This window comes from uncultured Rothia sp. (genome assembly GCF_963555405.1).
Taxonomy (GTDB): domain Bacteria; phylum Actinomycetota; class Actinomycetes; order Actinomycetales; family Micrococcaceae; genus Rothia.
Map to the genome: position 1 here is coordinate 1 of NZ_CAUVVO010000005.1, position 57,671 is coordinate 57,671.

Annotated in this window: 44 protein-coding genes and 1 tRNA gene (1 of these 45 running past the window's edge); 18 read left to right on the forward strand and 27 right to left on the reverse strand. The window is 60.3% G+C overall.

The annotated features are described in order from the left end of the window. A partial coding sequence (locus RWL87_RS04700; protein WP_313969077.1) for a bifunctional 3'-5' exonuclease/DNA polymerase occupies positions 1-1,437 on the forward strand: 1,437 nt, incomplete at its 5' end. A 112-nt stretch (positions 1,438-1,549) separates the two neighbouring features. Here RWL87_RS04700 and RWL87_RS04705 read toward each other — a convergent pair. Together RWL87_RS04705 and nth are read right to left on the reverse strand one after the other, a co-directional pair. Further along, on the reverse strand, positions 1,550-2,314 hold the full coding sequence (locus RWL87_RS04705) for a CoA pyrophosphatase (protein ID WP_313969078.1): 765 nt from the start codon (positions 2,312-2,314) through the stop codon (positions 1,550-1,552). Between the two features lie 45 nt (positions 2,315-2,359). Continuing rightward, a complete protein-coding gene (gene nth / locus RWL87_RS04710) occupies positions 2,360-3,271 on the reverse strand; it encodes an endonuclease III (RefSeq protein WP_313969079.1) in 912 nt (303 codons plus the stop codon). A gap of 145 nt (positions 3,272-3,416) precedes the next feature. On the opposite strand from nth, the gene aroQ reads away from it, so the two are divergent. Then, complete coding sequence (gene aroQ / locus RWL87_RS04715) at positions 3,417-3,857, forward strand: type II 3-dehydroquinate dehydratase (protein ID WP_294643266.1); 441 nt, start codon at positions 3,417-3,419, stop codon at positions 3,855-3,857. Positions 3,858-3,949: 92 nt separating this feature from the next. Here the strand turns inward: aroQ and RWL87_RS04720 are convergent, their stop codons facing one another. After that, positions 3,950-5,128: a MarP family serine protease gene (locus RWL87_RS04720; RefSeq protein WP_313969080.1), complete on the reverse strand. Its 1,179-nt coding sequence runs from the start codon at positions 5,126-5,128 to the stop codon at positions 3,950-3,952. A gap of 363 nt (positions 5,129-5,491) precedes the next feature. On the opposite strand from RWL87_RS04720, the gene RWL87_RS04725 reads away from it, so the two are divergent. Next, positions 5,492-6,169, forward strand: a complete 678-nt coding sequence (locus RWL87_RS04725) for a Crp/Fnr family transcriptional regulator (protein WP_005504653.1) — start codon at positions 5,492-5,494, stop codon at positions 6,167-6,169. Positions 6,170-6,275: 106 nt separating this feature from the next. Here RWL87_RS04725 and RWL87_RS04730 read toward each other — a convergent pair whose 3' ends face one another. The 3 genes from RWL87_RS04730 to RWL87_RS04740 form a co-directional block, all read right to left on the reverse strand. Next, complete coding sequence (locus RWL87_RS04730; RefSeq protein WP_313969081.1) at positions 6,276-7,451, reverse strand: NUDIX hydrolase; 1,176 nt, start codon at positions 7,449-7,451, stop codon at positions 6,276-6,278. Further along, positions 7,444-7,926: a RidA family protein gene (locus tag RWL87_RS04735; RefSeq protein ID WP_070831969.1), complete on the reverse strand. Its 483-nt coding sequence runs from the start codon at positions 7,924-7,926 to the stop codon at positions 7,444-7,446. The genes RWL87_RS04730 and RWL87_RS04735 overlap by 8 nt, the downstream gene beginning before the upstream one ends. A 181-nt stretch (positions 7,927-8,107) precedes the next feature. Next, positions 8,108-8,311: a hypothetical protein gene (locus RWL87_RS04740; RefSeq protein ID WP_005504647.1), complete on the reverse strand. Its 204-nt coding sequence runs from the start codon at positions 8,309-8,311 to the stop codon at positions 8,108-8,110. 166 nt (positions 8,312-8,477) lie between these two features. Between RWL87_RS04740 and RWL87_RS04745 the strand changes: the two genes are divergently transcribed. The 5 genes from RWL87_RS04745 (at position 8,478) to RWL87_RS04765 (ending at position 15,752) form a co-directional block, all read left to right on the forward strand. Beyond that, positions 8,478-10,634 carry a transglycosylase domain-containing protein gene (locus RWL87_RS04745; RefSeq protein ID WP_311474269.1) on the forward strand — a complete coding sequence of 719 codons (2,157 nt, stop codon included), beginning with the start codon at positions 8,478-8,480 and terminating at the stop codon, positions 10,632-10,634. Between the two features lie 26 nt (positions 10,635-10,660). After that, the gene (locus RWL87_RS04750) at positions 10,661-11,680 is read left to right on the forward strand and encodes a metallophosphoesterase (protein WP_313969152.1); all 1,020 of its coding nucleotides are present in this window, start codon (positions 10,661-10,663) and stop codon (positions 11,678-11,680) included. Beyond that, the gene (locus RWL87_RS04755; protein WP_313969082.1) at positions 11,680-13,707 is read left to right on the forward strand and encodes an ABC transporter ATP-binding protein; all 2,028 of its coding nucleotides are present in this window, start codon (positions 11,680-11,682) and stop codon (positions 13,705-13,707) included. Before RWL87_RS04750 ends, RWL87_RS04755 begins: the two co-directional genes overlap by 1 nt. Then, entirely contained in the window at positions 13,707-15,569 is a 1,863-nt protein-coding gene (locus RWL87_RS04760) for an ABC transporter ATP-binding protein (protein WP_313969083.1), read from the forward strand. Before RWL87_RS04755 ends, RWL87_RS04760 begins: the two co-directional genes overlap by 1 nt. A 109-nt stretch (positions 15,570-15,678) precedes the next feature. Beyond that, positions 15,679-15,752 (forward strand) — tRNA-Pro (locus RWL87_RS04765). A 164-nt stretch (positions 15,753-15,916) separates the two neighbouring features. Here RWL87_RS04765 and RWL87_RS04770 read toward each other — a convergent pair. Next, positions 15,917-17,050, reverse strand: coding sequence for a hypothetical protein (locus RWL87_RS04770; protein WP_313969084.1), 1,134 nt, complete (start codon positions 17,048-17,050; stop codon positions 15,917-15,919). A gap of 345 nt (positions 17,051-17,395) precedes the next feature. On the opposite strand from RWL87_RS04770, the gene RWL87_RS04775 reads away from it, so the two are divergent. Together RWL87_RS04775 and RWL87_RS04780 are read left to right on the forward strand one after the other, a co-directional pair. Next, complete coding sequence (locus RWL87_RS04775) at positions 17,396-18,877, forward strand: cation:proton antiporter (protein ID WP_313969085.1); 1,482 nt, start codon at positions 17,396-17,398, stop codon at positions 18,875-18,877. Between the two features lie 610 nt (positions 18,878-19,487). Continuing rightward, complete coding sequence (locus RWL87_RS04780) at positions 19,488-21,047, forward strand: molybdopterin-dependent oxidoreductase (RefSeq protein ID WP_294643249.1); 1,560 nt, start codon at positions 19,488-19,490, stop codon at positions 21,045-21,047. Positions 21,048-21,275: 228 nt separating this feature from the next. Here the strand turns inward: RWL87_RS04780 and RWL87_RS04785 are convergent, their stop codons facing one another. From RWL87_RS04785 to RWL87_RS04795, 3 genes are read right to left on the reverse strand one after another with little or no spacing between them, the layout of a single operon-like run. Beyond that, the gene (locus RWL87_RS04785; protein WP_070691147.1) at positions 21,276-21,920 is read right to left on the reverse strand and encodes an LUD domain-containing protein; all 645 of its coding nucleotides are present in this window, start codon (positions 21,918-21,920) and stop codon (positions 21,276-21,278) included. Then, the gene (locus RWL87_RS04790; protein WP_049327464.1) at positions 21,920-23,548 is read right to left on the reverse strand and encodes a LutB/LldF family L-lactate oxidation iron-sulfur protein; all 1,629 of its coding nucleotides are present in this window, start codon (positions 23,546-23,548) and stop codon (positions 21,920-21,922) included. The genes RWL87_RS04785 and RWL87_RS04790 overlap by 1 nt, the downstream gene beginning before the upstream one ends. Before the next feature lie 16 nt (positions 23,549-23,564). After that, on the reverse strand, positions 23,565-24,359 hold the full coding sequence (locus RWL87_RS04795) for a (Fe-S)-binding protein (RefSeq protein WP_049327463.1): 795 nt from the start codon (positions 24,357-24,359) through the stop codon (positions 23,565-23,567). 842 nt (positions 24,360-25,201) lie between these two features. On the opposite strand from RWL87_RS04795, the gene RWL87_RS04800 reads away from it, so the two are divergent. Together RWL87_RS04800 and RWL87_RS04805 are read left to right on the forward strand one after the other, a co-directional pair. Next, complete coding sequence (locus RWL87_RS04800; protein ID WP_313969086.1) at positions 25,202-26,875, forward strand: L-lactate permease; 1,674 nt, start codon at positions 25,202-25,204, stop codon at positions 26,873-26,875. Between the two features lie 221 nt (positions 26,876-27,096). Then, a complete protein-coding gene (locus tag RWL87_RS04805; RefSeq protein WP_313969087.1) occupies positions 27,097-27,960 on the forward strand; it encodes an FCD domain-containing protein in 864 nt (287 codons plus the stop codon). Between the two features lie 109 nt (positions 27,961-28,069). Here RWL87_RS04805 and RWL87_RS04810 read toward each other — a convergent pair whose 3' ends face one another. The 8 genes from RWL87_RS04810 to RWL87_RS04845 form a co-directional block, all read right to left on the reverse strand. Further along, on the reverse strand, positions 28,070-29,227 hold the full coding sequence (locus tag RWL87_RS04810; protein ID WP_313969088.1) for an ABC transporter permease: 1,158 nt from the start codon (positions 29,225-29,227) through the stop codon (positions 28,070-28,072). Next, positions 29,228-30,004 carry an ABC transporter ATP-binding protein gene (locus tag RWL87_RS04815; protein ID WP_313969089.1) on the reverse strand — a complete coding sequence of 259 codons (777 nt, stop codon included), beginning with the start codon at positions 30,002-30,004 and terminating at the stop codon, positions 29,228-29,230. Position 30,005: 1 nt separating this feature from the next. Continuing rightward, entirely contained in the window at positions 30,006-31,220 is a 1,215-nt protein-coding gene (locus tag RWL87_RS04820; protein WP_313969090.1) for a peptidoglycan-binding domain-containing protein, read from the reverse strand. 158 nt (positions 31,221-31,378) lie between these two features. Further along, a complete protein-coding gene (locus RWL87_RS04825) occupies positions 31,379-32,281 on the reverse strand; it encodes a hypothetical protein (RefSeq protein ID WP_049338342.1) in 903 nt (300 codons plus the stop codon). 92 nt (positions 32,282-32,373) lie between these two features. Next, positions 32,374-32,706 (reverse strand): hypothetical protein, encoded by a 333-nt coding sequence (locus RWL87_RS04830; protein ID WP_306524505.1) that lies wholly within the window; start codon positions 32,704-32,706, stop codon positions 32,374-32,376. A 453-nt stretch (positions 32,707-33,159) separates the two neighbouring features. Continuing rightward, positions 33,160-34,086: a phosphoribosylaminoimidazolesuccinocarboxamide synthase gene (locus tag RWL87_RS04835; protein WP_049331615.1), complete on the reverse strand. Its 927-nt coding sequence runs from the start codon at positions 34,084-34,086 to the stop codon at positions 33,160-33,162. Positions 34,087-34,355: 269 nt separating this feature from the next. After that, a complete protein-coding gene (gene purD / locus RWL87_RS04840) occupies positions 34,356-35,639 on the reverse strand; it encodes a phosphoribosylamine--glycine ligase (RefSeq protein ID WP_313969091.1) in 1,284 nt (427 codons plus the stop codon). Between the two features lie 151 nt (positions 35,640-35,790). Further along, the gene (locus tag RWL87_RS04845) at positions 35,791-36,126 is read right to left on the reverse strand and encodes a hypothetical protein (protein WP_313969092.1); all 336 of its coding nucleotides are present in this window, start codon (positions 36,124-36,126) and stop codon (positions 35,791-35,793) included. A 589-nt stretch (positions 36,127-36,715) separates the two neighbouring features. On the opposite strand from RWL87_RS04845, the gene RWL87_RS04850 reads away from it, so the two are divergent. The 5 genes from RWL87_RS04850 (at position 36,716) to RWL87_RS04870 (ending at position 44,003) form a co-directional block, all read left to right on the forward strand. Further along, positions 36,716-37,843, forward strand: coding sequence for an asparaginase (locus tag RWL87_RS04850; protein ID WP_313969093.1), 1,128 nt, complete (start codon positions 36,716-36,718; stop codon positions 37,841-37,843). 2 nt (positions 37,844-37,845) lie between these two features. Next, positions 37,846-38,274, forward strand: coding sequence for a sterol carrier family protein (locus RWL87_RS04855; RefSeq protein ID WP_313969094.1), 429 nt, complete (start codon positions 37,846-37,848; stop codon positions 38,272-38,274). 241 nt (positions 38,275-38,515) lie between these two features. Next, a complete protein-coding gene (gene purF / locus RWL87_RS04860; RefSeq protein WP_313969095.1) occupies positions 38,516-40,267 on the forward strand; it encodes an amidophosphoribosyltransferase in 1,752 nt (583 codons plus the stop codon). Beyond that, positions 40,268-41,413: a phosphoribosylformylglycinamidine cyclo-ligase gene (purM, locus tag RWL87_RS04865; RefSeq protein WP_044150117.1), complete on the forward strand. Its 1,146-nt coding sequence runs from the start codon at positions 40,268-40,270 to the stop codon at positions 41,411-41,413. A gap of 658 nt (positions 41,414-42,071) precedes the next feature. Beyond that, positions 42,072-44,003 carry a S8 family peptidase gene (locus RWL87_RS04870; protein WP_313969096.1) on the forward strand — a complete coding sequence of 644 codons (1,932 nt, stop codon included), beginning with the start codon at positions 42,072-42,074 and terminating at the stop codon, positions 44,001-44,003. A gap of 109 nt (positions 44,004-44,112) precedes the next feature. Here RWL87_RS04870 and RWL87_RS04875 read toward each other — a convergent pair whose 3' ends face one another. Continuing rightward, positions 44,113-46,035 (reverse strand): S8 family peptidase, encoded by a 1,923-nt coding sequence (locus RWL87_RS04875; protein ID WP_313969097.1) that lies wholly within the window; start codon positions 46,033-46,035, stop codon positions 44,113-44,115. Positions 46,036-46,655: 620 nt separating this feature from the next. Between RWL87_RS04875 and RWL87_RS04880 the strand changes: the two genes are divergently transcribed. After that, positions 46,656-48,374, forward strand: a complete 1,719-nt coding sequence (locus RWL87_RS04880; RefSeq protein WP_313969098.1) for a S8 family peptidase — start codon at positions 46,656-46,658, stop codon at positions 48,372-48,374. Between the two features lie 264 nt (positions 48,375-48,638). Here the strand turns inward: RWL87_RS04880 and RWL87_RS04885 are convergent, their stop codons facing one another. The 8 genes from RWL87_RS04885 to RWL87_RS04920 form a co-directional block, all read right to left on the reverse strand. Continuing rightward, positions 48,639-49,835, reverse strand: a complete 1,197-nt coding sequence (locus RWL87_RS04885) for a bifunctional glycosyltransferase family 2/GtrA family protein (RefSeq protein ID WP_070832013.1) — start codon at positions 49,833-49,835, stop codon at positions 48,639-48,641. Further along, the gene (locus RWL87_RS04890; RefSeq protein WP_298699267.1) at positions 49,832-50,902 is read right to left on the reverse strand and encodes a phosphodiester glycosidase family protein; all 1,071 of its coding nucleotides are present in this window, start codon (positions 50,900-50,902) and stop codon (positions 49,832-49,834) included. Before RWL87_RS04890 ends, RWL87_RS04885 begins: the two co-directional genes overlap by 4 nt. Before the next feature lie 334 nt (positions 50,903-51,236). Next, entirely contained in the window at positions 51,237-51,446 is a 210-nt protein-coding gene (locus RWL87_RS04895; RefSeq protein ID WP_005504588.1) for a DUF3073 domain-containing protein, read from the reverse strand. Positions 51,447-51,876: 430 nt separating this feature from the next. Next, positions 51,877-53,583, reverse strand: coding sequence for a carbohydrate-binding domain-containing protein (locus RWL87_RS04900; protein WP_313969099.1), 1,707 nt, complete (start codon positions 53,581-53,583; stop codon positions 51,877-51,879). A 244-nt stretch (positions 53,584-53,827) separates the two neighbouring features. After that, a complete protein-coding gene (locus tag RWL87_RS04905) occupies positions 53,828-54,748 on the reverse strand; it encodes a polyphosphate polymerase domain-containing protein (RefSeq protein ID WP_070832022.1) in 921 nt (306 codons plus the stop codon). Positions 54,749-54,870: 122 nt separating this feature from the next. Next, positions 54,871-55,593: a DUF4956 domain-containing protein gene (locus RWL87_RS04910; protein WP_313969100.1), complete on the reverse strand. Its 723-nt coding sequence runs from the start codon at positions 55,591-55,593 to the stop codon at positions 54,871-54,873. A 314-nt stretch (positions 55,594-55,907) separates the two neighbouring features. After that, complete coding sequence (locus RWL87_RS04915; RefSeq protein ID WP_313969101.1) at positions 55,908-57,086, reverse strand: excalibur calcium-binding domain-containing protein; 1,179 nt, start codon at positions 57,084-57,086, stop codon at positions 55,908-55,910. Positions 57,087-57,401: 315 nt separating this feature from the next. Next, positions 57,402-57,671: the 3' portion of an excalibur calcium-binding domain-containing protein gene (locus RWL87_RS04920; protein WP_313969102.1), read on the reverse strand. 924 nt of this gene lie beyond the right edge of the window; only the last 270 of its 1,194 coding nucleotides appear in the window; the start codon falls outside the window, past its right edge; the stop codon is at positions 57,402-57,404.

Consider the following 57,671-nt stretch of genomic DNA (forward strand, 5'->3'; position numbering starts at 1 on the left):
GACCCCTCCCCCACCGAGCCTTCCCCCGAGTTCCTTGAGGCGGCGCCTCATGAGCCTTTCACTCCGCAGTTGGCGGCGGGCCCGGTGACTCTGCTGCCGGAGCATCCGGTGGTGCGTGTGCTGATGCGTGAGTGGTTGGCGCAGGCGCGCGCCATTAGTGCGTCGAGGCACCCGGAGCGGTTGCGTCTTTTGGCGGCGGCGGAGTCTGCCGGTGCGTTGGTGGCGGCTGAGATTGGCTATTACGGCATCCCGTTTAATGTGCAGGCGCATCATGAGCATCTGTGTGAGTTGTTGGGTCCGCGCCCGGTGCCGGGTGAGCGTCCGCAGAAGATGCAGGAGTTGGCGGAGCAGATTCAGCGCATGCTGTTTATGCCGTCGTTGAATCCGGATTCGCCGCAGGATCTTTTGCGTGCTTTGCAGTCTGCGGGGGTTTCGGTGAAGTCTACTCGTTCGTGGGAGTTGAAGAGTTGGGCGGATGCGATTCCGGCTCAGCGGGATAAGCGCTGGGCGCTGATTGACCCGATTTTGCGGTATAAGAAGCTGTACCGTATTTGGACTGCTAACGGCTGGACCTGGGCTGATACCTGGGTTTCTGAGGGTGCGTTCCGCCCGCATCTTGAGGTGGGAGGCGCCGCGACCGGTCGCTGGGGCGCTTCCGGCGGTGGTGCGCTGCAGCTTCCTGCGGAGATCCGTCAGGCGGTTCAGGCGCCGGAGGGTCAGGTACTGACGGTGACGGACGGTTCGCAGATTGAGCCGCGCATCCTGGCGGCGTTGAGCCGTGATGAGGCGCTCGCTTCGGCGGGTCGTGGCGCTGACCTGTATGCGGGTATTGCCGAGCTGGCGCGCCTGAAGGGTGTGGGTTTGACGGAGCGTTCCCATGCGAAGGTGGGCATGCTGGCGATTATGTACGGCGGCCGCAGCGGTGAGATTGGTGCGCTGTTGCCGCATGTCGCGGCGCTTTTTCCGCAGGCGATGGAGTTTACGGAGCGTGCGGCTCGTATTGGTGAGGCGGGCGGTCAGGTGACGACTTTTTTGGGTCGCACGTCCCCGCCGGTGGATGAGCGTTTCCGTGAGATTGTGGCTGATCGGTCGTCGCCGGCGGCTGAGTCGCGTGCGGTATCGACGGCGCGTGCGCACGGCCGTATGACCCGCAATTTTATTGTTCAGGGTACGGCGGCGGAGTGGGCTCTGTGCTGGATGGGGGCGGTGCGTTCTCGTCTGCTGTCTGAGCGGATTTTTGGCATGCCGATGCGCACCCGCATTGTGTATTTTTTGCACGATGAGCTTCTGCTGTGCGGTCCTGAGCTGGAGGCGGATCGCGTGGAGCGTATTGTGCGTGAGGGCGCTGCGGAGGCGGCGCGTCTGCTATTCGGTCGGGTGCCGGTTGATTTTCCGGTGTCGGTGGCGCGGGTGCACAACTACGCTGACGGTAAATAATTTGCGGGCGGATTAAGACAAAAATAGGGGCGGCGGGTAGCTTCGTTCAAGCTACCTGCCACCCCTACCTATACCCCGTATCTGCTAGTCAGACGCTTATTCCGCGAGAGCCTTATTCCTCGTAGCCGGGTGCCGGGCGCATCTTTTTCTGATCCCAGGGCACGGTCCAGCCGAGCGAGTCGAAAATCCTGTCGAGCAGAATCGCGGTGAACCCCCAGACGGTGAATTCTTCGCCGCCGGGCATGCGCACCTCGAAGGCGGGGGTGCGGTGTGAGGTGCGGCCACGCTTGACGTAGGCGGTGTGCCGGTTGGCGGGGTTGAGCAGGTCGCGCACGGGCACGCGGGCGATGAGCGCGGATTCGTTGTGGTCGACGACCTCGACGGGCACGGGGCTGTTCCACCAACCAATGACGGGGGTGACCATGAAGTTGCTGATGGGTAGCGGCAGGGTGCGCAGCTGGCCGAGGACCTGCACGCCGGCGGGGTCGAGCCCGGTTTCTTCGACTGCCTCGCGCAGGGCGGCGATGTGGGCGACGGGTTCGCCGGTGGTTTCGGCGAGCGCGTAGTCTTCGGGGTCGATTTTGCCGCCGGGGAAGGCGGGCTGACCGGCGTGTGAGCGCAGGGTTGCGGCACGCACGAGGAGCAGTACGTCCAGGTCGGCGCTGACGTTTTCGGGGCAGCCTTCAAAGTCGCCGGTGGAGGGCGAGTCATCGAGCACGCCAAAGAGAATCAGCACGGCGGCTTCTTTGCTGAGGGGGCTGGCGGGTGCGCTACGCAGCAGGGCTTGGACGTCGAATTCCACGCCGCCTTCTGCGAGAGCCGTCAACGCCTGCTGGGCGGGGTGCTGCGCCTCTTGCTGGGGCGTGTTTTCGCTCATCTGTGTACCTCTTTTCTGCGCGGGCTTATTCCGGTTCGGGCACCGTTAGGCGCTGAGCGGGTAGCCATCAGCCATGAGTTCGCGGCGGGTTGCGCCCTGCAGGAATCGCAGGTGCAGGTCTTCTCGACCGGGCGCCATTTCGTATTTCATGAGTTTACGTGCTGCCTGTTCGTTCGTCTCCCCGGCGCCGTAGGACGGGCAGAAATCGGCGACAGGGCATACACCGCAGGCGGGCTTTTTGGCGTGGCAGATGCGGCGGCCGTGGTAGACCATGCGGTGCGAGAAGAGCGTCCAGTCTTTGCGTTCGATGAGCTCGGCGACGTCTTTTTCGACTGCTTCGGGAGCGTCGGCGGTGGTGAATCCCATGCGGCGGGCGAGGCGTCCGAAGTGGGTGTCGACGGTCAGTCCGGGCACGTCGAAGGCGTTTCCGAGGACCACGTTTGCGGTTTTGCGGCCGACCCCGGCGAGTTCTACGAGCTCTTCGAGGGTTGAGGGTACCTGCCCGTTGTGGCGTTCGACGAGCTGCTGGGAGAGGGTGACGATGGAGCGTGCCTTGGCGCGGTAGAAGCCGAGGGACTGAATGTAGGGTTCGACTTCTTCGGGGCGTGCGGAGGCGAGCGCGGCGGCGTCGGGGTAGCGTGCGAAGAGCGCACCGGTGACAGAGTTGACGCGCACGTCGGTGGTTTGCGCCGAGAGCACGGTGGCGATGAGCAGCTCGAAGGGGTTGTCGAAGTCGAGCTCTGCGACGGCGTAGGGGTAGGTTTCACCGAGGATGCGGTTAATCTTGCGGGCGCGGCGCACGGTGGCGAGGTGGCTTTCGGGTGCGCGTGCCTTGAGGCGGCGGGCTGCTGCGGCTGCCTTGAATTCGGGGACGAAGCGAATCTGCAGGAGCGATTCGGCATTCTCTGCCGCGGTGTTCTGTGCGTCTACTTCGGTGCGGATGGCGTTCTCGGTCATAGCGCGAGGTTACCGGGCTTTGGGTGTGTGCGGTAGCGAGGTTCACCGTACTTAGCTCGTGGCGTTTCTCGCCCCTCCCCGTCATTTTCTGGGCAGTTCGCGCCGACTACCACTGAGCGGGCACCGGCTGTGCCACACTGGTTTTATGTCAGATACGATTTTTGTGCTTAATGGACCGAATTTGAACCTGCTTGGGCAGCGCCGCCCCGAGGTGTACGGCTACACCACTCTGCACGATATTGAGCGTATGGTGCGTGAGCGCGCGGCGGATCATGGTTTTGATGTTGAGTTTATGCAGTCGAATCATGAGGGTGCGCTGGTGGATGAGATTCAGCGTGCTCGTACTCGTGGCGCGGCGATTATTATCAACCCGGCGGCGTACACGCACACTTCGGTGGCGCTGCACGATGCGCTGGAGGCGGCTGAGCTTCCGGTGGTTGAGGTGCATCTGTCGAATGTGCATCGTCGTGAGCAGTTCCGTCATCATTCGTTTGTGTCGCCGCAGGCTACCGCGGTGATTGCCGGTGCGGGTGCGTACGGCTATGTCATGGCGGTTGATTTCCTCGCCCAGCATTTCGCGGAATAGCCCCGCCTACCCCCCTCCTTGTTAAACAGTTCAGGCTCCCGTTCCTCGTGTGAGGGCGGGAGCCTAAACTTTTATCGCTGTCTAGCGGCTAGTTATTTGCGGCAGGTGCCGGTGGAGACTGCGGCGGTGTTGTCGCCGCCTTCAGCCAGTGCCTGCTTGAGGGTGCTTGCGGTGATGGCGTAGCCGGTCTGGCCGCTGGTTGCCTTACCGAAGATCACGCCGACCACGTTACCGTTCTCGTCGAGGACGGGGCCGCCGGAGTTGCCGTGCTGCACGTCGGCTGCCAGCTGGTAGACCTGACGCATAGCGTTGGCGCGGCCGGTGTCAGCGTCGATGGTCTGGGTGTTGCCGATGCCCTGCACGGTGGCGGGCAGCGCCTTGAACGGGCCGCCCTTGGGGTAGCCCATGAAGGTCACGAGGCTACCTGCGGTGGCGTTGGTGCCGATGTTCAGCGGTGCGAGCGGCAGCTTGGGCACGCTGATGAAGGCGAGGTCCTGTTCGGTGTCCATGTAGACGACGGTGCCGGGCCAGGTGCGGCCGCGGGAGTCCTGCACGACCGGGGAGGTCACGCCGGCGACCACGTGGGCGTTGGTAACGACCAGGCCGTTATCCGCTACGAATCCGGAGCCGGTGGAGGTGTAGCCGCACTGCTCTGCGGCACCCAGAATCTCAACGACCGAGGCTGCCGCCTGGTCCAGTGCCGCGGATTCTACGGTCTGGGTGGGGGCGCTGGTTTCGGGGGCGATGAGCTGGCTGACTTCGGGAATGGTTCCGAAGGCGAGCACGTCGTTGCGTACCGTGTTGATGCGGTCCTTGACGACCTCGGGGGTGGAGGCGACCATCCAGGAGAGGGTCTTGGATTCGCTGAGCACGGTGTTGAGCTGCGGGATGGGCACGGTGCGCATGGAGATGGTCAGCACGACCATGACCAGGGCGCAGGCGGCGAGGTTCAGCACTCCGCCGAAGAAGCGTTCAATGCCCTTGAGCGGGGTAATGTCGGTGACGCGGCGGATGGTGCGTCCGGCGACGAGGCCGAGCCACTGTCCGATGGTCAGGCAGATGATGAGCACACCGACGGCGGTAATGAGGCTCCACTGGGATCCCACGGAGGCGACGGCGAGGGGCACGAGCCAGGCTGCAGCGCAGACGCCCAGGCCCAGGCCGAGGAAGGTTCCGAGGGTGGTGAAGAATCCGCTGCGGACTCCGGCGAGGAAGTAGAGCAGCAGAATGATGGGGATAGCAATATCAAGCAGGTTGATGCCGGTCGTCACGACTAATTGCCTCCTTGGTGGGTAGAAGTGGTCACGGTGTGCCCATTGTGGTTGGTGCGGGCTGTGCCCGGTGAGTGTGGTGGCGTATGTTGGGCCGATAAAGGACACACCTGGATGCTTGATATTAGGGGCTGAACCTGTGGGTAAGCTTTGAATTTTCTCGAAAGAAATAACTTTTGCTGTAAAGCGCCCTATATCGGAATGCATAAAGCGCTTTTTTAGGGTACGCTCATATCAGTTGAATATGTCACACTAGCTTGAGCCTTCTCACATTTCAGATGTTGAGACGCATGACACCGGTTCGGGCTCACTCACTGAACATTTACGAGCTTCGGCTCATCACCTCATATCTAGGAGAACTTTATGGATCTCGAGATCCTCCGTCGCACCCCTCTCTTTGCTAACCTCGACGACGCAGCTTTCGCTCTGCTGACCGATGACATTCAGGAGATTGACCTCTCCCGCAACGCTGTCCTCTTCTACGAGGGTGACCAGGATGACCAGCTCTTCGCTGTGCTCTCCGGTAAGGTCAAGCTGGGCCGCACCGCCGCTGACGGCCGCGAGAACATGGTCGCGATTATGGGTCCCGGTGACGTTTTCGGCGAAATGGCTCTCTTCGATCCTTCGCCCCGTTCGACCAACGCTGTGGCTGTTTCTGAGACCCGCTTGGCTGCCATCAAGCACGAGTCCTTCAAGCGCGCACAGCAGCTGGACCCCTCGATTTCCGATCAGGTTATTAAGACTCTGGCTCGCCGCCTGCGCCACGCTAACGAGGCACTGGCTGACCTGGTCTTCTCCGACGTTCCCGGCCGCCTCGCTAAGGCTCTGCTGGACCTGGCTGACCGCTTCGGCCGCCCCGCAACCGACGGCGTGCTCGTTGCTCACGAGCTGACCCAGGAAGAGCTGGCACAGCTGGTTGGCGCATCCCGCGAGACCGTGAACAAGGCTCTTGCCGAGTTCGTTTCCCGCGGTTGGATTCGCCTGGAGGCACGCGCGGTGGTCATTCTGGACCTGCCCCGCCTGCGCCAGCGTTCCCGCTAAAGACGCACGACTTAAAAAGATCAGGAGCCGTTTCCCTCTGCATGGGGAAACGGCTCCTGATTTCTTTAACGCTTCATCCCAAGAGCGAGCGGATGCGGCAAACCCGCTAGAGCACGCCCATCGCGCCGGTGTACATGGAACCGGTGGTCGCCGGAACTACCTCGGTAAAGGAAAGCATGCACGCGCCGTTGTGGGTCACGAGCACGGGCTTCTTCACCTCAATATTGCGGCGCTTGGACAGCCACGCCACGGAGGTCTGTGCCTTCGCCAGCGATTCGAGCAGGCACATCACGCCGGGGGTGATGAGCTGGTCGAGGGTGCGGCCCACGGTGTTGGGCTGGCCGATGCGGTCGCCCAGTTCGCTGGTGTCCTTGGCTTCGAGCAGTTCGCGCACGTTCAGCCAGTCGCCCCACACGCCCTTACCGAGCAGCAACTTCGGGTCCTGGCCCACGGGCAGAGCCGTGCTGAAGTAGGCGATGTCGTAGCGCTTGAGGAAGAAGTCCGGGGACTGCCAGCGCGCCACGGGGCGCAGCAGGTCGGCGCGCACGCTCAAACCGCTGGAGGTCAGGAAGTCCGAGAAGCTCTTATCCTGAGCAGCGACCGCCTCGCGCCACGCCATGAGCTCGGGGGTGCTGGAGCGCTCCACCACATCCTGGTCGTCCTCACCGGCAAGTAGGATGCCGGTCTCTTCAAAGGATTCACGCACGGCAGCCATGACGCTGCGGCGTGCCTGAGTTACGTCAGAGAAGTGGAACTGTTCTTCCCAGTATTCGGCGCCGGGGCCAACCCAGGAGGCAGACTCATCATCACCGGGAAGAGCCGTACCGCCGGGGAAAGCCACCACGCCCAGCGGAGAGGTGCCGGGGCGGTAGGTCAGAATCGTTTCGAGACCGTTGTCGCCGTCGCGCACAAAAATGACGGATGCCGCCTGGCGCATCGTGCAGCCGGTTGCACCTTCGTTGCCGCCTTCGCGCCAGCTTTCGGCGGCGGTGCGCATGAACTCGGGAATCGTGTAGAGACGCTGAATGCAGGAGGTTCGCGGGTTAGCCGCGGACTGTCGACCGGTGAACATGCGCGGACGTTCCACGCCCTCAGCCGGGGTGGGGGTGCCGAAGCGGCGTTCCTGCACCGGCAGGGGCAGAGTCTTGATGTCCTGCGCTCCGCCTAATCCGTGACCGTCGATACCGTTCACCGTCTTTTGGGCGCCACTTTGTGCCGCCCGCTGAGCCTGGGCGGCACGAATAGCAGACAGCGGCAGCGCGCCGGTGTACAGATTAGACATACTCAACGATAATCTCGACCTCTACGGGCGAGTCCAGGGGAAGAACGGGAACACCCACAGCGGAGCGGGCGTGCTGGCCTGCCTCGCCGAAGATTTCGCCGAGCAGCTCGGAGGCGCCGTTAATGACAGCGGGCTGAGCGGTGAAGTTCACCTCGGATGCAACGAAGCCAACGACCTTCACGACGCGCTGCACACGGTCCAGGTCGCCAATGACGGACTTGACCGCCGCCAGGGCGTTGAGCAGGCTGATACCCGCGTACTTCTTCGCATCCTCGGGGGTCACGAAGCCTTCAGCGCCGGAGTCGGAAACCTTACCGGTTTCGGGCAGGGCGCCGTCAACGAAGGGCAGCTGGCCGGAGGTGTACACGTAGGAGCCGGAGGTCACCGCGGGAACGTAAGCGGCAACGGGGGCGGGTGCTACGGGCAGTTCGTAACCGAGTTCGCGGATACGTGCTTCAATACGGGATTCAGTCATGATTACTCCAGAAGGATGGCGGGTGCTGGCACCCAAACGGTGATAGGGGGAACGCCGCAAATCTAAACGCTACTGATATTCAAGCAGCGGTTAAACGGCTAACCGGCGGCCTTCCTCATCTATTCCCACTTCCCCGTTAAGAGGAGAGGAATATGTGAGGTGACCGCCGGGTACGCTGCTCTTAGTCAGCCTTCTCGCGCTTAAAGTAGGCGATGGGGTTGCCCTGAGTCGGAGCGACCATGTTCGACGCAGGGGTTGCGCCAGCAGGTGCGGATGCGCCGGGGAGAACGGTTACGAGCTCCCAGCCGTCTTCACCCCAGTTGTCGAGGATTGCTTTGGTCGTGTGGATCATCAGCGGTACAGTTGCGTATTCCCATTTCTTCATACCCTCTAGCCTAGCTTTCAGGGCCGAATAAGTAAAAGGGATTCACTATGGTTTTGGTCAATGTCCGGCGCTTTTTGAGGCTTTATTCTCAGGGCTGAAGCGCCCACCTCCCTGCGGGGTGCCGAGACGGGCTTCTTCTCACAGTTTCATGGGATAAACTGAATGAATGGCTTCATCTAAGAAAACCCGTGCGCGTCGCCGCCCGGGAGATTTTTTGCAGTTCCTCGCGTTCAGCGTGATTGCCGGTTTCCTCGCGGCAATTATTGTCGTACCCCCGGCTGTGAGTGCCGGTATGGTCGCGAACGCGTCGATGTCATGGTTCCAGGACCTTCCTGACGACATTGCCGATGGCATCTCTTCCCGTCCTTCTACTATTTACGCTGCTGACGGCAAAACCGAAATCGCGACCTTCTTTGAAGAGAACCGCGAACCGGTCAAGCTGGATCAGATTTCTCAGCACATGAAGGACGCTATCGTCTCGGTGGAGGACCGTGACTTCTACAACCACGGTGCTGTCTCCGCTATCGGTATTGGTCGTGCGTTCCTGAACAACATCATTAACTCCAACAGCGGCCGCCGCCAGGGTGCATCCACCCTGACCCAGCAGTACGTTAACAACCTCATTGTTGACTCCGCTGTGGCTCGTGGTGAGGACGCTACCGCAACCCTAAACGGTAACAAGACCTACGCCGCAAAGATTCGCGAGATGAAGCTTGCGATTTCTATGGAGCAGAACAAGTCCAAGGACGAAATCCTTGAAGGCTACCTGAACATCGTGAACCTTGGTGGTTCGAACTACGGTGTTGAGGCTGCCGCACAGTACTACTGGGGTATTTCCGCTAAGGACCTGAACGTGGCACAGTCCGCGCTTTTGGCTGGTCTGGTGCAGGCACCGAACGTGTACGATCCGACCGTGAACCCCGAGCTCGCCCGTGAACGCCGCGACATCGTTCTGGGCACCATGCTCCGCGACGGCAAGATTACCGACAAGGAATACAGCGACGCCATCGCCAGCGACATTAAGCTCAACGTCCACACCAAGTCCCAGGGTTGCTCCCTGGCAGGCGACAAGGCGTTCTTCTGCCGCTACGTGGTCAACTACCTGCTGCAGGATGAGTCCCTCGGCGCAACCGCTGAGCTGCGTAACACCGCTATTAAGCGTGGCGGCCTGAAGGTGATCACCACCCTGAACCCCGAGGCTCAGACCGCGGCAAAGCAGGCAGTTGACTCCACCCAGCCGGCAGCAACCAACTGGAACGACGTGAACTCCGCACTGACCAGTGTTGAGCCCGGCACCGGCCGCGTCATCGCGATGGCACAGAACACCGAGCTCGGTAGCCCCGCAGACGCGAACGACCACTCCAAGACCGAGTACAACTACAACGTTGATAGCGCCTACGGTGGTACCCGCGGCTTCCAGCCCGGTTCGACGTTCAAACCGATTATTCTGGCACAGTGGCTCATCAGCGGCCGCGGCGCTAACGCTACCGTGAACGGTACCCAGCTGTTCTGGCCCACCAGCTTCGGTTGGAACGCCAAGTGCTACGAGGGCGGTAAGTACTACTACACCGGTCAGCCGAACGGCTGGTCCTACAAGAACGCAGTCAACGGCGGCCTAGGCTACAACACCGCGGCGTACGGTATTCGCCAGTCGTTTAACTCGTACCTGTTCGGCATGCTCTCCCAGATTGACCTGTGCGATGTGCACGACCTGTCCATCAAGATGCACGCCCTGGACGGTACCGGCGAACCGCTACACAGCATCCCCAACCTGGGTACCAACATTGGTGGTACCAAGTACGGTATCTCCCCGCTGACCAACGCATCCATGTACGCTATCTTCGCTTCCGAGGGTAAGTACTGCACCCCGCGCCCCATCGAGAAGATCACCAAGACTGACGGCGAGACTCTCAAGGAATACCAGAACCAGTGTGAGCAGGTTCTGGATCCGGACATCGCGAACGGTGTCAGCTGGGTTCTGAAGGGTGTTATCCAGCCCGGCGGTTCCGCTTCTCAGCGCGGTATTGGTCTGCCGAACGGTTCGGCTGCGAAGACCGGTACAAACGATAACTCCTCCCAGACCTGGCAGGTTGGCTACACTCGTGGCCTGTCCACCGCGTCTTGGGTTGGTTCTAACAACCTCGGCTTCCGTTCCCTGAACGGTTTGGGCGTTAACGGTCGCGTGCTGGACTACGTGGATGGTGCAAACTACGCTGGTGCCCAGTGGCAGACCTTTATGAAGGCCATCGCCCCGAAGTACGACACGAAGGACTTCACGACCCCTAGCGATAAGGTTCTGTCTTATAACTCCAACCCCAGCTAAGGCTGAGGTTTGAAAGGCGATTGATGATGTGTGAAAACGCAGTCAACGCCCGCGTCCCCGTGGCGGTCCCCGGCGCACGCGGCTCCTCCCCGCTCCTGAAGAAGGTTGCGGGGGCGGTAGCCGCCACTGCAGCCTTGGGGGCCGCCACGGCGGCATACGGGCACTTTATTGAGCTGAACAATTTTCAGCTCCGCACCGAGTCCCTGCCGGTGCTGCCCGCCGGTAGCCCCGACTTTAGGATTCTGCATATTTCGGATATGCACATGATTCCGGGCCAGCAGAAGAAGATTGACTTCATGCACTCGCTGGCTGCCCTGGAGCCGGATTTGGTGATGAACACGGGTGATAACCTCTCCCACGTGGACGGTATGGGCCCACTGCTGGAGGCGCTCGACCCGCTCATGGACTTCCCCGGCGTGTTTGTGCCCGGCTCGAATTGCTATTTCGCGCCGGTTTTCAAGAACCCGGCGCGTTACCTGTGGCAGCCGCGCACCCCGCAGATGATTGAGGAAGGCTCGCGTGTAGCCCTGCCCATTGAGCGGATGCACGACGCCTTTGAGTCGCGCGGCTGGAGGGGCCTGATCAACCGCTACGATACGCTGAATCTCAAGGGTCTGCGCCTGGAGTTCTCCGGTGTGGATGACCCGCACCTGCGTTACGATGAGCACCCCGGATTCGCTCCCAGCGCCTTCGATGAGGGGAACGAGCCGAGCATCCGTATCGGCGTGGCACACGCCCCCTATATGCGTACCCTGCACCGCTTCGTGCAGGACGGTGCGCAGGCCATTTTTGCCGGTCATACGCACGGCGGTCAGGTCTGTCTGCCCGGCGGTCATGCCCTGGTCAGCAACTGCGATTTGCCGCCTTCGCGTGCGAAGGGTGTCAGTGAGCAGTCCGGTATTCCGGTTCAGGTTTCTGCCGGTTTGGGCACCTCTCGTTTTGCGCCGGTGCGTCTGTTCTGCCCGCCGGAGGCAATCCTGGTGACCCTCACGGCTCGCGATAAGGAGCAGCCTACCGCCGCCGATTCGGCAGGTGGTCGCCGCTAATGTCTGAGGCCTCTACAGCACACGAGACTAAGCGCCGCCGCAATCCCTTCCTGGAGACCGCGAGCGAGCCGACCCCCGACCCGATCGACTACGCGCACGGTCAGCGTGCCCCGCGCACCCTCGCCGCCTATGCGCGTCCGATTCGTGTGCGCTGGGGTGTGGGTCTGCTCGTGGCGTTCGGCGCCGGTGCCCTCGAGATTGCTATTCCGCAGATGTTGCAGATTATTGTGGATCATCTCTCGCAGAGCACCACTGAGAGCGCCATCTGGATTGCCGGCGGTCTGGTGCTTCTGCTGGGTATTGCGCACGCCTCCTTCATGTATTGGAGGCGCTGGCTGATTGTGGACCCGACCTCCACGATTGAGCTGTCCATGCGCATGAACTTCTTTGACCGGCTACTCAGCGCCCCGCTTTCTCTGCTGGACCGTTGGCCCTCCGGTCAGCTGCTGACCCGTTCCATGAGCGATTTGGGTACGATTCGCCGCTGGTTGTCCTTCGGTATTGTGCAGCTGCTGACTGTTGCGGTGATGTTCCTGGTCGGCGGCTTCTTCATGCTGCGTTCTTCGCCGACCCTGGCGCTGGTATTCGTGGTGACGGTGCCTATTCTGGTGCTGTCGCTGGTGAACTTTACCCGCAAGTACTACCGTGCCTCGCATGAGGTTCAGCAGATGACCGGTGACCTCTCCACCCGTATTGAGGAGTCGGTGCGCGGCATCCGCGTCATTAAGGCGCTGGGCCGCTCCCCCGAGCAGATTCAGGAATATTCCGAGTCGGTGGATGCCCTTCAGGTACGCGAGTATGGCAGGTCGATGCTGGTGGCTCGCGTTGCCCTGTACCAGGGTCTGATTGTGGGTGTCTCCACGGCGGTGGCTCTGGCTGTGGGCGCTTCGCAGGTTGCCGCGGGCACCCTGAGCCTGGGCGCGATGACCGCCTACTTTGCGGTGCAGACGACCGTGCTCAGCCACGTGACGCGCTCGACCGCGCTGATGTCTGCCTATTTGAGCTATAAGGTGGCGCTCGAACGCCACAACGAGGTCATGGACGAGCCCGGTTTTGAGGCCGTGCCGCTGGTTCGTGGATCCGGGGCTGTGTCTGGGCCCGAGCATCCGCAGGGTGCTTCTGATTTGTCAACAGTAGCTGGAGTGTCTGCCGAGGGCGGCTCCGGGAAGGAAACTATGCAGTACCCCAGCGGTGGCGCAGTATCTGTCGCTTTCGATCACGTTCAGTTCAGCTACGACGCAGCCGAGGCCCCTGCCGAGCCTGCTGTTGAGGCAAACTCTACGGTTAAGGCACCCGAGGTGTCCGTGCTGAAGGACGTGAACTTCAAGGTCTTCCCGGGCGAGATTCTGGCGCTGGTCGGTGCGACCGGCAGCGGCAAGTCTACCGTGCTCTCACTGATTCCGCGTTTCTACGAGCCGACCTCCGGTTCCCTGCGTTTTGGCACCCGAGATACCGCCGACATGTCTATTGAGGAGGTGCGCGCCCAGACCGCGTTCGTCTTTGAGGAGGCGGTGCTCTTCTCCGGTACCGTTCGTGAGAACGTGCTGATGGGCGTTGCAGAGCAGTACGAGCGCGGCACCGAGGATGAGGACTACCCGAGCCAGGAAGAGCTGGAGGCGACCCTGAACACCGCGCTGCAGCTGGCTGCCTGCGATTTCGTGGCGGAGCTTCCGCAGGGTCTGGATACCGTCATTGGTGAGGAAGGCATGAGCCTGTCCGGTGGTCAGCGTCAGCGCCTGTCGTTGGCGCGTGCCCTAGCGAAGCGCCCCTCCGTTCTGCTGCTGGATGACCCGTTCTCGGCGCTGGATGTGAATACCGAGGAGCGTATTATTACCGGCCTGCGTGAGGGTCTGGAGGGCCTGGGCGGCGCCACGACCCTGCTGACGGCGCATCGCCCCTCCACGGTGGCTCTGGCGGACCGCGTGCTGCTGATGGTTGATGGTGCCGTGGTGGCTGAGGGTACTCACGCTGAGCTGATGGATTCTTCGGAGCAGTACCGCCAGCTGATGACGATGGAGGAGGGCTAATGGCCCATCATCGTCCGGCGGAGCCGCGGGAGCAGATGAGCCCGCAGGAGCGCGCGGAAACCCGCGAACGCTCGATGGCTCTGCTGCGTCAGATGCTGCGCCCGCATCGTGGGGCGTTGGCTCTGTCGATTGTTTCGGTGCTTTTGGTGTCGGGTTCCTCGGCGATTGCGCCGATTCTGATTGCCCGCGTCCTGGATAGTTCGATTGAGCCGCTCAAACAGGGTGACGCATCTGTTCTGCTGACCCTGTTGGCGTTTTTTGTGGCGGCTACTGCGGTGACCGCGATTTTCTCGTGGGTCAACGTGGCGTACACGGTGCGTGTGTCACTGGGCGTGGTGGTGTACTTGCGTAAGCGGGTCTTCCGTCACGCGCAGTCGCTGAGCGTGTCGTTCCATGAGCGGTACACCTCGGGCAAGGTCATTTCGCGTCTGACCAGCGACATTGATACGGTCCGCAGCTTCTTGGACAGTGGCATTAGCCAGCTGGCGATTACTCTACTGTCCATGGTGATTTCTGCGGTCGCTATTTTCCTGCTGGATTGGCGTATTGGCTTGTTCATGCTGGTCATGGGCGTGCCGATTTACTTCTTGACGCGTTGGTTCCAGAAGACGGCTGTGCCGGTTTTCCGCACGATGCGTACCGAGTCTGCGCATCTGACGAGCCGTTTTGTGGAGACTTTTACGGGTATCCGCGCGGTGAAGGCGTTTGGTGCGGAGGTGCAGATGCGCGTCGAGTACGCGCAGGCGTCGGAGCGTTACCGCCTTGCGGTGATGGATTCGATTAAGATTTTCGGCATCTACTCGCCTGTGCTGATGCTTTTGGGCAATGTGTTTATTGCCGGTGCACTGGTGCTGGGTGGTTATGCGGTGCTGGGCGGCACCATGCAGATCGGTACCCTGCTGGCTCTGGTGATTTATGCGAACCGTGTGTTTGAGCCGGTCATGCAGCTCTCTGAGTTCTACAACATGTTCCAGTCGGCGATGTCCGCGTTGGAGAAGCTCTCGTCGTTCTTGGCTGAGGAGCCGGAGGTTGCTGAGCCGGAGCATCCGCATGAGCGCGCCGTGGAGTCTGCTGACGGTACCGCTGAGGGCGTATCCGGCAAGGTTCAGGGCGCTCTGGTGGAGCTGGATTCGGCGGTCTTCGGTTACACCTCGGATCGTCACGCGCTGAAGGAAACGACCCTGCGCATTGAGCCGGGTACGACCGTGGCGCTGGTGGGTGCTACGGGTGCCGGTAAGTCGACTATCGCTAAGCTGGTGGCTCGTTTTTACGATGTTTCGTCCGGTCAGGTGCGTATTGACGGCGTGGATGTTCGCCAGCTGGCGGACGTGCAGCTGCGCCGTGAGGTGCTCATGCTGACCCAGGAGGTGTTCCTGTTCTCCGCGTCGATTCTGGAGAATATTCGCATGGGTAACCCGCAAGCGACCGATGAGCAGGTCAAGGCTGCCGCAAAGGCGGTGGGCGCTGACGCGTTCATTGAGCGTCTGCGCGACGGCTACGAGTCGCAGCTAGGTCGTGGCGGTATTACCCTGTCGGCGGGTCAGCGTCAGCTGGTGTCCTTCGCTCGCGTGTTCTTGGCTAACCCGCGGGTGCTGATTCTGGATGAGGCGACGGCTTCGCTGGATATTCCGAGTGAGCGTGCGGTGCAGGCGGCGCTGCGAACCGTCTTGGCGGGGCGTACGGCGCTGGTGATTGCGCATCGTCTCTCGACGGTTCTGGGTGCTGATCGTGTGCTGGTGATTCATGAGGGTTCTGTAGTGGAGGACGGTTCCCCGCAGCAGCTGATTGCTTCTGGCGGTCGTTTTGCGGCGATGTACGCCTCGTGGGATGAGCTGAATCAGGTGCAGGAGGCTGAAGCCTAGAAGCTTTATCTGCTCCTCCCCGACCGGCGGTGTGCCGCTGTGTTGCGTTCTGAATTTTTTTGGGTTATCCTAGGTGAGTTGCCTACGGTATTCGCTGATAGGTCAACATCGGGATGTGGCGCAGCTTGGTAGCGCGCGTCGTTCGGGACGACGAGGTCGCAGGTTCAAATCCTGTCATCCCGACAACTAGCCCCGGTCCACTGGACCGGGGCTTTGTCGTACCCGCAGTATTTTTGTTGTAGTATTTCTGCCGCAGATTCCTCAGCAGTTTCCGGCGTATATAAAAGCGACCCCCTCCCCGCGCAGAAACGCAGGTAGGGGGTCGCTTGCACGTTATACGGCCGTGCTTAGCCGCGCCCGGAGATGAGCGCGAGAATCGCCTCCAGGGGGCCGCGTCCGGCAATAGAGCGTGCCATGCGCGACCAGAGGGTGCAGAAGCCCAGGGCGATGACGGCGCCGAGCAGCAGGAAGGCGCTCCAGTACACGGCGGTGCCCCAGCCTCCGGTTGCCACGTAGTGCTCGCCGACGGTGAATGCTTTGATGGTGGGGCCGGCGTAGATGATGATTCCGCTCAGAACAATGGAGGCGCTCAGCGACATCTGGCCCAGGCGAGCAACGGGGGTGAGCATTCCCGCCTGCGCGGAGAGCAGGCGCGCGCATTCAGCCCAGAAGTAGATGGTTGCAGCCAGGTTCAGGGTCAGTAGTACCTGCGGGCTGTTGAGGAAGCCCAGCTCGGTGTAGGGGTTGAAGGTACGGTACACGGCGAGCGCCAGTACGGCGAGTACGACGGGGATTGCGAGCTTTGCCTGCAGGTTGTCGTAGAGACGAACGAGCACGATGCCCAGGCACATGACCCAGATGAGCTGGGCGCTTTGGGCGTGGTTGACTCCGTGGCTTGCCAGGAAGGGCAACTGAACGGCGGTCCACGCATCAGCCTGGGCGGCTACGTCCATGAGGAGGGTGTAGGTCCAGGTGATGAAGGGGCTGGTCAACACCGCAAGCGCTGCGACTGCCCACAGCGGCAGGTGCACGACGAATAGGGTCAGCAGGGTGAGTAGTGCCAGGTGCACGAGCATGTCGAAGGGCAGGGAATAGGAGAAGCCCTGCGCGGGTACGGTCACGCCAGCTTGCGGCAGGTAGGTGATGCCCTGCATGAGTGCCACGCCCAGCAGTAGTAGCGCGAGGAATCGCACGATGGTTCCGGCGAAGAGCTGCGGAAAGTTTGCGGTGCGGGCGTACCGCCAGGCGGCTGCACCGAGGATGGCGGCGAAGAGCGGTTCAGCCGGTACGAGGGTCTGCGGGATCCAGAATTTCCAGGAGACCGGGATCAGCTGTAGCCAGTATCCGAAGGGGATGAGCAGGCTGAGCACGGCGAAGGCGCGGGCGAGGTCGAGCCCGAGGTCGCGTCGGGTGCCTCCAAGGGAGGCGGCACGTGCCCCGCTGCTGACGGTGGGGATGGGTTGAGTGCGCCCTGCTGCCATGTCCTCGCTCCTTGTAGTGCCGTGTTTGAGAGTCTGCGTGCCCTGCCGGGGTATCTGCCGCTTCCGGTGGTGTGTGCCGGATGCGCTGGCATAGGTGTTAAGTGTAACGGTGGAAGCTGTGTCCAGCGGGGCGGTGGCGCGGAGGTTTTGCTCTCATGCCGCTCCTCTGTCGGCTGCCGGCCGGAGCCTCTCACCCCCGGTGAGTGCTGTTCAAGTGTTGTTGTGTGGGGGTAGGTGTGTACCATTGGTACGTTCTTAAAGGTGGGCAATCCAACGGGCGCATATTTTTGCCCCGTTCACGGTCTCAAACGCGCCCCACCTGCACATACACCACGTTGAGGTTTTATGTTTTCGACTTTCTCCCCTCTTTTCCTGGCGGATTTGGGAACTTCTGGTGCTCTTCTTGCTTCGGGTACGACTCTTTCGGAAGGGTCGAGCCACGATAGCGGCCAGTTTGTGTCCATTTTCTGGATTACGTTGGTTGCGTTGCTGTCGCCGATTCTTTCGCGTCTGACGGGTAAGAAGATTCCGGATGTGGTTTTCCTGCTTATTTTTGGTCTGCTGATTGGCCCGAATATGCTCAACCTTGCCAGTAGCGAGGGCGGTATTCCGCTGCTGAAGGAGCTTGGTCTGGGCATGCTCTTTTTGATTGCGGGCTTTGAGATTAATGTGTCGTCGCTGCGTAGCCGTCAAGGTTATAGCGCTATTGCCACGTGGTTTGTGTGTTTTGCCTTGGGCATGGCGGGTGCGGCGGTTATTACGTCGTTCTCGCGTGAGCTGAATACGTATGTTGCGGTGGGTGTGGCGCTGAGTTCTACGGCGCTGGGTACCCTACTACCGATGTTGAAGTCTCACGGTGCTGCCGGTACGCCGGTGGGTAATGCGGTGCTGGTGCACGGCGCTGTGGGTGAGCTTCTTCCGATTTTCGCTATTTCGCTGCTGCTGTCTTCGCGTTCGCCGGGCATGGCGTTTGTGGTGCTGCTGGCGTTTATGGTGGTTGCGGTGGTTACGGCGTTGATTCCTCACCGCTTGTTTGCGCATGTTCCGGGTCTGCGTCAGATTATGGCTGCGGAGGCGAATACGACCGGTCAGACGGTTCTGCGTCTTGCGATGTTCCTGCTGGCGACCTTGATCATGTGCACTGCTCTCTTCGATTTGGATGCGGTGCTGGGCGCGTTCGCGGCGGGCCTGATTCTGCGTACCCTGACCCCTCCTGCGGCGCTGCATATGATGACTCGCCGCCTTGAGGTGGTTGGTTTTACGTTCATGATTCCGCTGTTCTTTGTGGTCAGCGGCATGGGCATTAATGTGTCTGCGGTGTTTGCGAATCCTCTGGGTCTGCTTGCCGTGGTGGTGGGTATTTTGCTGTGCCGTGGTGTTCCGGTTCTTTTGGCGGAGCATTTCTTCGATACCCGTTCGGGCCTGACCACGCGTGCGCAGAAGGCGCAGTTAGCGCTGTATTCGGCTGCGGGTCTGCCGATTATTGTGGCGGTGACGGAGGTTGCGACCAGTTCGGATCTTCTGGAGGAGTCAACGGCTTCTCTGCTGGTGGCTGGTGGCGCGCTGACGGTTCTGCTGTTCCCGCTGTGGGCGTTGGGTATTCGTCAGGCGTTTGGTTCTGCGGAACCGGCTCAGCAGGAGCCGAGCCGTAAGGAGCAGATGAATGCGTTGAAGGCTCAGCGTAATGCTCAGACGAAGCTGACCACGGGCATGATTCCGGTGGTTCGTTTGAAGTCCCAGTCTGACGCTGAGGCCCCGGCTGATGCTCAGCCCGGTTCTGCGAAGACTACGAGCTCTGCTAAGACTGCGGGTTCTGCAGAGAAGTAGCCTCGGCTACGCTGTGGTTGCGCTTCGGTCTTTCAAGATTGGGTTGATGAACCGGTTTGAGCGGGGGACCCGCTTACAGTCACCCCAACCTTATGTGGGTTTAGCTTTATAAAACCACACAATACCAGGCAGTTAAGACCCTGCAAACCAACATGCATCCCACATATATGATCAAAACCCACCGCATTCTCTCTTGAGGCTGCGGTGGGTTTTTTACACCCGAGTGACCTTATAAACCGCGGAAAAATGAGAATCTTCCTTAAATTCGGATTTTTTATGCAAATATTACAGAACATGACGTGTCTTAGCTTTCTCGACTGACACTTTGTCCTATAAAATTGAAAGCGGACAGGGAATTTCCCTAAAACACACATAAACCAACATACATACACAGAGCCGCTTCCGCCCCAGCGGGAGCTGGCGCACCTCCCATCTCACACACGGGAGGTGCCCCTTTCGGGAGTATCCGCGACGATACCCCCGGCGGCTCCCAACCACGGAGGAGGATCATATGGTTCAGAAAGGTAATTATTTCTAACCTCTTATCTCAAGGCCTCGCACTGAATCCTAACGATTGTCTGCACACACAGTCATTTCCGAAGGAAATATCATGCACCAACTACTCCTCACCGCGAGCACTGGTGGCGTAGAGCTGGACTTCCCGGCCTGGCTCCGAATTACGCACTTCATCAACTTCATTATGATGGGCTTCCTGATTCGTTCAGGTTGGGAAGTTCTCGCCTCTCACCCCCGCCTGTACTGGAACAACCACTGCACCCCGGGTTCTGAGTGGATCAAGTTCACCAAGGACAAGGTCCCTACCACCCCCGGCGCATTTACGGCGCGCGATGACCAGCGCACCCTGTCTCCCCTGATTTCTCTGCCCGGTAAGGCTCAGATTGGTCTGGGCCGCGCATGGCACGCGCTGGTCACCGTTATCTGGATCGTTAACGGTCTGGTATATGTCTCCCTGCTGTTCCTGACCGGTCAGTGGCGCCGCATCGTCCCGACCAGCTGGGACATCATCCCGCAGGCGTGGGAATCCATCCAGATTTACGCTGGCTTCCAGATTCCCTCGATTGAGCATTTCCAGCCGTACGACGCTCTGCAGCAGATCATGTACTTCACCGTGGTGTTCATCGTGGCACCGCTGATGATTGCAACCGGCCCGATTATGAGCCCGGCATTCTGCGGCCGTTTCCCCGGCTACGTGCGCCTCTTCCGTAACCGCCAGACCGCGCGTTCCATCCACTTCCTGGGCATGGCGTTCTACTGCGTCTTCACCGTCATTCACGTGGCGCTGGTGTTCGTGGTTCACCCCCAGTACAACATCGCCCACATGATGCTGAACAAGCCCTACAACGAGGTGGACGCAGCACAGTTCGCTCAGGCAGTCACCATGCTCATTGGCGGCATTGTCTTCGCCGTGGCTCTGTGGATTTTCGCATCCTACTGGTCCCTGCGCGACCTGCGATTCACTCAGACCTTCATTTGGGGTCTGACCCAGCCGATTCGTAACGTCCTGCTGGACCGCATCACCTCCCGTCAGGTGCAGAAGAAGACCTTCACCGATGCCGACATTTCGCCCTTCCACTGGGTTAACACTCGCCCGCCGACAGAGCGTGAGAGCACCGAGTGGAACCGCCTGAAGGAGCACGATTTCGTTGACTACCGCCTCGAACTGGGCGGCCTGGTGAAGGAATCCAAGTCCCTGAGCATTGACGAGCTCAAGCAGCTGGGCAAGGAAGTCAACATCACCATGCACACCTGCATGCAGGGTTGGACCGGCATCGCCAAGTGGGAGGGCGTGCGCCTGCGCGACGTTCTCGCACTGGTCGAGAAGACCGACGAGGCACGCTACGTCATGGTGACCTCCTTCGGCCACGTGGGCCACACCTACGACGGCCGACCGACCGAACCCTACTACGAGTGCCTGGACATCTCCATGGCAATGGAAGATGAGACCATCCTGGCGTGGGGCATGAACGACAAGCCCCTGCCGGATGTGTACGGTGGCCCGCTGCGTCTGCGTGCGGACTCCATGCACGGCTACAAGATGGTCAAGTGGGTTCAGAAGATCGAGTGGATCAAGGACTACCACGATGTTGGCGATGGCCAGGGCGGTAGCCGCGAGGACTCCGGTCTGCAGCACTTCGACGCACGCGCCTAAGCACCCCCGCGGGGCGCTACGACGCTAACCGTCGATACACCACCCTATAAAGCGCTGAACATATAAAGCACAGAACGGTGGCGGGAAACATGGGCCCGCCACCGTTTTTGTGCGCTCACAACTGGCGCCTCGCTTCTGCGGCTAGACGTCGCGAGGGCATAAAGAAACCGCCCGGGAGCCTTAGCTCTCGGGCGGTTTCTTTAGAGGTTTGCCTTCTGGCGCTGTACCTTAGGCGTCGTAGATGATGACGTCCAGGGTACGGGGGCCGTGCACGCCCTCCACGCGGATCAGCTCGATATCACTGGTTGCCGACGGACCGGAAATCATGGTCACGGGGCGGGTGTAGGTGATACGCTCGATCGACTCGGGGACCAGCTCCACGACGGTGGAACGGGGCACCACGCAGATGTGGTGGTCGGGCACCAGGCTGATGGCGCGGCGACCCTCATCGGGGTTGGTGTTCAAGAAGATCGTGCCGGTCTCTGCGCAGGAGACGGTCGAACCGGTCACCACAGCGTCAACTGCGTCCAGTTCCTTCAGGGTCAGGCAGCCGGGCTTGAGGGTGCTACCGGAGTCGGTGACGCGCTTGCGGTCAGCGGTGTCAGCCGGCAGCCACTCCATGTTCAGGCCCTCGGGAACCACGTAGGTGGACTTTTCACCCAGGCGTTCTGCGATGACCTCGGAGATGTTCTCCTTGTTCGCGTGGAACACATTTGCCTTGTAGTCAATGAGGCGGTCGACGAGCATCTCAATGGTCTGCTCTTCGTTCAGCTCGCTGACGCGGCGGTAGTTACGTACGGGCTCGGGGGCGACGGGTGCGTCAGCCAGGGACGAGCGGATACGTGCGAGGATATCTTCCTTAGCAGAGGACATTAGTTGTTCTCCTTAGCTTCGCGGGCTTCCTGAGCAGCCTTAGCGTTTGCAGCCGCTTCAGCTGCCTTACCCTTGTTGGCCTCGATGAGGGCCTGAATGTCAACGCGCTGTGCGTTATCGCGTGCCGGAGCCTGGCCCTTCTCCTTCTTCCACCAGTTGCGGAAGGATTCCTTGGGGGGCTCGGGGATGTCGCGGTAAGCGGTCCAGCCGCCGACGATACCGGGAACAGCGGTGATCTTGTGCTTGCGGCCGGTAATGAGGCGGGACATGGGCAGACCACGCTCTGCAATGGACATCATCTTGCCGGAGGTGAAGAGCTTCTTCGCACCGAGCATCATGCCGTCCATCTGCGAGAAGGGAGCCTTCTTGTTGCCCTCGAACTCGCGGACAGCGTGCTTGGACTCGACGTCCTTAGCGCGCAGGTGCACGAGCACCTCGGGGAAGTTAATCTTCACGGGGCAGACCTCGTAGCATGCGCCACAGAGGGAGGATGCGTACGGCAGCGAGTTGTTGTGCGCTGCCTCGATACCGGAGAGCTGCGGGGACAGGATCGCACCGATGGGGCCCGGGTAGGTGGAGCCGTAGGCGTGACCGCCTGCGCGCTCGTACACGGGGCACACGTTCATGCAAGCGGAGCAACGGATGCAACGCAGTGCCTGGCGGCCGAGCTCGTCAGCCAGAACGGCGGTACGGCCGTTGTCGATGAGGATGACGTGCATGTTCTGCGGGCCGTCACCGGGGGTCACACCGGTCCACATGGAGGTGTAGGGGTTCATGCGCTCACCGGTGGAGGAACGGGGCAGCAGCTGCAGGAACGCCTCGTAGTCCTGGAAGGTGGGCAGAATCTTCTCAATACCCATGAAGGTAATGAGGGTGTCGGGCAGGGTCAGGCACATACGGCCGTTACCCTCGGACTCCACGATGGTCAGGGTACCGGTCTCAGCAATACCGAAGTTGGTACCGGAAACTGCCACGGTGGTGTTCAGGAACTTGTTGCGCAGGCGGTTACGCGATGCCTCTGCCAGTTCTGCCGGCTCATCGGTGATGTCCGGGTTGATACCCTCGATTTCGCGCAGGAAGATGTCGCGGATTTCGCGGCGGTTGCGGTGAATTGCGGGCACCAGAATGTGGGAGGGGCGGTCGTGGCCGAGCTGGACGATTTCTTCCGCGAGGTCGGTCTCAATAGCGTTGATGCCGTTTTCCTCGAGGAATTCGTTCAGGCCGGTCTCTGCGGTTGCCATGGACTTAATCTTGATGATTTCGTCCACGCCCTGCTCGCGGATCAGTTCCAGGGCGATCTGGTTTGCCTCGGTGGCGTTACGTGCCCAGTGCACGTGGCCGCCTGCGGCGGTGAAGTTACGCTCGAACTGCTCGAGCAGCTCGGGCAGGTTCGCCAGAACGTAGTTCTTGACGGACTCACCGGTGTCACGCAGGTCCTGCCAGTCGGGCACCTCAGCGGTGACCTTGGCGCGCTTGTTACGAATCGCGTGGGTCACGAAGCGCAGGTTGGAGCGCAGCTGCTCGTTCTTGAGCTCTTCCTTCGCGTACTTGGGGAAGGGGGTTTCTTCGAAAATGTTGCCCTCGCCGTAGTGAACGACCTTGGGCATACCAAGCTGAATAGCGGTCATGAGGTCTTATCTTTCCTTAGGCGATTGAGAGCTCGAGGTGCTCGGCATCAATCTTGAGCGGGTTTTCCTTGGTGGATGCGAGGATCTCAGCGAAGTGGATGGTCTTCACGTCGGAGCCGCGGCGGGAGAGTGCGCCACCGATGTTCATCAGGCAGGAGCAGTCGCCACCGGTGCAGACGGATGCACCGGTTGCTTCAACGTTGTCTGCCTTGTCGTTGACCATTGCGCCGGAGACGTCAGCGTTCTTGAAGGAGAAGGTACCGCCGAAGCCGCAGCACTGGTCCATGCCCTCGATCTGGGTGTACTTGATGCCCTCAACGGTGCGGACCAGGTCCTGCTGGCGGGTGCCCAGGCCGAGCATGCGCATACCGTGGCAGGAGCTGTGGTAGGTGACGTGCTCGGGGAAGTAGGAGCCGAGCTGCTCAGCGGCGTTGGTGATACCGAGGATGTCGATCAGCAGCTGGGAGAGCTCGAAGGTGCGGGAAGCAATCTGCTCTGCCTTCAGAGCCAGTGCCTCGTCGCCACGGCTACGTGCGACCATTGCCTGCTGGTGACGCAGGGAGCCGACGCAGGAGCCGGAGGGTGCAACAGCAACGTCCCAGTCCCAGGAGTCGAATGCCTCGACGTGGTTCTTGATGACTTCGTAGCCGTCATCGAAGTAACCGGAGTTGACGTGCATCTGGGAGCAGCAGGTCTGGTTCGGGGGGAAGACAACCTCGTGGCCCAGGCGCTCAAGAATTTCGACGGTGGCGCGTGCTACGCGGGGGTACATGCCGTCAACGATGCACGTGGAGAAGAGTGCAATGCGCATGACTTGTCCGTCCTTTCCTCTGTGTTCAGAGTTTCTCGGTCTCACCGCCTGCGTCTGGGGCAGGCGGGGCACAGTCCGAATAAGTTCGGTCTTCCGTGTACTGCGGTTCAAAGAGATGAACCGGGGAAGCTGAGCCGGTGGGTTCCGGCTGGTGTGCGCGCCCCAAGTGGAGGTGGGATGCGGTGGGATCAGAAACCGTGGTGATGTCTTTTATCTTCCTTGCCATTTAACACCGTTGTGCGGCTTTTCTCTAGTCGAAATAGCGCATACTTTCCTTGTTAAATAACGGGTTAGGTCACCCTGACCTTAAGGTATATTTTCCTACCTTCCGGTACATATGACCTCATCTAGTTTTTACCCTCACCCCATCCCCTACACCTCTTTATCTATTGAACATTTATCAAACACACATCTTCAGTCGATAAATCCCCTGGGAATAAGCCTTTCTGAAGCATTAATGATTGTTTTGTGGGGTTACTCTTCTTTAACGCAACATTTTTTCAAGAATGTGCCCGCAGTTGAAGACTCCTTAGTGAATAAACCAGCCACTCATACACCCGGTTCTTTACGCTTTCAGAAATATTCGAGTTTCAGAAGCTGGCATTAACTATCAGAGTCGCAATATTTCGGTAAATTCACGGGGCACAAACCTCCCAAACACCCCTTAGATGCGAGAATGAGTCAGGTCACTTTTGGCGAAACACCGCACTATCCGGTACTCTTCTAAACATGCGATCAATGGTCTGACCACATCCCCGCATGGGAAACAATGACCCGTTCCCCGGCGGGATTATCTATGGTCTGACCACACACAAGACACACCCTGAACCAAAGGAGTTCCAGTGGAAACTTATACCGCTGTAACCAATGCAGTGGGAGGTAGCCTCGGCCTCAGCGCACTCGTGGCAACCATTCCCCTCCTCACCTTCTTCGTGATGCTACTGGGCGTCAAGGCACGCGCTCACTGGTCCGCACTCGTGGCACTGGCAGCATCTATCCTCGTAGCAGTCCTGGGCTTCCACATGCCCGCTGACCTCGCCGGTCTGAGCGCCATCCGCGGTGGCATCTACGGCCTGGTCATCTGCTGGGTGATTCTGGGAGCCATCTGGTTCTACCAGATCACCGTCCTTTCCGGCCGCTTTGAAGATCTGCGCCGCGTCTTCGACCGCCTCGGCGGCGGCGACCTGCGCATCCAGGCTATCCTCATCGCATTCTGCTTCGGCGGTCTGCTCGAGGCACTGGCTGGCTTCGGCGCTCCCGTTGCAATTACCGCAACCATGATTCTCGCCCTGGGCGTCAAGCCCCTCAAGGCTGCTATTACCGTTCTGCTCGCTAACACCGCCCCCGTGGCATTCGGCGCGGTTGCTGTCCCGATTACCACCGCAGCTGACGTTGGCGGCAAGGACGCACACGTTATCGCAACCATCGTTGGTCACCAGGCTCCGTTCCTGGCAATGCTCGTTCCGCTCATCCTGCTCGTCATCCTTGACGGTATGAAGGGTCTGAAGGATGCATGGCTGCCCGCACTGATCATCGGTGTCTCCTTCGCAATTGCACAGTGGGTCACCGCTGCTACCCCCGCATTCAACCTGACCGACGTTGTTGCTTGCATCGTCTCCATGGGTGTTGCTGTTGTCTTCCTGCAGTTCTGGAAGCCGCGCGGCGTCGCAGGCGTTCGTGAACGCTACGGTCTGCCCGCACAGGCTGAAGAGAAGGAAGCTCTGCCCGCCGTTCGCGTCTGGATGGCACTGCTGCCCTACGTCATCGTCGTTGCAATCTTCGGTGTTGCTAACCTGCACGCTGGCCTGAAGGCATGGCTGAAGAGCTTCGTCATCAAGATTGATATCCAGGCTCTGAGCTCCCGCCTCGTCACCGCTGACGGCAAGCCCGTCAAGGATGCAGTCTACAACTTCGCGTGGATGTCCAACCCCGGCACCCTGCTGATCATCTCCGGTCTGGTTGTTGCTGTCGTCTACTTCTTCTTCAACGAGAAGGGCCGCTACGCCTTCAAGTTCCCGGCAATCTTCACCGAGTTCGGTTCCGTTGTCTACCGCATGCGTTGGTCCATCCTGACCATTGCTTCGGTTCTGGCACTGGCATACGTCATGAACTTCTCCGGTCAGACCATTGCTATGGGTACCTTCCTGGCAGGCCTGGGCACCGTCTACGCGTTCCTCGCACCGGCTCTGGGCTGGATCGGTACCGCTGTGACCGGTTCGGACACCAGTGCGAACGCACTGTTCGCCAAGCTGCAGGTGTCTGCTGCTGAGAACCTGCAGCACGCAGGTATCCACGGAGCAACCCCCGAGCTCATGCTGGCTGCTAACACCACCGGTGGTGTGGTCGGTAAGATGATCTCCCCGCAGTCGCTGGCTATTGCTGCTACCTCCGTGGACATGGAAGGCAAGGAATCCGACATCCTCAAGGCTGTCCTCCCCTGGTCCTTCGCTATGCTCCTGTTCGTCTGCGTCCTGGTCTTCCTGCAGACCAACGTGCTGTCCTTCATGATTCCCTAATCTGAAGCTCAGGTTTTAGAGAGTTCCTGAAGCATCCGCTTCACGAACAGTAGGACATTCGCCCCGGTTTGACCGGAGGCCACAGCGGGGCGGCGTACCTTTCCGGTATCGCCGCCCCGCTTTTTATGCCCCTTATGACTCGATAGGTTGCCCCAATAGTTTGGGAGAACATGCTGAGTCGAGACTTCTTTTCGTTATCCGCCTCGTTATCAGGAGAGAGTATGCCTCGTTCTTTTGACGACACCCAGCCTGCAGAGGCGCCCCCTGTGGTTGAGCGCCAGCCGATTCTGGCGGACCGCAGCTACAGCATCATTCTGGAGACCTTTGAGCGGCGCCTGCGCCTGGGTGAGTTGCGTGTGGGCGATAAGCTCCCCTCCGAGCGTGAGCTGGCGGCACGGCACGGTATCTCCCGCCCCTCGGTCCGTGAGGGTTTGAGGGTTCTGAACGCGCTGGGTCTGATTCGTTCCAGCACGGGTTCGGGACCGAAGTCGGGCGCGATTATCATTTCTGAGCCGTCGGATGCGCTCAGCTGGGCGCTGCGCATGCACATTGCGACCCGTAGCCTGCCGGTGAAGGACGTTGTCTCAACCCGCTTGCTGCTGGAGGGCCCTGCGGCGCGTGCGGCAGCTGCCGCGCCGGACACTCCGGAGCGTGCGGCGGCGCTGGAGCGGGCGCGCGTGCATCTGGCAGAGATGGATGAGCAGATCAGCGATGAGCGCTTCCACTTCTGCGATACGCGTTTTCACTATGAGCTGTCGAAGCTCGGCGGCAATATTGTGCTTGATACGGTGATTGATTCTCTGCACATGGCGACGATGAGTTATGTGCAGGAGGCGGTTCCTTTCCTAAAGGATTGGGAGGCGGTCAAGCGCACGTTGCAGCAGCAGCATTACGGCATTATTGAGGCGATTGCCTCTCACGATGAGCAGGCAGCCTATGAGCGGGTGTGTGAGCACATTACGTGGTTTTATTCGCTGTCTGATCGGGCTGCGGAGGAGCGGGCGCGGCAGCATCCGGCGCGGGATATTCTGCACGAGGATTTGTGCCACGAAGGCGTGCACGATGAAGAGGCTCACGACGGCTAGGCTTCGCCCCTCAACCTTATAAACCCACATAGCTAAAGGGCGGTGCCCCGGAAGAATGACCTTCCGGGGCACCGCCCTTATGCGCCGAGCAATTATTTCAGCGGGGCACTTATTGCAGGAGCTCAAGCGGCTGAACCTTCGTTGCCGCGTAGGCAGGCAATGCACCCGCCACGATACCCACGGCCAAGCCGAGGAAAGGAATCCCCAGGATAAGGGGAGGCAGAGATAGCGCCCACCCGTTGAGAAGGCACACAACCCAGGAACCGAGAACACCGAGGATGAAGCCTCCAAGAGCGCCCAGTGCCCCGAGGAGAGCTGCCTCCGCCAGGAAGCTCACCGCCACATCTCGCCGCCCCAATCCCAGGGCACGGTTAATACCGATTTCCCGGCGGCGTTCCCAGACCGAAATCTGCATGGTCATCACAATGCCGAAGCTTGTCGAGACGATAAGAACCGCCAGGATGATGGTCGTAAGAGCTCGACTGTCCTTCGTCAGAGAAGCACGAAGAGTCACCGGTGAGGGTGGAATCTCAATGTTCGTATCAACGGGGGCGCGTTGCGGATCGAGCACCTGCTTGAGCTGTTCCGCGACAGTATCTGCACTTCCTGGGTTCACGATGACGTCCATACCGCGTTGCAGGGTGTGGGCTTGCGGCAAGAAAGTGGAGGTGGTCGGCAGGATAAGAGCGCTACTGAGAGCCGCGTTCTTACCGCCGTCCCGGATAATGCCGAGCACGTAGGCTCGCATTCCGTTGACCTCAATTATGTTCCGCCCGGGCTCAGTGCTAACCCCCAGCTCTTTAGCGAGGGCAACACCCAGATAGACGGTAGGCTCACCGAGGCGTTCGCGGGCAGGCTCCGAAAATTGCCCTTCGACAATGTGCGCACCTCGTGCTTTCAAACCTGCTTCCGAGACAACTGCGAGGGGCGTTTGTTGGCCCTCATGCCCCGGCCTGTTGACCTGCGGACGCGTTGTCTGCGTATCAATGGTGACCGTACCGGCAGCTTTGACCTCTGGAACTTGGTTAACGCGCCATAGCAGTTCTTCCTCCGGTATATCCCAGGTCTGCGGTTGGAGGCGCACACCGAGCCGGGTGGAATCGTAGCTGGCCAGCTGCGAGCTCGTATTGAGTGCTGACGACTCGCTGACACCCACCAGCATGATGATGGTGGTTGTTCCCGCGAGCATTGCCAGTACCGTGAGCAGGTTGCGACGCCAACGGCGGACAACGGCGAGGAGAGCGTAGTGAAGGTTATTCCTTAGCATCTATCCTCCCCTGACGATTGGTTCTTTGAGTGTTTGGTGGGCCGAGTCTTCGGGACTAGCGAGTTCGGGGCTCACGAGCATCCCATCGACCATGTGCAGCTGCCGGTCGCAGCGAGCCGCGATATCGGGTTCATGGGTGATGATGACCAGGCTTTGCTTCTCCGCACGGCCGGCGAGGAGCAGATCCAACACCTTGTGAGAGTTTTCAGTGTCGAGGTTTCCTGTAGGCTCATCGCACAGTAGGATACGCGGGGCGCAGGCTAACGCGCGCGCAACCGCGACTCGTTGCTGTTCACCACCGGACATGTTGCGTGGAAGAACCTCCAGACGGTGCCCCAGACCCACCTGTTCGAGTGCCTGTAACGCACGCTGATGTGCTTGACGGCCCGGTACGCCGCGCATCCGGAGGGTATGGGCAATGTTCTCGGTGGCGTTCAGATGGGCGATGAGATGGTACGCCTGAAAGACGAAAGCAATGTGCTCACGGCGTGCCACAGTTCGCTCGGCGTCGCTGGCGGTGCCCATGTTTTGACCCAGTATTTTTAGCTCACCTTCGGAGGGCTGGTCGAGCAGCCCGATGATGGAGAGGAGCGTAGATTTTCCGCTTCCGGAGGCGCCGGTAATGGCCACCGATTCACCTTCATGAATGCTGAGGGTTGCGTTTTTAAGTGCCCAGGTGGAGGGCGGAAAGAAACGCGCAATATTGTGGCACTCGATATTAGGTTTTGTGGCGGTAGCGCTCGCGGGGAGGGCACGTTCTGTCTCGTGATGAGGCATTTTAGCGCTCCTTCAGCTTCACGACGGTACCTGCCTTGAGTTCTGCGGCGGGGTTGACGAGCTCGCAGATTCCGGCGGAGCACACACCGAGGGTGACGGGAACGTTCTGACCGTTATCCAGGGTGATGGAGTGCGTTCCGTTTTCCTCGGTTTTGACGGCTGCTTCGAGCACCGCGAGGGCGTTTTCAGCGCCTCGGTTGAGCGTGACGGTTGCTTGAAAACGTGTTGACGCCGTGGTGTTTTCCGGCAAGTCGACTGTGATGGGGTAGCGTTTCCGTGCGGTAGCTCCCTGTGCGGAGGTATCGCTGTTAGGTCGCGCGCTGTTCTGCGCGCCGTTGGAGGCACCTGCGTTAGCGCCGCCGTCAGCGTTAGTTGAGCCTTCGGGTGTGAGGGCCGCGCCCAGGGTGCCTTCGAGCGGACTTCCGTTATCGGTAAGAATCTGGACTTTCTGTCCCTCAGCGAGTTCATTGCTGAGAGCGCTACCGTCCGCGGAGAGTACCAGACGGTATCCACCTGCGGATAGGGTGCACAGCGCCGGAGTTGAGGTTTGGCCTTTGGTGCCGCAGCTGTTGTCTACGGTGTATTCATTGCCGTCAGCGAAGAGGTATTCAGAGAGCGGCAGTGCGGTGCTGTAGCGTCCTTCTTCGGTTCGGTCAGTATCCCCGGGCGGGTAGTAGCCACGATCCAGGTAGAAACGGTAGACAGCGTTAGCGGTTGCTTCGCCGTAGTTTCCTTCCTCATCCCAGATACTGTAGCCGAGCGATTCTAGAGCTTCTTGGAGCTGTTTAACGTCATCGCCGCGTGCGCCTACGGCAAGGTCGCGGTAGGCGGGAATACTACCTTTGAACGCAATGATGGGACGCTCGTTGATAGTGGTGATAATTGAGCCGTTACTCATCTGGGTACCCGCCTTGGCGCCGTCCCTGGTCACCACTCCTTGAGGGGTTCCTACGGTGTAGCTTCGGGCGGGTGACACGCTGACTTCTCCCGAGTAGGTGCGGGTAACAGTCTGCGTGCTGATGCGGGTTGTTAGTTGCGCGGAGCGGGACGGCTGTGCATTGGATTCAACATTGGTGCGTAGCCCCGTATTGAGTGCGTAGATGGAGAACCCGCCGGTGATGACGAGCAGAATGACGAGCACCGGAACCAGGTAGGCGCGTATAGCTGCCGTCGTGGCGGCGCGGCGGGGGTTTTCTGAACTCTGCTGCGTGTTCATGGGTTCACCTTTCTACGGTGAAATACGGGGCAGGGGGAATAAAGGGCTGTATCCTCTGCTCTCATCCGCGGGTGAACGCGGTTGAGAGCAGAGGACCGGTAGAAAATTCTCGCTAGAAAATGTCCAACGAGGAATCAGCGTTTACTATTTGCCGTAGGCTAGTTGCCGTTGACTAGAGTTGCGGCGCGCTCCTGTGCCTGACGCTCGATATCGCGTACTTCAAGGATGAGCGGTTCATGCTCATTGAGCCAGGTCGCAGCCTTTTCGTAGTAGATATTCTGTGCCTTAGTCAGGATTCCAGTGGACTTTTGGCAGTTATAGTCGGCGTGAGCTAGGGACTGCTCTTCCGCATTGGCGGCTACATTGGTTGCCTTGTACTTACCCCAGGTTTTCTGCGCGTAGCTGGGAGCATCTCCGAAGTGCTGGATATCGGTGTATCCGCTTTCTTTCATGCATGCACCGTAGGTGGTGTCATCGCGGTAGTATTTCCCCATTTCTTGTACCGCGTTATTTTTGGATCCACCTACGATGAGCTCGTTAACGAAGTTGATGTATTTGAGGTAGTTTTCTGCTGAGCCAAAGACAGCCTCTGCCGCACGTCCCAGGCATGAATCTGTTGCCATGCTGGTCTGGGCGCCGTTACTCATCGTGATGGTGACAGTTTTGCTGTCTGCGGCTTGGGGGTCGCCTTGGAACGCCTTGCGATATGCCGGGTTTTCCATCGCGGGTGCATTGCTGGAGCCAGCGTTGTCCTGCCGGGTGGATAAGTACCCTTGGGTGGCTGCTTCTTCGTTAGGGAGGTGGGCGCCACTCATCGCAAGTTCATGAACGGAGGCGCCGTCAATAATGTTCTGGCTACCGGAGTAGGTGAAGGACTTCTCGCTCATGCACTTTTTGACCTCATTGACGAGGGCCACGTTAATATCCGGGGAGGGATTCTCGTAGCTTGCCAGGACATTGCGAATGTCTTGCTTAACTTCAACGGTGGTGGAGCAACTCGATACGCCCAGGCAACAGGCAATACCGATAAGGGCGAGGGGTGTGAAGGGCTTCTTTGCCATGGACTTCACCTTTCTCAACAGTAAGAATCAGGGAAGGTAGGAGCCTAAACCCTAAGAGTAGGCTCCTACCCTCTGACAGATGTAGTGCCGTATTACCGGGAAACTACAAAATCAGTAGTGTCGTTGGCGTTAGCACCAACATAGTACATCACCTGTCCGGGGTTAAGGTGGAAGGTAACATTGTTTCCCCACCAGTTAGTGTTAATACCCCTGAGATGGCCGTCGGTCCAGTTGGCTGCTGACGAAAGCATATTGTCGGGGACATCGATGAAGTTGCTGAAACCAGAACGAACCAGTTCACCCTCGAGACCAACATGGTCGTATGCGTGAAAATCAGCGTGAGCAGCGGGCAGAGCTGCCCCAACCGACAAAGCGGCGGCAGCGCCGATAGCGGACAACGCACGGACAAAAGTAGAACGCGACATAGCGAATCTCCTTATTGCTTAGGTAGGAGTCTGAAATTACTGACCCCCATGAGTGGATATACCATCTTGTCGACATATAACTATTTACATCGATTCACCGCATAAAGGGGATCATGCAACTTGCATATGTGATTTATTGCGTTTTATATAAAAAACGCAACTTGTTAGATGGTAGAAGAATCATAGCAAGGCTCTATATTTAGGTGCAATGAAAACCTGCATCATTCTGTAGTGATTTAAATCATATAAATATCTACTTGTGTGTATCGTATCAAGAATAGATTCAGGACGTTTTATAGACTTCCAGAGACATTCACAGCGAAGATAAGTGCAACGGCTAGGCTTCGCCCCTCAACCTCATAAACCCACATAGCTAAAGGGCGGTGCCCCGGAAGACTGATCTTCCGGGGCACCGCCCTTTATCAAAGACCTATTCAGCCCGAAATATTGAGTTTAGAACTTCGTGCCGGTCAGACGCTCATACGCCTCAACGTAACGGGCACGAGTCTTCTCCACAACCTCCTCAGGCAGGTGCGGCACATTATCCGAACCATCCCAACCCGACTCCGGCGAACGCAGCCAGTCACGCACATACTGCTTATCGAAGCTCGGCTGCGGACGACCCGGCTCATACTGCTGAGCGTCCCAGAAACGCGAAGAATCCGGGGTCAGCACCTCATCGCCCAGGGTAATCTCGCCACGGTACGAATCGGTACCGAACTCCATCTTGGTGTCCGCCAGAATAATGCCCTGCTCACGAGCAATCTTCTCCGCAGTGGTGTACAGGCTCAGGCTCAGCTCCTCTAGGCGCTCACCCACCGGCTGACCCACCTCAGCGTACAGCTCCTCACGGGTCACCAGCTCATCATGCTCACCCACCTCAGCCTTACCGGTCGGAGTGAAAATCGGGGTGTCCAGGCGGGAACCATCCACCAGGCCCGCAGGCAGCTTCACACCAGCAATCTCACCGGTCTCGTTGTACACAGCCAGACCCGAACCGGTCAGGTAACCGCGCACAATGCACTCCACCGGGAACATGTTCAGCGAACGGCAAATCATTGCTCGACCAGCCACAACATCCGGAACGTCAGTGGACAGCACGTGGTTCGGAACCTGCTTAAGCTGCTCAAACCACCACAGGGACATCTGAGTCAGAATCTTGCCCTTATCCGGGATCTCGGTAGGCAAAATACGGTCAAACGCGCTAATACGATCCGAGGCGACAACCATGACCGAACCGGCACGCAACTCAGCGTCATCATTGACGGTCAAGCCGGTGGCGTCAAAACGTTCCTCATTCGGAACGTACAGGTCGCGGACCTTGCCGGAATAAATGTGAGTCCAGCCCGGGATTTCCACGGGGTTAGAACGAGAAGTCATGAGAATTTCTCCTGATGAGGTGGTGTGATGTGGATGCAAAAAGTCTGTGTAATTACAATACCGCGACAGGCACGGCTCCCGATAGTGCCAATTGGGCATCAATACGGCACAATCTTGAGAACCCAACCTGCCCCGGTCGTCGCCGCCAGCACCCCCGAGCCGATGAAATGAATCGGGGAACAGCTGAGGCGGCACAAAGCTAAGAAGCGAGTGGCAAAGAAGCGACCGGCTTCCCCACCCTCAAGCGGGGAAGCCGGTCACCTTAGGTTTTAGCCGCGCGGAGCGGGAATGTGGATGCGGTTCTCCACAGCCTTCAGCGCGATATCGGTGCGGTACTGTGCGCCAGCCCAGGAGATAGCGCGAACGCCCTCGTAGGCGGCGTTACGGGCAGCAGCCAGGTCATCGCCGAGAGCAACAACAGCCAGCACACGACCGCCAGCGGTCAGCACACCCTCCTCGGATGCGACAGTACCCGCGTGAATTACGTGCACACCCTCCAGGGCGTTCGCCTCATCCAGACCGGAGATGACGTCACCCTTGCGGGGAGTGTCCGGGTAGTTCTCGGCAGCCATAACCACGTCCACTGCGGTGCGGGGATCCCAATCCAGCTCGGTACCCTCAGAAATTTCACCGCGAGCAGCCGCGCGCAGCAGCTGACCCAGCGGGGTGCGCAGACGCGCCAGAACCGCCTGGGTTTCCGGGTCGCCAAAGCGGGCGTTGAACTCGATAACGCGCACGCCGCGGCTGGTCACAGCCAGACCGCAGAAGAGCACGCCCACGAACGGGGTGCCGCGCTCAGCCATACGTGCCACGGTCGGGCGGGCAACCTTCTCCACGACCTCCTGTACGAAGCCCTCGGGCAGCCAGGGAAGCGGGGTGTAGGCGCCCATACCGCCGGTGTTCGGGCCCTCGTCGTTGTCGAAAATGCGCTTGAAGTCCTGAGCCGGGGACAGCGGCAGAACGTTCTTACCGTCAGAGATGACGAAGAGGGACACCTCGGGGCCGTCCAGGAACTCCTCGATGACCACGGTGCCGCCAGCGTTGAAGCATGCCTGAGCGTGCTCCAGTGCCGCAGCACGGTCCTCGGTCACCACAACGCCCTTACCTGCAGCCAGGCCGTCGTCCTTGACCACGTAGGGTGCACCGAACTCGTCCAGTGCCGCCTGCGCCTCAGCGGCGTTCGTTGCCACATAAGCGCGGGCAGTCGGCACGGAAGCCTCTTCCATGACCTTCTTCGCGAAAGCCTTAGAACCCTCCAGCTGAGCGGCAGCTGCGGAGGGGCCGAAAACATCAAAACCCGCCTCACGCAGCGCGTCAGAAACACCGGCGACCAGCGGCGCCTCCGGGCCAATAACGACCAGGTCAGCGTTCAGTTCGCGTGCCAGGGCGGTTGCCTGGGCGGGATCATTCGCATCAATTGCGTGGACGGGAACATCCTGAGCAATACCGGCGTTGCCGGGGGCGCTGTGCACCTCGGTTACCTCAGGGTCGCGCAGAAGCGCACGGATAATAGCGTGTTCACGGCCGCCGGGGCCCAGTACCAAAACCTTCATAGTATTTAGGGTACCCGGTACCCTCTCAAAAATGTGAGCTGAGCACACTAAAAATGCGGCTCTTCTCATGTAGCGGCACATTCGTAAGAATGCGCGCTGGGAGAAGAGCCGCACAGCTCGGTAGTTGATACTACCGGATCAAGCTAAAGCCTTAGATGAGGGCGGTAATAGCAGCCAAGCCACCGAAGACAATACCGGGAGCGTTCGCGATGATAATCGGAACGTCCTTCTTGGGGCGCCACAGACCGTACAGAACCCACAGGGTGCAGTTGATAGCCGCGACCAGAGGCTGAATCCAGTCGCCCTTGTGACCGCTCAGGTTACCGATAATCTGCGGGAAGTAGAACACGTACATGAGCACTGCGGTCACAGAAGCAACACGGGCCAGGATGGGGAAGAACTTTGCGTGGAATTCAGATTCTGCGCTCAAACCGCCCTTGGGGGAAGAGTTCTGTGCGGAGGTAGAGGTGCTGTTCTGCTCTGCCATGGATGTACTCCTTTACATGGTTGCCGCTCACCAATTGAGAGTGAGTTCAGAAGGTGAGGTGCACTAAGGATGCGTACTCGTACCGGGTCGCACCTAGCTATTTATTCCTAGGTTTGTGGTCGACCCCTAAGGACTGCATCAATTTCCTACTGGATACATTACGCCCGTTCTCAGATCGCATAGTGGGGCGCGCCGGAGATGATGAGATTTTGAGTAGATACACTCATAGCTCATCGATTGACGGGGGTGGGGATTTGCTCATCTGCCGCTGCCTTGGTCATCGCCGTATTCGTGAGGCGGTACGTCGAGGCTCCGGAATGGTTCATCGGAGCATCGATCGTGGTCGGTCCTATGCGGTGCGCGGGTCAGGTCTTTCGGCTCGTGCGGGCTGTGCCTCGCTCACGTACCTTAGCCTGTTGCGCTTGAGCACACTTCAATTGTAAATATGAGTTACTCATAAATTCAACCCGGAATGAACGTGAACCTCTTCACACGCCACTCCCTATATATTGTCTCCGCCCCATGCCAGCCTCCAGACCACCCAACACATAAATAGGGCGATGCAATACGCCCCGTTTAAACTAGAAGAATGACCAACAGCACCATCTCACAGGCCACCACTCACACCGCCCATCAGGGCAGCGCCTTCGACGTAGAACTCGCGCAGCTCACCCGCAACAACCTCGTGGAGGCACGCCACCGCGGCCGCCTCATTCTGCTCAGCCCCGACGGCGAAATTCAGCTTGCCCTCGGCGATATTCACGAGCCCTTCTACCTGCGCTCCGCCGCCAAGCCGCTGCAGGCTATCGGCTCCATGAAGGCGGGTGCACCCCTGCGCGGCTCCCAGGTCGCCATCGCCTGCGGCTCGCACAGCGGGACCTTCGAGCAGATGCGCGCCGTGCAGGACGTACTCACCCAGGGCAGCACCGAAACCAACCCGCTCACCCCCGCAAACCTGGCGCTCAAGCCCGCGCTCCCCTCCGATAAGCAGGCACGCCAGGCAATGATTCAGGCAAACCTGGCGCACACTCCCCTAGCGCACCCCTGCTCCGGCAAGCACGCCGCATTCCTGTGGGCGTGTACCGCCAAGCTTGAGCGCGGCGACCTGGAAGAGGGCTCGCAGAACTGGACCCTGCACAACTACCTCGACCCCGAACACCCGCTGCAGCGGGTCATTACCGAAGAAATTGAGGCGTTTACCGGCGAACCGGTAGCGGCTATCGGCGTGGACGGCTGCGGCGCGCCCGTACACGCGGTTTCCCTGCTGGGTGCCGCACGCGCCTACTCGACCCTGGGGTCGGCAATCCGTAATCTCGGGGCGGATGCGCGTGCCTCCACGGTTGCAACCGCCATGGTGGACTACCCCGAGCTGATTCAGGCACCCGGCTACCCCGACACCGTGCTCAGCGAAGAGCTGGACGCCATCGTTAAGAGCGGCGCGGAGGGCGTGCTGTGCATCGGTCTGCGTTCGGGCGCGTCCGTGGTGGTGAAGATGAGCGACGGCACCCACCGCGCCATGTACGCCGTAGCGCTGCGTGCGCTGGTTGCTGGCGGTTACCTGAGCACCGAAGAATGCGAGCGCCTGCTCGCGCTGGTGGTTCGCCCCGTGACCGGCGGATACGCTGACGGTCAGCCGGTTGAGGTCGGCGAGCTGCGCGTGCATGATGAGCTCTTCACCACTGGGGAGCTCAATACCGGCGCCCCGGAAGGAAAGTAGCCGTGGCAATTCGACGCAAAACCAGCGAAGAGGCGGGCATGGCGGCGGTGCGTGAGGTACGTGCGCTCTTCGCCTCGTTCGAAGATAGTTCCGCAACACCTGCTGCGCCTGTGCCCACCGAGGTAGCGCAGGCGTTTGCCGCGCTCCCTCGCTCGGTGCGCGCCACTTTCGTCCGTTTCACCCTTGAAGAGCTGGCGACCCTCGCCCCCGGCAATAGCGTGGAGGTGCGCGTGCCCCCGCTGGGCGTGACCCAGTGCGTGGCGGGCCCCCGCCACACGCGAGGCACCCCTCCCTCGGTCGTGGAAACCTCACCGGTTGTTTGGGCGGCACTGGTTCTGGGTGCCTGTTCGTGGGAGCAGGCGGTTGCCGCCGGGGTACTCGACGCCTCCGGTGAGCGTAGCAACCTCTCTGCCCTGCTGCCGCTCTTTTAAGCACTGCTTAAGACCCCGAGTTTTCGCGGCTTCTGTAGCCTTCTGCGGCCAGAAGCCGCTAATAGCCGTCCATACTGAGGTATTTAGCGTATCCTTCACCACGTCTAGACTGAAACCCGGTACACTTTTAAAGGTCTGGTGTATGCTACCGCACACACAGGCAGGTGCGAGCACAGAAACACACATCCGTCTTGCGCCCGCGCAGACGCATCCGCAGTCCCATCGTCGAAAAGACAGTGAATTGATTCGCCCCGACGGAAAACTCACTCACGACCTCGATCCGATTGACCACGGCCCCAAGGACGCCTGCGGCGTCTTCGGCGTCTGGGCACCCGGCGAGGACGTGGCAAAGCTAACCTACTACGGCCTGTACGCACTCCAGCACCGCGGCCAGGAATCAGCAGGTATCGCAACCAGCAACGGCAAACGCATCCACGTGTACAAAGATATGGGACTCGTCTCCCAGGTCTTTGACGAAGCCACTCTCAGCTCCATGCCCGGCGACCACGCTATCGGCCACGCCCGATACTCCACCACCGGCGCATCCCACTGGGCTAACGCACAGCCCACCCTCGGTACCACCCCGCACGGCACGCTCTGCCTGGCGCACAACGGTAACCTCACCAACTCGGCTGACCTCTACGACCGAGTGATTGCCAAGAATGGCGGCAAGCCTCCCAAGCACGGCGAGCTCGCCCAGGGCAACACCACCGACACCGCACTCGTCACCGCCCTGCTGGCGGAGCACGACTTCGATTCCCTCGAAGAAGCAGCACTCGACCTGCTGCCCACCCTGCGCGGTGCTTTCTGCCTCACCTTCATGGATGAGAACACCCTCTACGCCGCACGCGACCCGCAGGGCGTTCGCCCGCTGGTGCTCGGTCGCCTGGAGCGCGGCTGGGTTGTCGCCTCCGAAACCGCGGCACTCGATATTGTCGGCGCGTCCTTCGTACGCGAAGTTGAGCCCGGCGAATTCATCACCATCGACGAGAACGGCCTGCGTTCCCAGCGCTTCGCTGAGGCAAAGCCCGCCGGCTGCGTCTTCGAGTACGTTTACCTCGCTCGCCCGGACACCACCATCTCCGGCCGTAGCGTCTACGAATCCCGCGTAGAGATGGGCCGTCAGCTCGCCCGCGAACACGCCGTCGAAGCTGACCTGGTCATGCCCACCCCCGAATCCGGTGTTCCCGCCGCGATTGGTTACGCCGAAGAGTCCGGCATTCCCTACGGTAACGGCCTGGTCAAGAACGCTTACGTGGGTCGAACCTTCATTCAGCCCTCGCAGACCATCCGCCAGCTCGGTATTCGACTCAAGCTGAACCCGCTCAAGTCCGTGGTGGCGGGTAAGCGCCTCGTCGTGATTGACGACTCCATTGTTCGCGGTAACACCCAGCGTGCCCTGGTGCGTATGCTCCGCGAAGCAGGCGCAAAGGAAGTACACGTTCGCATTTCCTCCCCGCCCGTGAAGTGGCCCTGCTTCTACGGTATTGACTTCGCCTCCCGCGCAGAGCTGATTGCTAATGGTCTGTCCGTGGACGAAATCGCCTCCTCCCTGGGCGCCGATTCGCTCGGCTTCATCTCCCAGGACGGCATGATGGCAGCCACCGAGCAGCCCGCCGAAAACATGTGTACCGCATGCTTCACCGGCGAATACCCGATTGAGCTGCCCAGCGAAGAACGACGCGGTAAGTCCCTCTTCGACTCCGAAGAGAAGGGCAAGGGCGGCCCCCTCGCCGGTAAGGCGGCAGAGGTGACCGTGGAACGCCCCGTCCCCTCCAAGCCTGAGCACGCCGAGGCTGTCTCCATCGAAACCCGCGAAGGCACCGAAACCCTCGAAACGAAGTTCGACGCCTCCGCAGTACAGGTTGCCGCAGACGACGCCGGCATGGGCATGTGCAACCCCGGCCCCGACGCCGACCTCGAGGCACTGCTCACCGAGCAGGACCGCACCCCCGCAAACTCCTCCGCTACCACTACCCCGAAGGAATCCTAAATGAGCGAGAACACCACCACCGTAACCTACGCGAGCGCAGGCGTTGACGTAGAGGCTGGCGATCGCGCCGTTGAGCTGATGAAGGGCGCTATCAAGGCGACCCACAACTCCTCCGTCGTTGGTGGCGTGGGCGGCTTCGCGGGCCTGTACGACGTCTCCGAGCTGGTCAAGTACCGCAAGCCCTACCTGGCTACCTCCACCGACGGTGTGGGCACCAAGGTTGCTATCGCGCAGGCACTGGATATTCACGACACCATCGGCTACGACCTGGTCGGTATGGTCGTGGACGACATCGTCGTGTGCGGCGCTAAGCCCCTGTTCATGACCGACTACATTGCCACCGGCAAGGTTGTTCCCGAGCGCATCGCTGACATCGTTCGCGGTATTGCTGGCGCATGTGCACAGGCTGGTACCGCCCTGGTTGGCGGCGAAACCGCTGAGCACCCCGGTCTGCTCGCTGAAGACGAGTACGACGTTGCGGGCGCAGCAACCGGCCTGGTCGAGGCTGACGAGCTGCTCGGCCCCGACCGCGTGCGCGAAGGCGACGTGCTGATCGCAATGGCGTCCTCCGGCATTCACTCCAACGGTTACTCCCTGGTCCGCAAGGTCCTGAACGTTGCCGGCTGGGGTCTGGAGCGCCAGGTGGACGAGCTGGGCCGCACCATCGGTGAGGAACTGCTCGAGCCCACCCGCGTGTACGCCGCAGACTGCCTGGACCTGGCGGCCGCATTCCCCGTCAACGGCGAAGACGGCACCACCGGTAGCGGTGTGCGCGGCTTCTCGCACGTGACCGGCGGCGGCCTGGCTGCTAACCTGGCTCGCGTTCTGCCTCAGGGCCTGGAGGGCCGCGTGGACCGCTCCACCTGGCAGATTCCCGCCATCTTCTCCCTGATCGGCTCGCTGGGCAACGTGCCCCTGGCTGACCTGGAGCGCACCCTGAACCTGGGCGTGGGCATGATCGCTATCGTTGACCCCTCCGTGGCTGAGGCTGCTACCAAGCGCCTGAACGACCGCGGTATCCCCTCCTGGATCATGGGTGATGTTGTTGCCGCCGGCGAGCCCGAGGCTAACAGCGCCGACTACATTCAGGGCGCTAAGGGCGTGGACGGCGGCGCGGTTCGCCTGCTGGGCTCCTACGCATCCTAAGGACGCTTTCTCCAGTAGATAGCGAGCGCCAGCCTGACTGGTGCTGATAATTACTGATGCAGGGGCGGTCACCTCTACGGTGGCCGCCCCGGTTTTTGTGTGCCTACCGGAGGTGCGCTGCCGGGGGTGCGCGCTGCCCGGTGTTTTTACTACCGGGTTTTTATCTAATTTCGCGTGTATTTCAGGCTATTTTTATTTTTTGCTATCAACTGCATTTTTAATGCATTCCAGTGCTTACACCACGGTGTTAAAACATTTACTTTTCTCCCCGACTCGCAAGAGGCACCGCACAGCCCGCATCGCATACCCTAACTCTCAAGCTTTACCTACATAAACTCTCAACTATTGGGCACTATTCAGCCTCCACAGGTTGATTTTCTGCACATTAACCCGTGAAAAGTACCTCAAAAATCCCTCAAGCTCACCCTGAGGTGATACCTTAGAAACGTACGTTGCACACCGTCCAAAAAGAGTTCTTCCGGTACGAAAAAGGGGTCCACAAAACACTATTCCCTCACCCCATTCATTACTTCAGCGCGCCCAAAAACAGGCCCCTTTTGCCGCCCCGTAAAAACCCTATCCGCACCCCGTGCGCCTGCAGACGGAAACACCAGTACACATCACACAGTCCGCATACCACCTACATCAGGAGAACCAGATGAGGCTTCCATACATCGGCGCGCGCCGCACCGAAACACCTCCTCGCCCCTGCACCCGCCGCAAGCGCCCCGCACGCGCGGCACTGAGCTTGCTCGCCGCCGGCGCCATCCTCTTCGGAGGTGACCTGCCCGCCGTCCTCGCGCAGGCACCCAGCGACGAAGCCATCCTGGCAGCAGCTCAGGCGGCACCCCAGATCGAAGGCCCGGTCAGCCCCCTCACCCTCGCGCGCAACGGCGCGGCACGCCCCAACACCCCCACCGCGGCGGCGCCCGGTACGCTCCCCCAGCAGGTGTTCGACCGATTCATCGTCACCTACACCAAGGAAGCCAAGCAGCGCAAAATGCAGCGCGACGGCGACTGGGACGCAGTCCGCGGCATTGTTGACGACATCATGGACACTGTCGAGGTCGTCAGCGAAGCGCTGAACGTCGATACCAAGTTCCTGCACAACACCTCCACCGATGACGCCGTCATCCAGACCTCCAAAACCCTCAACAAAAACGAGGCGAAGGAGTTCATGGCGAAGGTCGCCTCCGACCCGGACGTAGCCTCCGTCGAACCCGACTACATCAACTACCCCGCCGCAGAGGGCGACATCACCTTCCAGTTCAACGACCCGCAGTACAGCAAGCAGTGGAACCTCACCAACCCCACCACCGGCGTTCAGAACACCGGTAACGCGCGCCTGCGCCGCGGCGCAAACGTGAAGGTCGCCGTGCTCGACACCGGCTACGTGCCGCACCCCGACCTGGTCACCGGCATGGCGAACGGCTACGACTTCGTCAGCGACCCGCTCAGCGCCCGCGACGGCAACGGCCGCGATCCCAACCCCCTGGATGAAGGCGACTACGCACCCTACAACCTCTGCAAGGACCAGGCGAACGCCCACACCTCCACCTGGCACGGCACCCACGTGGCGGGCATTATCGGCGCCCGCGGTAACAACGGCATGGGCATCGTCGGCGTCGCCGACCTCGCCCGCGTGCAGCCCGTGCGCGTGCTGGGCCGCTGCGGTGGCCGCACCTCCGACATTGCCGACGCCATCATTTGGGCTGCCGGCGGACACGTTGACGGCGTGCCGGACAACACCTACCCCGCTAAGATCATCAACATGTCCATCGGCACCGTAACCCGGTGCCCCGCCGCGTACCAGCGCGCCATCGACATTGCACGCTCCAAGGGTGCACTCGTGGTCGCCGCGGCGGGTAACGGCAACACGGATGCTTCCAAGTACGCGCCCGCCAACTGCATGGGCGTCATCACGGTCGGCGCAACCACCAAGGCCGGTACACGAGCGTCGTTCTCCAACTACGGTACGAGGGTCAACATCTCCGCGCCGGGTGAGAACATCCTCTCCCTGTCCGTGAACAGCCTCGACCGCCCGGATAACACCAAGTTCACCTACGTCTACGAGAGCGGCACCTCCATGGCGGCGCCGCACGTCTCCGCTCTGCTCGCGCAGCAGCTGGTCAACGGCACCTCCATGACCACTCAGCAGGTCGAGAGAGCATTCACCCTCGCGGGAGGTAATCGCATCAAATGCGACAAGGTCTTCTGCAGCCGCGGCATTATCAACAGTTTCAACCTGGCGAAAAAGGCTGGAAACCTGGACGCGAACGGCAGGGTGACCTATCTGCGACCGCGCAAGATCATTTCTAAGGGCCTGAGCGCCGGAGCATCTAACACCAAGATTGCGGACGATACCGGTGAAGCTACAGAGGCAACTACTACCGCAACAGCGCAGGCGGCAGGAACCAACGGCGAGACCCTCACCGGCGACTACGACCGAATTCCCGGCGCACCCGCCATGGAAATCCCCGAAGACGCCCAGGTCCAAGACCTGAACGGTGACGCTGAGCCCGTCACCCAGGACGAGCCGCTGGTCACCAACCCCGCACAGAAGCCCCGCGAAGCAGACGATCAGCACTAGGCTACCCATAGCGTAGACAGACCCGGTTCACGGGCATAGCGAAGCCCCCGATGAGAGAAATCATCGGGGGCTTTTCGCATCTAAAAAGAGTTTCGGCTAGTAACAGTGACTAGCGGTGGGTACCGGTCGCGAAGCCCAGGTAACCATTGTTCGGGTAGCCGCTGCTCGGGTAGGTGTTCGCAGAAGCACCGTACCAGGAACGGTAACGCGGAGTGTGACCGTGACGCGGACGCGACGGGTACGAGGGGCGAGTCACCGGGCGGGACGGGCGGGTTACCGGGCGGTTAGTCTTCGGAGCCGGAGCGGGGGTCACCTTAGGCGCGGGAGCCTGCTGACGCTTAGCGTCCTCTTCAGCCTTCTTGCGAGCTGCCTCTTCAGCCGCCTTCTTACGTGCGGCCTCCTCTGCCGCCTTCTTACGTGCCGCCTCAGCCGCAGCTGCGTCTGCTGCTTCACGGTCGGAGCGGACCTGCTGAACCGCACGCGCCGCATTCACAATGCCAGAACCGCACGCGGACTGGTCGCACTCAACACCCTGAGAGGTGGACTGCAGAACCTTCTTCGCCTGAGCGTAGGTCAGCTTCGGGTCAACCGCCTTCATGAGCGCCACGATACCTGCAACATGCGGTGCCGCCATGGAAGTACCCTGGTACTCGGCGTAGTCAGCCTTACCGGGAGCGGTCTTGCCAGCGTTCAGAGTGGAGAGGATACCGCCACCCCAGTAGCGGCGGTCGCCACCGGGCGCGCTCACGTCCACGCGGGAGCCGTAATTGGAGAAGTAGGAGCGCTTGCCGTTCTTATCGGTCGCGCCCACGGTGATGACGTCCTCGCAGTTGCCGGGGCTGGACTTCGATGCGTCAAAGTTATTGTTACCCGCAGCGACAACCACGATGGAGCCGCGCTTATTCGCCTGAGCAATCGCCTGGCGGTACGGGGTGGTACAGGTGCCCTCGCTACCAATGGACATGTTAATGACCTGGGCGGGGTTCTGGTTTGCGGGAACACCGCGCACGCTACCACCGGCAGCCCAAATGATGCCGTCAGTGATGTCCGAGTCGAAGCCACCGCAAGCACCCAGAACGCGCACGGGCACGATCTTCGCCTCGGGTGCCACACCGGCAATACCCTCGTTGTTGTTCGCGATAGCGGCGATGGTGCCCGCCACATGGGTGCCGTGCCAGTCGGAGGCGGTCGCCTTCGAACCGGTGAAGCACTGGTTATCTACGGTCCAGTTGCCGGCGTCGGTCGGGTCGGAGTCGCGGCCATCGCCGTCGTTAGAGAACGCCGATTCGGCAATGAAGTCGTAGCCGGGTAGCACGTTAGCGTCCAGGTCAGGGTGTGCAGTGATGCCTGAATCCAGCACCGCCACGGTCACGCCCTTGCCGCGGGTGGTGCCCCACGCCTCCAGCGCGGAGATGCCCTTCTCGCCGGTGAGGGACCACATGCGGTTCATCTTCGGGTCGTTAATCTTGACGGGCTCCGAGGTGTTATCCACGGTGGCGTAGCGGCGCATATCCGGCGACACGGAGGCAACCTTGGAGTTCGCACTCAGAGCGTTCATGTACTGCTGCGCCTGGGCGGGGGTGAGCTCCGCAGAGGTGGTGACCACGCTGGCGTCCAGCGCGGTGGAGCGGACGTAGCTGGTCTTAATGTTCAGCAGCTCGTCGATGCTCTGCACGTCGGAGGTGATGCCGGCGTAGAGTGCGTCGCTCCAGGTTGCCTGCTGGGTACCGGCAGCTGCAGACCAGTCGATCTGGTCTGCGGTGGCGTCGGTGGAGGCGGCGTTCTTCGCGTCCTCGGTGTAGGTGATGATGAAACGGTTGTACGCCACGGGTGCAGACTGGGTGGCCTGTGCGGTGTTGGAGACCTGCGCGGCGGTAGAAGCTTGTGCCGCGGTAGAAGCCTGGGTAGCCTGCGCGGTGGGTACCGCCACGGCGGGGATGACGCTTGCCGAGAGCAAGCAGGTTGCGGTGACGAAGCTCAGCAGGGAACGCTGTGAGGAGCGTGCCTGCGAGGGGCGAGCAATGCGAAGCATAGACGTCCTTGTGTGAGTGGGTACCGGGCATGCACGGTTCGGCGCAGCGTTGCCGATTCGCGTTAAGGGCGCAGAGTGATGTGTGTGCGCTCGGTACGAGTGAATACGGAAGAGTGAAGTGTTGGTGCATAGTGTGGGCTGTGAAGTGGCTTCACAATGTGCATGCACGGGTACGCACCGTGAGATACTCTAGCACCCTTTTTCAGTTACTTTATGAATAAAATATACAATGTGATGCACCTCATTTTATATAAAGATGAGCAATACTTAAATCACTACTTTAAGGCATAAGAATATCTCGACTAGGCATTTCTTTATCTGCATTTACATGAAGGAAAAATCTCATTATCTACGCCACACTATCGAGTTTTAGGCGCTAGATACATAGAAAAAGGTGCTAGGATAGCGATATCTCACCACATAAACTACTTCCGAAGAACTCCCATACGGGGGTTTAGAGAAAAATACGCATCAATGCAGTGATGTGCATTTTCTTTTTCTATTCGCTCCTCACAAGCAAATATGCAAAAGAATGCAAATATTTTCTCAAAAGTGCATTTATGTGAGTGGATGACCAACCCACTTGCCGCTTCCGGCACTCACATACGCAAAGGACCCCGATGTCTTTTACCACTCACCCCTCAGCGCGCCGCATCGCACGCACCGCGCTGAGCCTGGGCACCGCCGCAGCACTCGTCGCGACCCTGGGCGCCCCCGCATCCTTCGCGGCACCCGCCAAGGCTAACGGCGCCGAACGCGCCAAGGCGCACACCACCATTTCCTCCCTCAGCTCCGGTCAGCAGAAGGCAGGCTTCAACCGCTTCGTCATCACCTACACCGACAGCGCTCTGAACTCTGGCGGCATCAACTGGGCAAGCCCCGCAGGCACCCAGGTCGCCACCTGGAGCGACGCTCTCTACCAGGGCATCAGCTCCGACGTGAAGAGCATCGACGAGCTGCTGAAGGTCAAGACCAGCTACGTACGCACCACCGCCCAGAAGGCAACCGTGGTGACCCTCTCCTCCAAGCTCACCGCAGAGCAGGCTGAGAAGTACATGGCGGCGCTGAGCTCCAACCCCTCCGTCGCATCCGTTGAGCCCGACCTGCTGCGCCGCTCCAATGCACGTGCTCGTGGCGCCGCGACCTCCAAGGTGGCTCAGGTCGCCAAGGCCGCGCAGGCATCGGACCAGGTTGTGGCACCGAACGACACCCTGTACCCGCAGCAGTGGAACCTGCACGGCACCAAGGGTCTGGCAGCCCCCGAGGCGTGGAAGACCACCCAGGGCGCTGGTGTGACCGTTGCCGTGATTGACTCCGGCATCGTCAAGCACCCCGACCTGGACGCTAACGTTCTGCCCGGCTACGATTTCATCACCGAGCCTTCCATTGCCCGTGACGGCAACGGCCGCGACTCTGACCCGACCGACCAGGGCAACTGGGAAGAAGCCGGCGTCTGCGACGCGGACTCTGAGGCAAGCGAGTCGAACTGGCACGGCACCCACGTTGCAGGCTCCATCGCCGCAATTATGAACAATAAGCGCGGCATCGTCGGCGTGGCACCGAACTCCAAGATCCTGCCCGTGCGTGCCCTGGGCATGTGCGGCGGCTACGACTCCGACATTGCGGATGCAATGGTTTGGGCAGCCGGTGGCACCGTTGAGGGTGTTCCCGCAAACTCCAACCCCGCCAAGATCATTAACCTCTCCCTCGGCGGCGAGGGCACCTGCCCCGCAACCTACTCCAAGGCTATTGCCGAGGTGAACAAGCGCGGCGCGATTCTCGTTGTCGCAGCGGGTAACGATGGTCAGGACACCTCCAAGGTTGCTCCGGCTAACTGCGGCGGCTCCATTGTGGTGGGCGCTACCGACCAGGAGGGTAAGCGTAGCGACTTCTCGAACTACGGCAAGCTTGTTGATGTGAGCGCCCCCGGCAGCAGCATCATGTCCACCGTGGACCTGGGCACCACCGTTTCCAAGGGTGCGGGCTACACCGAGTACGACGGCACCTCCATGGCAGCACCCCAGGTCGCTGGCGTGATTGCTCTGATGAAGTCCGTTGACCCCTCGCTGACCGCTGAGCGTGCAAAGCAGATTCTGAAGCAGAGCTCCAAGCCGCTCACCTGCGATGTGAACGCTTGCGGTTCCGGCATTGTGAACGCGGCGAGCGCACTGGCTATGGTGCAGGGCAAGAAGGACCCGAACCCGACCGCGAAGCCCTGGCCGAAGCGTGCGCCCAAGCACCCGACCCGTGCGGCTCGTGTTGGTTACGTGACTAACCCGGCTGTTAACCACAACCCGCCGTTCCTGATTACTCCCCACGGCCTGATTCCCGGTCAGTAATCGGTATGTTGCCAGCTCGGAAGCCGGTGAGCTAATAGGCTTCCTATAAGATGGCGCCAGCAGAATGGCATCGCCGCTAGACGGTACATACAAAAACGGCACATACAAAAAGCCCCCGCTGAGTTTTCTCAGCGGGGGCTTTTCGTGAACAGAACGCTGCCGCATCTGATGCGGCAGCTTGCTTCTCCCACCCACCCTCACGACTGACGGGTGGGAGAAATCTTGGGGTACGCCCCTAGCGAGCTGGACGCTAGGTAGAAAGCGCTAGGGACGTACCTGGGAGGCGCGCACACCGGTACGGATACCGGCTGCCTCCATGCGAGCGGACTCGTAGCTGCTCACCGCACGCAGACCCGAAGGCGCGTTGGTTGCCACCGCCTTTTCTCGCGGCTTTTCCTGACTCTGGGCGGGTAGAAAAACCCAGCGGCGCTGGACCGCGAAGCTGACCGGAATGAGGATCAGCTCGGTCAGGATCTTGGCAACCAGCAGGGATACTCCCAGGCCGGTCAGGGTTTCCATCAGAGCCGCATTGGCTGCGAGGATACCCACCGCCAGCACGGCGTACCGCACCAGCGAGGAGGATGCCGAGGGGCGTGCGCCTCCGTCGTGCATGAGCATTCGGTTGACGGTGAAGTTCGTCAGCGCCGAGATGATACGTGCACCGACTACGGCTGCCAGGAGCGGAGCACCCAAGCCCACCAGGATGAAGAGGGCGATAGCATCCACGAGGAAGCCGGTCAGGAAAGACGAGGCCAGGAAGGCGAGCAGCGGTGCGTAGATGAGCGCCGAGTCCTGCAGGGGCCTAAAGTGGCTGGTCGGGTTGCCCGGCTCGTAGACCTTCACGATGGGTACCTGTACCAGGTCCACGTCTGCGCGGGTTGCGCGCAGCAGCATGGAGAACTCGTACTCGTACTTATCGCCAGGGATCTGCAGTAGCCAGTCCAGGATCTGCGGGGTGAAGCCGCGCAGGCCGGTCTGGGTGTCTGCCACGCGGGCGCCGGTCGCCAGGGCGAAGAAGCCTACGGTTGCGCTGTTGCCAATCTTGGAGCGTAGCGGCACCTTGGTGCCTTCTTCGCCGGCGTTGGGGTCGGGCTTGGTACGCACACCGAGCACGATGCTCTTCTGGCCTGCCGACGCCGCGGTTTCGGTGCGCACACCCACGCGGAAGATGTCCTGGGGTAGGTGCTGGCCGTCCGCATCGGCGGTGACGATGACCTCGCCGGGGCGGTTTGCTTTCGCCCAGGCGATGCCGGTGCGCAGTGCCGCACCCTTGCCCTTGTTGGAGGGGTGGGTCTGCACGGTCACGCCGTCGATACGCAGTTCGGTAAAGATCGGTGCGTAGGTGCTGCCGGATCCGTCGTCAATGACGAGGATTTCGGCTCCCGGGTCCTGTTCGCGCAGGGCCCAGGCAAGGCGGACCAATGACTGGTCCGGCTTATAGGCGGGTATCAGGATAATCACGATGCGCTCCCTGCAATGTAGAGGATGTCACTGGTGCCACGCTCCTTGGTGCCACCCTGGGGGCGGTTGACCAGCTCGTTGTTGAAGACCATGGCGGAGGAGCCGCCACCATCCAGGTTGTAGGCGCTGACGCAGCCGAGGTCCTTGAACATCTGCGCGAACTCGGGCATGGTCACGCCGCGCGAATAGTTGGTGGAGCGGCCGTCAACCACGATGAAGACCAGGTGGTTGGTGCCAAGCACACCCACACCGGTTCGCGGCTGGTTGCCCTGGATGGAGTGGTTACCAAAGTTGGTGTCCACCTCGACGCTGTCGATACCGTCGACAACCGCGGAGTCCTTGACCAGTGCCGGGCCGAAGGAGAGGGTGTTCCACACGCCTTCGTTGACGAGGGTCTGGGCGTTGGTTGCGGTTTCGTCGTAGAGCTTGACGGAGCCGTCGCGGTAGAAGGCCAAACCCTCGCGAGCGCCGGCGTCACGGTAGACAACACCGTTTCGGATCACGATGCCGGTGGTACGGAAGCCGTAGTAGTCACCGTTGATCGCCCAGATGCCGTTGTGTTCGGAGGCGATATTCGAGGGGGTGTCGATAATGTTCTGGCCGAACTTGTTGTTGGCGAAGGCGCTACGCAGCAGGGTTGCGTTGTCGAGCTTGATGTCTGCCACGAAGGAGACAACCGCGTCGGAGCCGCTGCCGGTGGTGTTGGAGGTGATGGTGATCGAGCCTTCGTTAGCGGTGAGGCTCTGACCGTTGACCTTCACGCCGGTCAGTTCGGTGGGGTCTGCCGTGGCGGAGCCGGAGGCACTTGCGTTTGCCTGGGCGGCTGCCGCCTCGTAGGCGGTGGTGTCCTCGATTTCGGTGTGCTCTGCCAGGTAGCGGTTGTACGCCCAGCCTGCGCCGCCGCCGACTACGGCGAGTGCGCCGAGGCCGCCTCCGATAAAGATACGGCGGGTGAGCTTCTTCTTGGCTAGCTTCTGCTCTGCTGCGGTTTGTGCGGCGGTTGCTTGTTCTGCCGCGGTCTGGATGGTCTGGTCAATGTTCTGAGTCATGTTCTGTTCGTTGTTCATGTCTCTAGAATGCCGGGCTATTCTCTGTGCCAGGCATGACTAAGCTGTGCAGAAGCTATGCATGCTTATTCATTTCAAACTTTTTTATTACTGCCTATGCTTTATTACCAGAAGATGCTATGCGCACCCATGTATAAACATGTGTATTGGCTTTGTGTTCCATCTAGCTAAGGAACCCCGCGGGTAACCCGCTCTCCCCCGCGCACGCGCCTGACTGCATCCATCAAATGAGGGCACGAAAAAACCGGCTGAGCACCCCGTGCGGGGTCTCAAGCCGGTTCATCGTCTATACAATACGCTCGGTCGATATGCACCGAATCAATCCGCGTATTCTTTATGCCTCATCCTCGTAGGACGCGTACTTTTCTGCGTATGCCGAGTAGTCGTCCTCGTCGTCATAGCGACGGCGGGACGAATCGGAGGACTTAGTTTTCTTCGCGCTGCTCAGCTCGCGCTCGAGTGCGCTGTAGTCGGTCTCGGGGCTGAAGTACTTCATCTCCCGAGCCTGCCTTGTTGCTTTAGCCTTCTGACGGCCGCGCCCCATGGCGTGACCCCCTCTTTCATCCTGTCCGAGGCGAACAGCGCGCGCGGCGCATCGCTCTCGGATCGTTCAACAGTCTTTACTACACTATAGAGTACCCTGTTTCAGCCCTGAATGTCTCGCTCAGCGGCACCTATTTTGCGTATCAAAGCACTTCTTCGCACCGGAACAACCGTTTTATTTTGCACCGGTAGCCTTTTATACCCCAGACGCCACATTCCCTAGATAACAACTCCCTAGATAACACGTAGCCCCGCACCGGACGTATCGCTACATCCGATGCGGGGCGAGTGTCTCTCCTACCGGCTCACTCACAAGACCGGGTTCGGAGAGGGTACCGTGCAGGTCATGACATCCCGCACGGAGCTTAGGGGGGCAGCTCCTACCGCTTAGCTTGCGGCAAGGGAACTACTAGCTTGCAGTAAAGGAGCTGCTAGCTTGCGGTGAAAGAACCGAGCGAGGTGGCGTTAGAAGCCAGGGTGGTGCTGGAGGCATCCACGCTATCGGTGGTGGTGTACACGGTGTAGCTCTCGCCCTTGGTGATCTTGGCACTGGAGACCAGGATCAGTGCGGTGCTGGAGTTAGTCACCTTGTAGTTCGCCACCACGTTACCGGAGGAGTCGGCAACCTGTACGGTGGTGCCTGCGCTCAGGCTCGATACGTTGCTGATCTTCACGTAGCCGCTGGTGGAGGAGGTTGCGGGCGCCTCGAACATGTCACCGGAGTTACCCGCGGTCACGGTCGCGCCGTTGAGCAGCAGGTCGCCGTTGGTGTCCAGGGAGGCGTTACCACCGGTGAAGGGACCGTTCACGATCAGGGTGCCGCCCGAGAGCGTTGCCGTGCCATTGGAGTCGATGCCGTCGCCGTTCGCATTCACGGTGACGGTACCGCCGGTGATGTTGATGGTTGCGTCGACCACCTCGAAGGTGCCGCCGCCACCGCCCATACCGCCGCCCATGCCACCACCAGCCGGGGGCTGGCCCGTGGTACCGGAACCCATGGAGCCGGAGGGAGCCTGACCGCCACCTGCGGGTGCCTGACCGCCCTGTGCCGCATTACCCTGTGCAGCTTGCTTGCTCTGGGTGGTCTGCGTGGTGGAAGTCGAAGCCGACTCGGTGCTGGTTGAGGTGGTGCTGGTGGTGCTGTACGAGGCGTTGATACCGTCATCCGAGCTGGTCACGTTCACGGTACCGTCCAGGATGTTGATGTACTGCGCCTCAATACCCTCGTTCGCCTGGGTAATGTTCAGGGTACCGCCGGAGATTTCCAGCACGCGCTCAGCCTTGAAGCCGTCATCACCTGCGGAGATGTTCACGGTACCGCCGCTCAGGCGTACCCAGCCGCGGTTGCCGTCGGTGTCATTGGTTGCCTTGATACCGTCCTGGCTTGCGGTCACGGTGACGGTGCCGTCCAGGATATCGACGTAGTCCTTACCCTTGATGCCGGTGTTTGCCGCGTTCACTTCCAGGGTGCCGGAGGCAATGACCAGGCCGTCAGTGGTGTGGATACCCTCTTCGTACTTACCTTCAACCTTCAGGGTACCTTCGCCCGCCAGGGTCAGGTCGCTCTTGGAGTAGATAGCCGCGTCGGGGCTGCCGCTGGCGGTATCGGAGTAGGAGGAGCCGTCAGAGACGGTGTTGGTGGTACCCGAGGCGGTGTAGATAACGACCTCGTCCGCCTTAACCACGTTGATTGCCGCACCGGTGGAGTTGGTGATGGTCGCGTTGTTCAGGATCAGGCGGACCATGTCGCTATCGGCCGCCTCAACCTTGATCTGGCCGCTGTAGGTGCCGGTGAGCTTGTAGTTACCCGCCTTGGTGATGGTGATGACGCCATCGCTGACGGTCACGCCGTCGGTCGCGGTCGGGTTCGAAAGATCGATAGTAACTTCGCTGGAGGAGTCCCAGGTGACGTCCTTCGCGGAGTAGTGGGTGTCCTCGGCGAGCTTTGCGCCGCTCTTCACGTCGGTGGAGAAGGTGTCTGCCACCTTCGAGGTGGTGTCCGAAGTGCTCGAAGCGGAGGTACCGGTTGCACTCGATGCGCTGGCATTCGATGCCGAGGTTGCCGAGCAGCCGGTCAACGCCAGGGCTGCCAGGAGGGTAATGGAGGTTGCGCTCTTAATCATATTGCTCTTTTTCACGGGTTTTCCTTTGTGTTTGGGTGACCACTCGCGTAGAGCCAGCGCCACAGGGGTAAGACGTATGTGAAATATGAATATGTGTGAGAGCGGTTATTGCCTGTGTGGGGCGAATAAAGCCGATGTTGTGCTTGGTTCGGGGGGTATAGATGAGGGGCTGGGGTGCGGGTAAGGTAGGTGCGCTACCCTACCCGCATATCCCAAATTGCCGTTTTAGCCAGATCGCTGTTTGAGCCAGATTGCCGTTTTAGGCGGCTGCGGAACGCTCGGTCAGCAGCTTCTGGTAATCCTCTTCGGTCATGTCATCCACGTTCAGGCGGGTGCCCTCAACCGGTTCCAGGTGCATCCAGTTCTTCAGGGTTTCTTCCCACTTGTTGCTTGCCAGCTGCGGGTTCAGCGCCGCCATACCGGTTGCAAACTTGGAAATCTTCGCGGGGGTGATGCCCGCATCCCAGAGGTGCTGGTCTGCCACGGAGGGCTCCACGCCGGACTTGGTTTCGATGATGACCGCGTTCGGCAGGCCGTAGGTGGTGCCGACCAGGTTGCCGTGGAAGTTGCGGTAGTTCACGCCCGCCATGAGGATGTTCTCGGACAGAGGAGTCCAGGTCAGGGCGTTATCTACGGTCATACGGGAGGCGACCGGGTTCTTCTCGCTCTGCGGCAGGAAGACCGTGGTACGGCGGTAGCCGGTGGTCAGGACCGCCTCCAGCTTGTGCACGGGGCCTGCGAGGATATCGCCGAGTGCTGCGGTGATGTACTCGTGGCCTTCCGCGGTGAGCTGATCGCGGTTCTCGAAGGTGTACGGGATACGCTTCTTGACGGTCATGTCCTGCTCACCGTCGGTCTTGACCTCCAGGAAGGTCAGCTCCGAGTCCAGGTAGCTACGGGTACGAATCTTGAAGGTGTCCTCGCGGCTGTAGGCTGCCGAGTGGTAGCTCTGCATCTGCGGGGTGTCGAAGTAGACCGAGTCGTAGGCGAAGTCGCGCTGGCCCTTGATTTCCATGACGGAGGCGTCTGCGTCGAGCGTGGAGAGTACCTTGGCGGCGGTTTCTGCGTCGACAATGTACTTGCGGTCCACACGGGTCTGCATGGCTGCCTTCTCGTTCATGGCTTCCAGGCTGATGCTCTTCCACTCTGCGGGGATGATGTTTGCGGCTACATTAGTCATGGGTCTTCGTCCTTCTGGGGTGCTGCCCCTGCGTTTTGGGCTGTGCGCTGGGGCGGCGTGTCGTGGGTATCGGAGATGTTTGTGCGGTTGGAGTGAATCGGAGGCTTTTATACCGGTTGGTCTTACTTGCCTACCGGGGTGCGCTGGAGCGGAACCATCCGGGTGTCCAGGGTGGTGTGCGCCTCGGCGGTGGGAACCTGAGGTGCTGCCGGGTAAGCCGCAGGAGCCTGCGATGCTACCGTCTGAGCGGCTACAGGCTGAGCCGCCTCCACTGCCGCGGGGGTGCCGCCCTCGGGGGTTTCCTTGGGCTGGTAGGTGACGGTGGCGCGGGTCAGGTTGTTCACCATATCCAGCTCGGTAACGCTGACCGAGGTGACGGTGTAACCCAGGCGAGCGCTCAGGTATGCCTTGAGCTCTTCCTCGTCGCTGATCGCACGATCGGCGGTAACGGTCTGAGTCTTTTCAGTAGAGACCGGGGCGCTGCGCGAGTCGAGGACCGCAATCAGGGCGACCAGGGTAGCCATCAGGGCGAAGGCAATGTACGCCGGGCTGATGTTCACACCTGCGATCATGCCGACCGAGAGGGCGACGAAGTAGTAGCCGACCTCGCGCTGGCTCAGGGCGGTGGAACGCAATCGGATAATCGACAGGACACCGAAGAGGCCCATGCCCATGGCGGATGCGTTCGATCCGGCGGATACCAGCGCCACCGAGACCGTGAAGATGCCGGCGTTGATGACCGCGTAGGAAATCATCAGTTCGCGGTTGCGGTGCCGCACCATGTAGAGGGTGCAGAGGGCTGCGATGGCTATGGCATCGGCAATCGCCATGGTCAGAATAGTCATTGGGTGCTCCAGATATCGTGTCGTGATGTTCGCTTAGCTCTAGCTGTCTGTTCATCAGCTTCGGGCTGTGCGTTCTTTGTAGTATCTAGATTCCCGTGCAAGCCTGTGTTTACCCTGTGCTCGCCTTAACTTATAGATAAGTGTTATATGTCTCTAATAAATACCCTTATCGTGGCGCTATTCAATCGTAATTTTTCTCTTTTCTCGCGTCCTTGACGGAGCATCCCACAGCTTCAAAAAGCACAAAAAAATGGGCCCCCTCCGATATGGAGGGAGCCCATAAAAGTAGCTAAAAACTTAGCGACTAGGCGTTATTATGCCTTCTTGCGCATACGGGTTGCCACGATGGTCGCGCCACCAGCACCCAGAGCAATCAGACCCAGACCAGCAGCGGTCATCGCATCGGATGCACCGGTCTTAGCCAGAGAAGAAGAGCTCTTAGAGGATGCGTTAGTAGCATTCTCGTAGTCAACCGGCCATTCGCAACCGATGCCGTCGTGGTCAGCATCGAACTTCTCGCGGAAGTCCGGGTGATCCTTGCTAATCGGTGCCAGGCCTGCAGCCTCAACGTCGGCGCAGTTCTGGAAACGGTGGCTCTCGGTAGCGTTACCAGAGTTCTGACCAGCGGAGAGGTTGTTAATAGAGGTCTGACCGCCAGAGTTCTGACCACCGTTGTTCTGGCTATCTACAGAGTTAGAGTTCTCGTAGTCAGCGGGCTGCTCGCAGCCAACGCCGTCACCATCAGCGTCGAACTTCTCGCGGAAGTCCGGGTGACCCTTGCGGATCGGTGCTTCACCTGCAGCCTCAACGTCGGCGCAGTTCTGGAAGCGGAAGTTCTCTGCAGGCTGGGGAGCCGCGTTCTCGTCAGCAGGCTTGGAGGATTCCTCAGCAGGTGCAGAGGTCTCTTCAGCAGGCTTGGGAGCCTCGGTGGTCGGCTCAGCGGTTGCGTCCTTGGACGGCTCGGGAGTGGAATCCTGGGTGGGTTCCGGAGTCGGGTCCTGAGAAGGAGCGGGAGTCGAGTCCTCGGTGGGAGCCGGTGCAGGCTGCTCTGCAACCTTAATGGTCACGGTAGCTGCCTTACCGCCGCGGGGAACGTCGCCGTCCTTCAGGGAGCCGGAGAGCAGGTAAATGTCAACGGAAACGCTACCGTGCAGCTCTTCCTGCCAGGGGATGGTAACGGAGAAGTTGCCAGCCGCGTCAGCATGGATTTCCAGGTAGTCCTGGCCGTTAATCTTAACAGCACCCTTATTCAGCTTCAGCGCCAGAACGGAACCGGAGGTGCCGTCAGCGGTCTTGAAGCCCTCGCCGCCAATGTTCAGGTCCTGACCCTCAACCCATACGTCGGGGGCAAGGAACTGCGCGGAGTCTGCGTAGGTGTGAACGGTCTGAGGCGCGCCTTCAACAGCGAAGGTTGCGGGGACGGAAGTAGCAATGAGGCCACAGCCAATGAGGGCGGTGGCACCGATGCGTGCGATGTTGTTTCGAATGTTCATGCCCCCCATTCTAACGAGCGAAGCTTGGGATACCGGCTCCCAAGACGCCAATTTCCCATGACCTGACTCACAAAACATATTTTTCTTGAAGGTTTATTGAAGGCATGGTTGAACTATAGAGACCTTTTGCACCGCCGTGCACCCCTAAAGTCTCAATCTAACCTTGAAGAAACTAACAAGTACACGCACCACCCTACCGACACAACACGCCAACAAAAACCACCCCGTTAAACGCAAGAATCCCCTCCGCCCAAACGCTCAAAAGCATTCAGGAGAGGGGACTCTCACGCACCGCACCGGGCGGTGACGATAGTTTTAGGAGTTCTTGCGGTTACGCACAGCGGTCACGCCAGCAACACCCAGACCCAGAGCTACCAGGCCCAGACCAGCAATGGTGAAGGCGTTGGAAGCACCGGTGTTCGCCAGGGAAGAGCGCTGAGCGCGGCTGGAGGTGTAGTTGCTCGAAGAGGAGGAGCCACCACCCAGGTTATCCAGGCCGCCGGAGTTGCGGGAAGAAGAACCCGAGGAAATATTGGAAGAGGAACCGTCCGTCACCTCGCTGTTGATAACCTCGCAGCCCAGGCC

What these genes read in the sequence shown, in the direction of transcription:
- RWL87_RS04705 (WP_313969078.1), bottom strand. Translation starts at nt 2,314, where the DNA reads ATGAGCGAAAACACGCCCCAGCAAGAGGCGCAGCACCCCGCCCAGCAG.
- nth (WP_313969079.1), bottom strand. Translation starts at nt 3,271, where the DNA reads ATGACCGAGAACGCCATCCGCACCGAAGTAGACGCACAGAACACCGCG.
- aroQ (WP_294643266.1), top strand. Translation starts at nt 3,417, where the DNA reads ATGTCAGATACGATTTTTGTGCTTAATGGACCGAATTTGAACCTGCTT.
- RWL87_RS04725 (WP_005504653.1), top strand. Translation starts at nt 5,492, where the DNA reads ATGGATCTCGAGATCCTCCGTCGCACCCCTCTCTTTGCTAACCTCGAC.
- RWL87_RS04730 (WP_313969081.1), bottom strand. Translation starts at nt 7,451, where the DNA reads ATGTCTAATCTGTACACCGGCGCGCTGCCGCTGTCTGCTATTCGTGCC.
- RWL87_RS04735 (WP_070831969.1), bottom strand. Translation starts at nt 7,926, where the DNA reads ATGACTGAATCCCGTATTGAAGCACGTATCCGCGAACTCGGTTACGAA.
- RWL87_RS04740 (WP_005504647.1), bottom strand. Translation starts at nt 8,311, where the DNA reads ATGAAGAAATGGGAATACGCAACTGTACCGCTGATGATCCACACGACC.
- RWL87_RS04745 (WP_311474269.1), top strand. Translation starts at nt 8,478, where the DNA reads ATGGCTTCATCTAAGAAAACCCGTGCGCGTCGCCGCCCGGGAGATTTT.
- RWL87_RS04750 (WP_313969152.1), top strand. Translation starts at nt 10,661, where the DNA reads ATGTGTGAAAACGCAGTCAACGCCCGCGTCCCCGTGGCGGTCCCCGGC.
- RWL87_RS04755 (WP_313969082.1), top strand. Translation starts at nt 11,680, where the DNA reads ATGTCTGAGGCCTCTACAGCACACGAGACTAAGCGCCGCCGCAATCCC.
- RWL87_RS04760 (WP_313969083.1), top strand. Translation starts at nt 13,707, where the DNA reads ATGGCCCATCATCGTCCGGCGGAGCCGCGGGAGCAGATGAGCCCGCAG.
- RWL87_RS04770 (WP_313969084.1), bottom strand. Translation starts at nt 17,050, where the DNA reads ATGGCAGCAGGGCGCACTCAACCCATCCCCACCGTCAGCAGCGGGGCA.
- RWL87_RS04775 (WP_313969085.1), top strand. Translation starts at nt 17,396, where the DNA reads ATGTTTTCGACTTTCTCCCCTCTTTTCCTGGCGGATTTGGGAACTTCT.
- RWL87_RS04780 (WP_294643249.1), top strand. Translation starts at nt 19,488, where the DNA reads ATGCACCAACTACTCCTCACCGCGAGCACTGGTGGCGTAGAGCTGGAC.
- RWL87_RS04785 (WP_070691147.1), bottom strand. Translation starts at nt 21,920, where the DNA reads ATGTCCTCTGCTAAGGAAGATATCCTCGCACGTATCCGCTCGTCCCTG.
- RWL87_RS04790 (WP_049327464.1), bottom strand. Translation starts at nt 23,548, where the DNA reads ATGACCGCTATTCAGCTTGGTATGCCCAAGGTCGTTCACTACGGCGAG.
- RWL87_RS04795 (WP_049327463.1), bottom strand. Translation starts at nt 24,359, where the DNA reads ATGCGCATTGCACTCTTCTCCACGTGCATCGTTGACGGCATGTACCCC.
- RWL87_RS04805 (WP_313969087.1), top strand. Translation starts at nt 27,097, where the DNA reads ATGCCTCGTTCTTTTGACGACACCCAGCCTGCAGAGGCGCCCCCTGTG.
- RWL87_RS04810 (WP_313969088.1), bottom strand. Translation starts at nt 29,227, where the DNA reads ATGCTAAGGAATAACCTTCACTACGCTCTCCTCGCCGTTGTCCGCCGT.
- RWL87_RS04815 (WP_313969089.1), bottom strand. Translation starts at nt 30,004, where the DNA reads ATGCCTCATCACGAGACAGAACGTGCCCTCCCCGCGAGCGCTACCGCC.
- RWL87_RS04820 (WP_313969090.1), bottom strand. Translation starts at nt 31,220, where the DNA reads ATGAACACGCAGCAGAGTTCAGAAAACCCCCGCCGCGCCGCCACGACG.
- RWL87_RS04825 (WP_049338342.1), bottom strand. Translation starts at nt 32,281, where the DNA reads ATGGCAAAGAAGCCCTTCACACCCCTCGCCCTTATCGGTATTGCCTGT.
- RWL87_RS04830 (WP_306524505.1), bottom strand. Translation starts at nt 32,706, where the DNA reads ATGTCGCGTTCTACTTTTGTCCGTGCGTTGTCCGCTATCGGCGCTGCC.
- RWL87_RS04835 (WP_049331615.1), bottom strand. Translation starts at nt 34,086, where the DNA reads ATGACTTCTCGTTCTAACCCCGTGGAAATCCCGGGCTGGACTCACATT.
- purD (WP_313969091.1), bottom strand. Translation starts at nt 35,639, where the DNA reads ATGAAGGTTTTGGTACTGGGCCCCGGCGGCCGTGAACACGCTATTATC.
- RWL87_RS04845 (WP_313969092.1), bottom strand. Translation starts at nt 36,126, where the DNA reads ATGGCAGAGCAGAACAGCACCTCTACCTCCGCACAGAACTCTTCCCCC.
- RWL87_RS04850 (WP_313969093.1), top strand. Translation starts at nt 36,716, where the DNA reads ATGACCAACAGCACCATCTCACAGGCCACCACTCACACCGCCCATCAG.
- purM (WP_044150117.1), top strand. Translation starts at nt 40,268, where the DNA reads ATGAGCGAGAACACCACCACCGTAACCTACGCGAGCGCAGGCGTTGAC.
- RWL87_RS04870 (WP_313969096.1), top strand. Translation starts at nt 42,072, where the DNA reads ATGAGGCTTCCATACATCGGCGCGCGCCGCACCGAAACACCTCCTCGC.
- RWL87_RS04875 (WP_313969097.1), bottom strand. Translation starts at nt 46,035, where the DNA reads ATGCTTCGCATTGCTCGCCCCTCGCAGGCACGCTCCTCACAGCGTTCC.
- RWL87_RS04880 (WP_313969098.1), top strand. Translation starts at nt 46,656, where the DNA reads ATGTCTTTTACCACTCACCCCTCAGCGCGCCGCATCGCACGCACCGCG.
- RWL87_RS04890 (WP_298699267.1), bottom strand. Translation starts at nt 50,902, where the DNA reads ATGAACAACGAACAGAACATGACTCAGAACATTGACCAGACCATCCAG.
- RWL87_RS04895 (WP_005504588.1), bottom strand. Translation starts at nt 51,446, where the DNA reads ATGGGGCGCGGCCGTCAGAAGGCTAAAGCAACAAGGCAGGCTCGGGAG.
- RWL87_RS04905 (WP_070832022.1), bottom strand. Translation starts at nt 54,748, where the DNA reads ATGACTAATGTAGCCGCAAACATCATCCCCGCAGAGTGGAAGAGCATC.
- RWL87_RS04910 (WP_313969100.1), bottom strand. Translation starts at nt 55,593, where the DNA reads ATGACTATTCTGACCATGGCGATTGCCGATGCCATAGCCATCGCAGCC.
- RWL87_RS04915 (WP_313969101.1), bottom strand. Translation starts at nt 57,086, where the DNA reads ATGAACATTCGAAACAACATCGCACGCATCGGTGCCACCGCCCTCATT.